Origin of the sequence: Halomonas sp. ND22Bw, assembly GCF_003011945.1 — a bacterium.
GTDB classification, from domain to species: Bacteria; Pseudomonadota; Gammaproteobacteria; order Pseudomonadales; family Halomonadaceae; genus Halomonas; species Halomonas halophila.
On record NZ_PXWD01000006.1, the window covers coordinates 171,565 to 228,247 of the forward strand.

General features: G+C 69.4%; 48 protein-coding genes (2 of these 48 running past the window's edge). 26 read left to right on the top strand and 22 right to left on the bottom strand.

What is annotated here, in order from left to right; all coding sequences use genetic code 11:
- Window positions 1-74, bottom strand: partial view of a gamma-glutamylcyclotransferase gene (locus CVH10_RS09975; RefSeq protein ID WP_369335773.1) — the 5' end (the start) only. 544 nt of this gene lie to the left of the window's left edge; the window shows 74 of its 618 coding nt (coding positions 1-74); it begins with the start codon at window positions 72-74; its stop codon lies beyond the left edge, outside the window.
- A gap of 185 nt (window positions 75-259) precedes the next feature.
- Here CVH10_RS09975 and CVH10_RS09980 point away from each other — a divergent pair, with 185 nt between their 5' ends.
- The 4 genes from CVH10_RS09980 (at window position 260) to CVH10_RS09995 (ending at window position 3,214) form a co-directional block, all read left to right on the top strand.
- The gene (locus CVH10_RS09980) at window positions 260-700 is read left to right on the top strand and encodes a YtoQ family protein (protein ID WP_035592895.1); all 441 of its coding nucleotides are present in this window, start codon (window positions 260-262) and stop codon (window positions 698-700) included.
- 27 nt (window positions 701-727) lie between these two features.
- Window positions 728-1,219 (top strand): phosphatidylglycerophosphatase A, encoded by a 492-nt coding sequence (locus tag CVH10_RS09985; RefSeq protein ID WP_035592896.1) that lies wholly within the window; start codon window positions 728-730, stop codon window positions 1,217-1,219.
- Window positions 1,220-1,328: 109 nt separating this feature from the next.
- Window positions 1,329-1,745, top strand: a complete 417-nt coding sequence (locus CVH10_RS09990) for a DUF2946 domain-containing protein (protein WP_035592897.1) — start codon at window positions 1,329-1,331, stop codon at window positions 1,743-1,745.
- 95 nt (window positions 1,746-1,840) lie between these two features.
- Window positions 1,841-3,214, top strand: a complete 1,374-nt coding sequence (locus tag CVH10_RS09995) for a PepSY-associated TM helix domain-containing protein (protein WP_369335774.1) — start codon at window positions 1,841-1,843, stop codon at window positions 3,212-3,214.
- Between the two features lie 11 nt (window positions 3,215-3,225).
- On the opposite strand, the gene CVH10_RS10000 is transcribed toward CVH10_RS09995, so the two are convergent.
- Window positions 3,226-5,190 (bottom strand): hypothetical protein, encoded by a 1,965-nt coding sequence (locus CVH10_RS10000; protein WP_106488577.1) that lies wholly within the window; start codon window positions 5,188-5,190, stop codon window positions 3,226-3,228.
- Between the two features lie 215 nt (window positions 5,191-5,405).
- Between CVH10_RS10000 and CVH10_RS10005 the strand changes: the two genes are divergently transcribed.
- Window positions 5,406-6,629 carry a permease gene (locus CVH10_RS10005; protein WP_035592900.1) on the top strand — a complete coding sequence of 408 codons (1,224 nt, stop codon included), beginning with the start codon at window positions 5,406-5,408 and terminating at the stop codon, window positions 6,627-6,629.
- A gap of 7 nt (window positions 6,630-6,636) precedes the next feature.
- On the opposite strand, the gene CVH10_RS10010 is transcribed toward CVH10_RS10005, so the two are convergent.
- The gene (locus CVH10_RS10010; RefSeq protein WP_035592901.1) at window positions 6,637-7,164 is read right to left on the bottom strand and encodes an HPP family protein; all 528 of its coding nucleotides are present in this window, start codon (window positions 7,162-7,164) and stop codon (window positions 6,637-6,639) included.
- Between the two features lie 130 nt (window positions 7,165-7,294).
- Between CVH10_RS10010 and CVH10_RS10015 the strand changes: the two genes are divergently transcribed.
- Complete coding sequence (locus tag CVH10_RS10015) at window positions 7,295-8,251, top strand: cation diffusion facilitator family transporter (RefSeq protein ID WP_035592902.1); 957 nt, start codon at window positions 7,295-7,297, stop codon at window positions 8,249-8,251.
- Window positions 8,252-8,312: 61 nt separating this feature from the next.
- Here the strand turns inward: CVH10_RS10015 and mntP are convergent, their stop codons facing one another.
- Together mntP and CVH10_RS10025 are read right to left on the bottom strand one after the other, a co-directional pair.
- Window positions 8,313-8,891 carry a manganese efflux pump MntP gene (gene mntP, locus CVH10_RS10020; RefSeq protein WP_106488578.1) on the bottom strand — a complete coding sequence of 193 codons (579 nt, stop codon included), beginning with the start codon at window positions 8,889-8,891 and terminating at the stop codon, window positions 8,313-8,315.
- 332 nt (window positions 8,892-9,223) lie between these two features.
- Entirely contained in the window at window positions 9,224-10,864 is a 1,641-nt protein-coding gene (locus CVH10_RS10025) for an FMN-binding glutamate synthase family protein (RefSeq protein WP_106488579.1), read from the bottom strand.
- Window positions 10,865-11,033: 169 nt separating this feature from the next.
- On the opposite strand from CVH10_RS10025, the gene CVH10_RS10030 reads away from it, so the two are divergent.
- From CVH10_RS10030 to CVH10_RS10055, 6 genes are all read left to right on the top strand, one after another.
- Complete coding sequence (locus CVH10_RS10030) at window positions 11,034-11,633, top strand: CBS domain-containing protein (RefSeq protein ID WP_035592905.1); 600 nt, start codon at window positions 11,034-11,036, stop codon at window positions 11,631-11,633.
- A 93-nt stretch (window positions 11,634-11,726) separates the two neighbouring features.
- Entirely contained in the window at window positions 11,727-13,382 is a 1,656-nt protein-coding gene (locus CVH10_RS10035; protein ID WP_369335775.1) for a GMC family oxidoreductase, read from the top strand.
- A 121-nt stretch (window positions 13,383-13,503) separates the two neighbouring features.
- A complete protein-coding gene (locus CVH10_RS10040) occupies window positions 13,504-13,710 on the top strand; it encodes a cold-shock protein (protein WP_035592907.1) in 207 nt (68 codons plus the stop codon).
- 145 nt (window positions 13,711-13,855) lie between these two features.
- Window positions 13,856-15,625, top strand: a complete 1,770-nt coding sequence (locus tag CVH10_RS10045; RefSeq protein ID WP_035592908.1) for an SLC13 family permease — start codon at window positions 13,856-13,858, stop codon at window positions 15,623-15,625.
- A 72-nt stretch (window positions 15,626-15,697) separates the two neighbouring features.
- Window positions 15,698-16,366, top strand: a complete 669-nt coding sequence (locus tag CVH10_RS10050; RefSeq protein ID WP_106488581.1) for an alpha/beta hydrolase — start codon at window positions 15,698-15,700, stop codon at window positions 16,364-16,366.
- Between the two features lie 145 nt (window positions 16,367-16,511).
- Entirely contained in the window at window positions 16,512-16,730 is a 219-nt protein-coding gene (locus CVH10_RS10055) for a hypothetical protein (protein WP_035592910.1), read from the top strand.
- 96 nt (window positions 16,731-16,826) lie between these two features.
- On the opposite strand, the gene CVH10_RS10060 is transcribed toward CVH10_RS10055, so the two are convergent.
- From CVH10_RS10060 to CVH10_RS10085, 6 genes are all read right to left on the bottom strand, one after another.
- Window positions 16,827-18,242 carry a PhoH family protein gene (locus CVH10_RS10060; RefSeq protein ID WP_035592911.1) on the bottom strand — a complete coding sequence of 472 codons (1,416 nt, stop codon included), beginning with the start codon at window positions 18,240-18,242 and terminating at the stop codon, window positions 16,827-16,829.
- A 294-nt stretch (window positions 18,243-18,536) separates the two neighbouring features.
- Complete coding sequence (gene nirD / locus CVH10_RS10065; protein ID WP_035592912.1) at window positions 18,537-18,911, bottom strand: nitrite reductase small subunit NirD; 375 nt, start codon at window positions 18,909-18,911, stop codon at window positions 18,537-18,539.
- Window positions 18,912-19,127: 216 nt separating this feature from the next.
- Complete coding sequence (gene nirB / locus CVH10_RS10070; protein ID WP_106488582.1) at window positions 19,128-21,644, bottom strand: nitrite reductase large subunit NirB; 2,517 nt, start codon at window positions 21,642-21,644, stop codon at window positions 19,128-19,130.
- A complete protein-coding gene (locus CVH10_RS10075) occupies window positions 21,641-23,056 on the bottom strand; it encodes an NAD(P)/FAD-dependent oxidoreductase (protein ID WP_052052333.1) in 1,416 nt (471 codons plus the stop codon). The genes nirB and CVH10_RS10075 overlap by 4 nt, the downstream gene beginning before the upstream one ends.
- A 241-nt stretch (window positions 23,057-23,297) precedes the next feature.
- Window positions 23,298-24,329, bottom strand: a complete 1,032-nt coding sequence (locus tag CVH10_RS10080; protein WP_106488583.1) for a CmpA/NrtA family ABC transporter substrate-binding protein — start codon at window positions 24,327-24,329, stop codon at window positions 23,298-23,300.
- The gene (locus CVH10_RS10085) at window positions 24,326-24,961 is read right to left on the bottom strand and encodes an ANTAR domain-containing protein (protein WP_327050287.1); all 636 of its coding nucleotides are present in this window, start codon (window positions 24,959-24,961) and stop codon (window positions 24,326-24,328) included. Before CVH10_RS10085 ends, CVH10_RS10080 begins: the two co-directional genes overlap by 4 nt.
- Before the next feature lie 312 nt (window positions 24,962-25,273).
- Between CVH10_RS10085 and CVH10_RS10090 the strand changes: the two genes are divergently transcribed.
- The 3 genes from CVH10_RS10090 (at window position 25,274) to CVH10_RS10100 (ending at window position 31,227) form a co-directional block, all read left to right on the top strand.
- Window positions 25,274-28,078 carry a nitrate reductase gene (locus CVH10_RS10090; protein ID WP_106488584.1) on the top strand — a complete coding sequence of 935 codons (2,805 nt, stop codon included), beginning with the start codon at window positions 25,274-25,276 and terminating at the stop codon, window positions 28,076-28,078.
- Window positions 28,035-29,015 carry a uroporphyrinogen-III C-methyltransferase gene (gene cobA, locus CVH10_RS10095; protein WP_369335776.1) on the top strand — a complete coding sequence of 327 codons (981 nt, stop codon included), beginning with the start codon at window positions 28,035-28,037 and terminating at the stop codon, window positions 29,013-29,015. Before CVH10_RS10090 ends, cobA begins: the two co-directional genes overlap by 44 nt.
- A 79-nt stretch (window positions 29,016-29,094) precedes the next feature.
- The gene (locus CVH10_RS10100; protein WP_035592916.1) at window positions 29,095-31,227 is read left to right on the top strand and encodes a PhoX family phosphatase; all 2,133 of its coding nucleotides are present in this window, start codon (window positions 29,095-29,097) and stop codon (window positions 31,225-31,227) included.
- 109 nt (window positions 31,228-31,336) lie between these two features.
- Here the strand turns inward: CVH10_RS10100 and CVH10_RS10105 are convergent, their stop codons facing one another.
- The 5 genes from CVH10_RS10105 to CVH10_RS10125 form a co-directional block, all read right to left on the bottom strand.
- Window positions 31,337-31,771 (bottom strand): GFA family protein, encoded by a 435-nt coding sequence (locus CVH10_RS10105; RefSeq protein ID WP_106488585.1) that lies wholly within the window; start codon window positions 31,769-31,771, stop codon window positions 31,337-31,339.
- 21 nt (window positions 31,772-31,792) lie between these two features.
- On the bottom strand, window positions 31,793-32,281 hold the full coding sequence (locus tag CVH10_RS10110; RefSeq protein ID WP_035592918.1) for a peroxiredoxin: 489 nt from the start codon (window positions 32,279-32,281) through the stop codon (window positions 31,793-31,795).
- Between the two features lie 33 nt (window positions 32,282-32,314).
- Window positions 32,315-33,004, bottom strand: coding sequence for an SDR family oxidoreductase (locus tag CVH10_RS10115; RefSeq protein WP_106488586.1), 690 nt, complete (start codon window positions 33,002-33,004; stop codon window positions 32,315-32,317).
- A 130-nt stretch (window positions 33,005-33,134) separates the two neighbouring features.
- Window positions 33,135-34,484, bottom strand: coding sequence for a NarK family nitrate/nitrite MFS transporter (locus tag CVH10_RS10120; protein ID WP_106488587.1), 1,350 nt, complete (start codon window positions 34,482-34,484; stop codon window positions 33,135-33,137).
- Between the two features lie 308 nt (window positions 34,485-34,792).
- Complete coding sequence (locus CVH10_RS10125) at window positions 34,793-35,494, bottom strand: murein L,D-transpeptidase catalytic domain family protein (RefSeq protein ID WP_106488606.1); 702 nt, start codon at window positions 35,492-35,494, stop codon at window positions 34,793-34,795.
- A gap of 228 nt (window positions 35,495-35,722) precedes the next feature.
- Here CVH10_RS10125 and CVH10_RS10130 point away from each other — a divergent pair, with 228 nt between their 5' ends.
- Complete coding sequence (locus tag CVH10_RS10130; RefSeq protein WP_369335777.1) at window positions 35,723-37,348, top strand: murein L,D-transpeptidase; 1,626 nt, start codon at window positions 35,723-35,725, stop codon at window positions 37,346-37,348.
- Between the two features lie 18 nt (window positions 37,349-37,366).
- On the opposite strand, the gene CVH10_RS10135 is transcribed toward CVH10_RS10130, so the two are convergent.
- The 3 genes from CVH10_RS10135 to CVH10_RS10145 form a co-directional block, all read right to left on the bottom strand.
- On the bottom strand, window positions 37,367-39,166 hold the full coding sequence (locus CVH10_RS10135) for an ABC transporter ATP-binding protein (RefSeq protein ID WP_106488607.1): 1,800 nt from the start codon (window positions 39,164-39,166) through the stop codon (window positions 37,367-37,369).
- 178 nt (window positions 39,167-39,344) lie between these two features.
- A complete protein-coding gene (locus tag CVH10_RS10140) occupies window positions 39,345-41,021 on the bottom strand; it encodes a peptidoglycan DD-metalloendopeptidase family protein (protein WP_235207406.1) in 1,677 nt (558 codons plus the stop codon).
- A gap of 202 nt (window positions 41,022-41,223) precedes the next feature.
- On the bottom strand, window positions 41,224-42,069 hold the full coding sequence (locus tag CVH10_RS10145) for a pirin family protein (RefSeq protein ID WP_052052336.1): 846 nt from the start codon (window positions 42,067-42,069) through the stop codon (window positions 41,224-41,226).
- Window positions 42,070-42,169: 100 nt separating this feature from the next.
- On the opposite strand from CVH10_RS10145, the gene CVH10_RS10150 reads away from it, so the two are divergent.
- Both CVH10_RS10150 and CVH10_RS10155 read left to right on the top strand, forming a co-directional pair.
- Entirely contained in the window at window positions 42,170-43,069 is a 900-nt protein-coding gene (locus tag CVH10_RS10150) for a LysR family transcriptional regulator (protein WP_035592926.1), read from the top strand.
- 127 nt (window positions 43,070-43,196) lie between these two features.
- Window positions 43,197-44,210 (top strand): glutathione S-transferase family protein, encoded by a 1,014-nt coding sequence (locus CVH10_RS10155; RefSeq protein WP_106488589.1) that lies wholly within the window; start codon window positions 43,197-43,199, stop codon window positions 44,208-44,210.
- A 56-nt stretch (window positions 44,211-44,266) separates the two neighbouring features.
- On the opposite strand, the gene CVH10_RS10160 is transcribed toward CVH10_RS10155, so the two are convergent.
- On the bottom strand, window positions 44,267-44,716 hold the full coding sequence (locus CVH10_RS10160; RefSeq protein WP_035592929.1) for a YaiI/YqxD family protein: 450 nt from the start codon (window positions 44,714-44,716) through the stop codon (window positions 44,267-44,269).
- Between the two features lie 398 nt (window positions 44,717-45,114).
- Between CVH10_RS10160 and CVH10_RS10165 the strand changes: the two genes are divergently transcribed.
- The 3 genes from CVH10_RS10165 to CVH10_RS10175 all read left to right on the top strand — a co-directional run bounded on the left by CVH10_RS10165 (window position 45,115) and on the right by CVH10_RS10175 (window position 49,056).
- A complete protein-coding gene (locus CVH10_RS10165) occupies window positions 45,115-46,824 on the top strand; it encodes a DEAD/DEAH box helicase (protein WP_106488590.1) in 1,710 nt (569 codons plus the stop codon).
- Between the two features lie 158 nt (window positions 46,825-46,982).
- Window positions 46,983-47,972 carry a DMT family transporter gene (locus CVH10_RS10170; RefSeq protein WP_052052337.1) on the top strand — a complete coding sequence of 330 codons (990 nt, stop codon included), beginning with the start codon at window positions 46,983-46,985 and terminating at the stop codon, window positions 47,970-47,972.
- A gap of 112 nt (window positions 47,973-48,084) precedes the next feature.
- Window positions 48,085-49,056: a Gfo/Idh/MocA family protein gene (locus tag CVH10_RS10175; RefSeq protein WP_106488591.1), complete on the top strand. Its 972-nt coding sequence runs from the start codon at window positions 48,085-48,087 to the stop codon at window positions 49,054-49,056.
- Here the strand turns inward: CVH10_RS10175 and CVH10_RS10180 are convergent.
- Window positions 49,017-50,030 (bottom strand): LysR substrate-binding domain-containing protein, encoded by a 1,014-nt coding sequence (locus CVH10_RS10180; RefSeq protein WP_106488592.1) that lies wholly within the window; start codon window positions 50,028-50,030, stop codon window positions 49,017-49,019. The two genes, CVH10_RS10175 and CVH10_RS10180, sit on opposite strands and share 40 nt — an antisense overlap.
- A gap of 272 nt (window positions 50,031-50,302) precedes the next feature.
- Between CVH10_RS10180 and CVH10_RS10185 the strand changes: the two genes are divergently transcribed.
- From CVH10_RS10185 to CVH10_RS10205, 5 genes are all read left to right on the top strand, one after another.
- Window positions 50,303-51,418 carry an aldose epimerase family protein gene (locus tag CVH10_RS10185; protein WP_369335778.1) on the top strand — a complete coding sequence of 372 codons (1,116 nt, stop codon included), beginning with the start codon at window positions 50,303-50,305 and terminating at the stop codon, window positions 51,416-51,418.
- 324 nt (window positions 51,419-51,742) lie between these two features.
- Complete coding sequence (locus CVH10_RS10190) at window positions 51,743-52,735, top strand: arabinose ABC transporter substrate-binding protein (protein WP_106488593.1); 993 nt, start codon at window positions 51,743-51,745, stop codon at window positions 52,733-52,735.
- 58 nt (window positions 52,736-52,793) lie between these two features.
- Window positions 52,794-54,287: an L-arabinose ABC transporter ATP-binding protein AraG gene (gene araG, locus CVH10_RS10195; RefSeq protein WP_106488594.1), complete on the top strand. Its 1,494-nt coding sequence runs from the start codon at window positions 52,794-52,796 to the stop codon at window positions 54,285-54,287.
- A 44-nt stretch (window positions 54,288-54,331) separates the two neighbouring features.
- Window positions 54,332-55,345, top strand: a complete 1,014-nt coding sequence (araH, locus tag CVH10_RS10200; protein WP_035592935.1) for an L-arabinose ABC transporter permease AraH — start codon at window positions 54,332-54,334, stop codon at window positions 55,343-55,345.
- Between the two features lie 63 nt (window positions 55,346-55,408).
- On the top strand, window positions 55,409-56,329 hold the full coding sequence (locus CVH10_RS10205; RefSeq protein ID WP_106488595.1) for an SMP-30/gluconolactonase/LRE family protein: 921 nt from the start codon (window positions 55,409-55,411) through the stop codon (window positions 56,327-56,329).
- A 112-nt stretch (window positions 56,330-56,441) separates the two neighbouring features.
- Here the strand turns inward: CVH10_RS10205 and CVH10_RS10210 are convergent, their stop codons facing one another.
- On the bottom strand, window positions 56,442-56,683 hold the final stretch of the coding sequence (locus CVH10_RS10210; RefSeq protein WP_106488596.1) for a fumarylacetoacetate hydrolase family protein. Its footprint extends 922 nt past the window's final position; only the last 242 of its 1,164 coding nucleotides appear in the window; its start codon lies off the right edge, out of view; the stop codon is at window positions 56,442-56,444.

Here is a 56,683-nt window from a genome sequence, read left to right on the forward strand (position 1 = left end):
CCGAACAGCCACAGGTCGTCGTGGTCGTCGAAGTGGGTCATGCGCCGGTTGAGCGCGGTGGTGTCGAGCGCCATGGGGGACTGTCTCGTCCTTCGTTGCCGTCGTGGGCGGCCCATGATGCGTGGCGAGGCGCGGCTTGTCGAAGTCCTCGACATGTATTCATTTCATCGTAACCTTGTGCACAAAGTGCGATGACGTAGGATTGACGATCCGACCGACAAGACCGGCCGTGAGCCGGCCCATGAGGAGAACCGACATCATGAGCTTCACTGTTTACCTGTCCGGCGAGATCCACACCGACTGGCGCGAGGAGATCCGCCGCGGCGCCGAAACCGCAGGCCTGGACGTGGCCTTCACCGCGCCGGTCACCGACCACGACGCCAGCGATGCCGCCGGCGATCACCTCGGCCCGCAGAGCGAGGGCTTCTGGCGCGATCACAAGTCGTCCAAGGTCAACGCCATCCGCACCAAGACGCTGATCGAGCAGAGCGATCTGGTGGTGGTGCGCTTCGGCGACAAGTACAAGCAGTGGAACGCGGCCTTCGACGCCGGCTACTGCGCTGCCCTGGGCAAGCCCTACGTGACCCTGCACGGCGACGATATCGTTCACCCGCTCAAGGAAGTGGACGCCGCCGCCATGGCCTGGGCGACCACCCCGGCCGAGGTGGTCGAGATCCTGCGCTACGTTCTGCGCGGCTGATTCCGCGGCCGTCACCGAGGAGAAGCGATGGAAGCGCTATGGATGTGGCCGGCCACCGGCTTCGGCCTCGGCCTGTCGCCCTGGGCGTCGGGTACCGTCGGCTCGCTGCTGGCGCTGCCGCTGGCCTGGTGGCTGATGGGCCGCTCGCGTCGCTGCCGGCTGGGGCTGGCCGCCGCGCTGCTGGTGGCGGCGATGCCGATGTGCCAGCTGGCCTCCGACACCCTGGGCGGCAAGGACGACGGGCGCATCGTGCTCGACGAGATCGTCGCCTTCCCGGTGGCGATGCTCGGGCAGGCCGCGCCTCGCCATCCGCTGACCCTGGCAGGCACCTTCGTGGCCTTCCGGCTGTTCGATGCCACCAAGCCGCCGCCGGTGAGCCAGGTGGAGGCGATGCCCGGGGGAATCGGCATCGTGCTCGATGACCTGGTGGCGGCGTTCTACGCCTGGGCGCTGATGGGGCTCGTCTCCCCCGTCGCTGCGCGGTGGTGGCGGCGCGGGCGCGGCGAGGCCGGGCGATGAGCGGTATCGCAGGTGTCACGACAGAACGGCCGCGGCACCCTGTCGCGGTGGCTGTCGTCCCCGGCCATCCGGGCTATCATGAGGGCCTTTGTTCCGGCCGGGCCCGCCCATGATCCGAACGCTCGTCACTCGCCGCTATCGCCGATCGGTCGCGCGCCTCGCGCTGCTGGCGATGTGGCTGGTGGTGGCCGGGCCGCTGATCGGCCAGCTGAGTGCGGCGGGGCCGGGCCATCATGTCGAGCATCACCATGCGCAGGCCCATGCCGCCGGGCACCGGGTGTCGACGGCCGAGGCGCCGGCCAGCACCGAAGGGGGCTCCTCCGCGGCGGTCCTGCACTGGCAGGTGGCCTGCGGCTACTGCACGCTGTTCCAGCAGATGCCGGTGCTCTCCGCGCTGCTGCCGGGCGTCGTTCCCTTGGCCTCCCATGCCATCACCGCCCCGGTGGTGGCGACCCGCGCGGCCCATGGCGGGCCCGCGGTCTTTCCCCAGGCGCCGACCCGCGCGCCACCCCGATATCGCTCGTGATCCCCCCGATGTGAATCGCATCGCCTTCGCTCGCCGGCGTCGACCAGACGCGCGGCGAGGGCGTGCGTCGTCATGACTCTTCGAGCGAGACTCCCATGAGCCACCCTTCCGCAAGCCGTCCTGCCATGCGCCAGAGGGCGCAGGACCTCTATCGCGCCGTCTGGCGCTGGCACTTCTATGCCGGCCTGATCGTCCTCCCGTTTCTGATCTCCCTGGCGATCACCGGTGCCCTTTATCTCTTCCACGACGACATCGATCGCTGGTGGCACGCCGACTTGATGACGGTCGAGGCCCGCCAGACGGCCACGGTCGCCCCCAGCGCCCAGCGCGACGCGGCGCTGGCCGCGGTCGACGGCGAGGCGTTCCGCTACGTGCCGCCGGCCGACGCGACCCGGGCCGCCGAGGTCGACGTGACCCGGCCGGACGGCAGCCGGGTGGCGGTGTTCGTTGATCCCTTTGAGGGCGAGGTGACCGGCCAGATGCCCTACCGCGGCACCGTGATGTGGTGGGTGCGACAGCTGCACAGCCTCAGCCTGTTCGGCAATGAGGCCAGCATGCTGATCGAGATCGTCGGCGGCTGGACCATCCTGCTGGTGCTGACCGGCATCTACCTGTGGTGGCCGCGGGGCCGGCGCGGCGGCGTGGTGTCGGTGCGCGCCCGGCCCGGCAAGCGGGTGTTCTGGCGCGACCTGCACGCGGTGACCGGGCTCTTCGTCGGTGGCTTCCTCCTGTTCCTGGCTGTGACCGGCATGCCCTGGTCGACGGTGTGGGGCAGCAAGGTCAACGAACTGGCCAACGGCCACAACTTCGGCTACCCGGACGGCGTGCGGGTCAACGTGCCGATGTCCGAGGAACGCCTGGCCGAGCGCGAGACCACCACCTGGTCGCTGGAGCAGGCACAACTCCCGACCTCCGAGGCCATGACGGATGCCGGCGCGGCGGCGCCGATCGGCCTCGACCGGGCGGTGGCGATCCTCGAGGCGAAGGGGCTGGCGCCGGGCTATGCGGTCAACCTGCCGAGCGGGCCTGCGGGCGTCTACACCGGTTCCGCCTATCCGGACGACCTGAGCCGACAGCGGGTGGTGCACCTCGACCAGTATCGCGGCGAGGCGCTGCTCGACATGGGCTACGCCGACTACGGCCCGCTGGGGCGCGGCCTGGAATGGGGCGTCAACGTGCACATGGGCCAGCAGTACGGGGTGGCCAACAAGCTGATCCTGGCCCTGGCCTGCGCCGGCATCGTGCTGCTGTGCGTCTCCGCGGCGGCGATGTGGTGGAAGCGCCGCCCGGCCGGGAAGCTCGGGGTGCCGCCGGCGCCGGCCGATCCGCGCCGGCTGCGCGGCGTGCTGGCGCTGCTGGCCATCGGTGGGGCGATCTTCCCGCTGGTCGGCGCCTCAATGATCGTGATGGCCGTGGTGGATGCGCTGGTCAGGCGCCGCGGGGCAGCACGGCGCGCGGTCTCGGTCTAGTCCTTTTCCGGCTAGCCCTTCTCGGCAGGAGGCGGCGGGAAGCGCACGTCGAACCCCCGGGCGTCGAGCTGGCGGATGTCGCTGGGGCGGCCCTGGTCGTCGAGCTCCACCAGGCCGATGCCGGCGCCGTTCCACAGCCGTTCGCCGGCCTTGGCGCGGTCGGGGTCGCGGGGGCGGATGTGCATCGGCCGGCGCTGGGTGAACCAGTTGAGCGGCGAGCGCGGCGCGTAGAGCCAGCGGTTGGCGCGGTCGAAGGCGTCGAGCAGGGTGTCGGGGAAGGCGTTCTTGAGCCCGCTGGAGGTGATCTGCCACAGCCGCGGGCCGCCGCGTCGGTGGCGGATGCGGATGTCGTAGGCGAAGGAGTAGTGCACGTCGCCGGAGAGGATGACGTAGTGCCCCGGGGTGCGCGAGTGGCGGAAGATGTTGAGCATCACGCTGGCCGCGCCGCGGTGGGCCATCCAGTTCTCGGCGTCCACCAGCAGCGGCTTGCCGGCCAGGGTGAACAGCTTCTGGATGCCTTCGATCAGCTTGACGCCGAACATCGGCGCCGGCGAGACGATGATCGCCGAGGGCGCGTCGAGCAGCTGCTGCTGGAAGTCCGACAGCGCCTCCCAGTCCATCAGCCCCGAGGGCCGGCGCGGGCTGCGCTCGCTGCGCCAGCGGCGGGTGCGGGTGTCGAGCACCACCAGCCGGGGCGTGCCCGGCACCTGGAACTCCCAGCCCTCGAAGCGCTGCAGGTGGTGCAGGCAGGCGTCGTGGGGCTCGGCGGGCAGCCAGTCGTCGCTCTCCTTGGCGGCATCGAGCAGCGCGGCGGCCTCGTCCATCGGTGCGGCCAGCCGCTCCGGATCGTTGCCCCAGCCCTGGCACAGCAGGTAGCCCAGCAGGGCGTTGCCGAGAATGCGTCGCGAGAAGGGATGGCCGTAGGCGCAGGCTTCCCAGTCGGCGGTGAGGTTCCAGTCGTCGGTGATGTCATGGTCGTCGAAGATCATCAGCGACGGCACATGGGCCAGCAGCCGGGCGGCCGCCGGTAGGCCCTCGACGAAGCGCTCGAGGATGGCGGCCTCGTCGTCGAAGGCCGCGCCATCGTCGGCGGAGATCGCCGGCTTGCGGATCGTCACCAGCCGCCAGGGCACCGGCGACCATACCAGCAGGTACATGGCCATGACCTCGGCGAAGGTCATCAGGTGGTTGCGGGCGTGGGCCGAGGTGAACACCGGCTTGCGGGCGCCGGCGAAGACGCGCTCGCGCAGGTTGGCGCTGCTCTCCACGTCGGGCAGCAGCTCCTCGCGGCGATAGTAGGTCGCCTCGGCGGCGTAGAGGCCCTGGCTGTCGGCCACGGTGGCGCCCTCGAGCGGCTCGTCGAACAGGCCCAGGCGCCGGATCAGGTCGTGGATCGCCACCAGGGTGGGGCCGGCCACGTCGTCGGCGTAGATCTGATCGCCGGTCATCAGCAGCCAGGCCGGCCAGGCCTCGGCGTCGTCGCGGCGCTCGGCGAGCCAGCCGTCGGCACGCACCAGGGCGTCGGGGCCGTCGTGGTGGGGGCGGCGGCAGGAGCCGTGCAGCAGCCGGCGGTGGTCCTCGGCCAGCACGAAGCGCGGGCGACGGGCCTGCTCGTGCAGCAGGTGCGGGGCCCAGTCGGCGATGCCGGTCTCCTCGCCGCCGTCTTCGCCCGCCAGGCGCAGGTCGTAGTCGATGGCCACGCCGACGGGCAGCGGCGTCTCCAGCGCCACGTCGACCAGGTGCAGCACCGCGTGGCGGCCCAGCGGCAGCCGGCGCACCCGGCGCTCGTTCAGCGCCAGCCGGCGCGGGCCATGGCCCTCCGGGTGCAGCAGCAGCTTGCCCGTCAGCGGCTTCGAGCCGACCAGCCAGATCCGCACGCGGTCCGGGGCGAGGCGGCGCAGGATCGGGCCGGCGAGCACGTCCGGGAGCTCGGCGGAGGCGGCAGTATCGGGGCGGGCGATATCGGCTGACGTCATTGTCGAGGCGCTCCCTGAAGGTGCTGATGAGGTCGGGAGGCGTGAGTGAGCGACACGCCAGGCCCTGCTCGGGTCAGCCCATGGTAGCCGACAACGCGCCGTGGACGGGAGTCGTCTCCCGGCGACGCGGACCCGATTGACCGATGGGTTGGACGCAGGTTTAGACTGAGCCGCATCTCGGAGCAGGCGTCACGGTTCAGCCAGGGAGGTAGCGGATGACCGGGTTTCTGACACAGTGGCACGAGGCGGCGATCACCAGCCTCGGTTTCTTCTGGATGGCGCTCTGGGCCTTCGTCCTGGGCTATCTGATCAGCAGCCTGATCCAGGTGCTGGTGAGTCGCGAGCGCATGCAGCGTGCCATGGGGCGGGACGGCCCCCGCAGCATGCTGCTCGGTACCTTCTTCGGGTTCATCTCCAGTTCCTGCAGCTTCGCGGCCCTGGCCACCACTCGGGCCCTGTTCCAGAAGGGAGCCGGGCTGGCGCCTTCCATGGCCTTCCTGCTGTCGTCCACCAACCTGGTGGTGGAGCTCGGCTTCGTGATCGCGATTTTCCTGGGCTGGCCGTTCGTGGTCGGGGAATACGTCGGCGGCGTGATGTTGATCCTGTTCGCCTGGGCGTTCATCCGCCTGACCTCGCCGGATCGGTTGATCGCACGGGTGCGGGAGCGACTCGGCGGCGAAGACGATGGGGACGATGACGATACGCCCCCTGACTGGCGTCGTCGGCTCACCAGCCGGGAGGGCTGGGAGCGTATCGCACGAACCTATGTCATGGAGTGGCAGATGGTGTGGAAGGACGTGCTGATCGGCTTCAGTGTCGCCGGCATCATCGCTGCCTTCGTGCCGCGTTCCTTCTTCCAGGCGCTCTTTCCGGGGGCCGGAACGGAAGCGGGGGCGCTGGAACTCGTGGCCCAGGCGGTGATCGGCCCGGTGGCCGCCTTTTTCACCTTCATCGGTTCCATGGGCAACATTCCCCTGGCGGCGGTCCTGTTCGACAACGGCGTGAGCTTCGCAGGGGTGATGGCGTTCATTTTCTCCGACCTGGTGGTGCTGCCGGTACTGCGCATCAATGCACGCTACTACGGCTGGAAGATGGCGTTTTATCTACTGGCGGCTCTGCTGTCGGGCCTCGTACTGACGGCACTGCTGCTGCACCTGGGCATGGATGTGCTGGGCGCTCTTCCGGACGCCTCCGTCACGGGGCGCATTACCGAGCGTGAGTTCTTCGCCCTGAACTATGGCTTCTTCCTCAACCTTGCCTTCCTGGCGATGTCCGTGGTCCTGATATGGCTGTGGTGGCGAGCTCCGGCGGAAGAGTGTCACCACCATCACCACGCTGAGGGGAGTCCCTCGCTGGGGGCTCGTGCGCTGCAGGGCCTGGTGGCGCTGTCGCTCGCCTGGCTGGCGGGCGGGCTGCTGCTGGCGCCGCTGATCGGCTGACGCGGCCCTACCAGTGCAGGGGGTAACGGCGGTGGCGGGCCAGATTGTTGACCAGGATGGCGACCAGCAGCATCACCGTGCAACCGAGCCCGATCGGCACCAGCGGGAAGAGCCAGCCCAGCGCATGGACCTCGGGGCCGCCGATCACCGCGATCAGCGCCGAGGCCGCGCCCGGGGGATGCACGGTTTCGGTCAGCTGCATGGCCAGCACCGACAGCGAGACCGCCAGGGCGACGGCCATTGCCGTGGCGCCCAGCCACTGGAAACAGGCCACGCCGATCACCGCCGACAGCATGCTGCCCAGCACCACGTTGCGGGGTTGCGCGAAGGGGCTCGCCGGGGCGGCGTAGATCAGTACCGAGGTGGCGCCGAAGGAGCCGACGACCAGCAGGTGGACGTCCAGCCACTGCTCGCTGAGCCAGGCCACCGCGCTCATGCCGGCGAAGGCGCCGAGCCATGACCAGCAGGCGTCGCGCCAGTCGACGTCGCCGCGTCGATAGCGGCTGCCGCGCATCTTGTTGAAGTAGGTCTTCATCGTCGTTGTCGTGCACAAAAAGGGCGCATTAAGGTGCCAAAATGCACCAGAAAGGTAAAGGTGCGCCCGCGCGACGGGCCTCGGGTTATGCTGGAAGGGCGCATTCAAGGACGACCAGGAGAGAGGCCCGATGGCTCACCATCACGACCATGCTCACTCGCATGCCCACCCTCATGGGCACGGCCATCATCACGCCGGGGCCGACAGCCAGCGTCGGCTGGCCTGGGCGGTGGCGCTCACCGGCGGCTTCATGGTCGCCGAGGTGGCCGGCGGTATCCTGTCCGGCTCATTGGCTCTGCTGGCCGATGCCGGTCATATGCTCACCGACACCGCGGCGCTGGCCCTGGCCTGGTTCGCCGCCCGGCTCAGCCGGCGCCCGGCGGATCACCGCCGCACCTACGGCTACGACCGGGTGCAGATCCTGGCCGCCTTCGTCAACGGCCTGACGCTGATCGCCATCGTGGTCTGGATCGCCATCGAGGCGGTGCGACGCTTCCTCTCGCCGGTCGAGGTAGCCGGCACCCCGATGCTGGTCATCGCCGCGCTGGGGTTCGTGGTCAACCTGGCGGTGTTCGCCATCCTCCACCTGGGCGACCGCGACAACCTCAACGTCCGCGGGGCGGCGTTGCACGTGCTGGGCGACCTGCTGGGCTCGGTGGCGGCCGTTGTCGCCGCGCTGGTGATCCTGGCCACCGGCTGGACACCGATCGACCCGCTGCTGTCGTTGCTGGTGGCGGCGCTGATCCTGCGCAGCGCCTGGCGGCTGACTCGCGAGTCCGGGCATATCCTGCTGGAGGGCGCGCCGGCCTCGCTGGACGTGGCGCGCATCGAACAGGAGCTCCCCGAGCGGCTGGACGGCGTGCATGACGTGCACCACGTCCACGCCTGGTCGATGACGCCGGGGCGCCATCTGCTGTCGCTGCACGCCGCCGTGGAGGAGGAGGCCGACCGCGAGGCGACCCTGGTGGCGATCAAGGCGGTGCTGCTCGAGCGCTTCGACGTGGCCCACGCGACCATCCAGCTCGAGTCTCGCGGCCGCTGTGCCGACGCCCCGGGCCCCGCGGCGGCTGACGATCATCGCCACTGAGGCGGCTCGTCACGGTCCTCTTGTCGCAGATCTCTTACCACAGATCCCCTGCCGCAGATCCTTACCACAGGCCCAGGTGTTCGGTGAGGATGGCGGTGCCGATGCCGATCAGGATCACCCCGCCGAGCACTTCGGCGCGCTGGCCGATCATCACGCCGAGGCGGCGACCCAGCATCACGCCGAGGGTGGCCATCAGGGTGGTGGCGGCGCCGATCGCCAGGGCGGTCAGCAGGATATTGACGTCCATGAAGGCCAGGCCGATCCCCACGGTGAGGGCGTCGAGGCTGGTGATCACGGCGGTGGCGGCGATCAGCCACCAGGCCTGACACCCCGGCTTGGCGGCGGGGGCGTCCTCGTCGGGTTCGGGGGTCTCGAGGCCGGCGCGGATCATGCGCACGCCGAGGACGGACAGCAGCACGAAGACGATCCAGTGGTCCCAGTGGGAGATGTACTCATGGGCGCTCTGGCCCAGGGCCCAGCCGATCAGCGGGGTCAGGCCCTCGATCACGCCGAAGATCAGGCCGGTGCGCAGGGCTTCGCGGAAACGCGGATGGTCGACGGCGGCACCCTTGCCGATGGCGGCGGCGAAGGCGTCGGTGGACATCGAGAAGGCCAGCAGGGTGGTGGACAGCGGGGTCATGGCAACGATCATACCGGCCGGGCGATTCACCACGACGATACGACACGCCCGGCCTTGGGCGCCGTACCGTCGATGGTCTCGCCGACCTGGCGCGTGGCGCTCACACGACAGGCGTGTGGAACGACGCGCCGGCTCACCTGCCACGGCGTTGGCCGACTATGTTGACAGGCGATCTCGCGCGGTGGGCGCGAGCCAGCTACTCCCCAGCGAGGGTCGTCCGGTCGCGATGATGGGGCGACGATAGTGTCCGCCCATGACCGGGATCGACGTAGCCTATCATCGTCGTGGGGCGGTTGCATCCCGGGCGTCGTCGAGGAATGCCCGGGCGTCGCTCACACCAGCTTGCTCTCGCGCAGCCGCAGCAGGCTGGCCGGCGCCGACCAGCTGTCGGCGCTGGCGAAGTCCCAGTAGTCGGCGAAGATCGCATGGCGAGCCGCATCGCCCTCGATCAGGGCGTCGGGGGCCACGAAGTCGAACAGGGTCGCCAGGGTGCGAACCTCGTGGCGCGAGACGCGGCGGATGATGTGCTCCGGGCCCAGCTCCCCGGGGTGGCGGAGTCCGGCGGCGGCCAGCATCTCGGCCAGGGCCTCGCGGGTACCGGCCTGGAAGCGCGCGACCCGGTCGGCCTTGAGCGGCACGTCGAGCCGGCTGCCGCGCAGCGGGTTCTGGGTCGCCACGCCGCTGGGGCAGCGATCGTTGTGGCAGCTTCGGGCCTGGATGCAGCCCAGCGAGAACATGAAGCCCCGCGCCGAGTTGCACCAGTCGGCGCCCAGCGCGATGGTGCGGGCGATGTCGAAGGCGCTGATCACCTTGCCCGCGGCGGCGATGCGCACCCGCTCGCGCAGGCCCGCGCCGACCAGGGCGTTGTGCACCAGCAGCAGGGCGTCGGTGAGAGGCATGCCCAGCCGATTGGCGAACTCCAGCGGCGCGGCGCCGGTGCCGCCCTGTCCGCCGTCCACCACCACGAAGTCGGGGTGTTCGCCTTCCTCGCGCATCGCCTTGACCAGCGCGAACCACTCCCAGGGATGGCCGATGGCCAGCTTGATGCCCACCGGCTTGCCGCCGGAGAGCTCGCGCAGCCGGCAGATGAAGCCGATCAGCTCCCGGGGCGTGGAGAAGGCGCTGTGGGCGGGTGGCGAGACCACGCTCTCGCCCTCGGGCACGTCGCGGGTCGCGGCGATCTCGGCGGTGACCTTGGCCGCCGGCAGGATGCCGCCGTGCCCCGGTTTGGCGCCCTGGGAGAGCTTGATCTCGATCATCTTCACGGCGTCATCGCCGGCGCGCTCGGCGAAGCGGTCGGGGTCGAAGCGCCCCTCGGCGTCGCGGCAGCCGAAGTAGCCGGAGCCTATCTCCCACACCAGGTCGCCGCCGCGGCGATGGTAGGGCGAGATGCCGCCCTCGCCGGTGTCGTGGTAGAAGCCGCCGCGACGGGCGCCGTCGTTGAGCGCGCTGATGGCGTTGGGCGACAGGGCACCGAAGCTCATCGCCGAGACGTTGAGCACGCTGACGTCATAGGGCCGTGCCCGGCCGGCGCCGACGGTCACGCGGAAATCGTCGTCGTCGATGGTCGTCGGGGCCAGCGACGGGTTCATCCATTCGTAGCCGGGGGCCTGCATGTCCTCGAGGGAGCCGAAGGGCTGCTTGTCGATGGTGCCCTTGGCGCGCCGATAGACCAGGCTGCGCTGCTCGCGGGAGAAGGGGACCTCCTCGGTGTCGCGCTGGATGAAGTACTGGCGGATCTCGGGGCCGAAGGACTCCAGCAGGTAGCGTAGGTGGGCGGTGACCGGATAGTTGCGGCTGACGGTGTGGCGGCGCTGAAGGATGTCGTGGGTGCCCATCGCCGCCAGCACGGCAAGGATCAGGGCACCCAGTGCCCAGCCCCAGCCCGGGGCCAGCGCCAGGCCGAGCAGGCAGGCGGCGAGGCCGGCAAGCGTCAGCCCGTAGACGAGAAAACGGCGGGGCGGTCGAGACATCTTCGCACTCCATTGCGATGGGGAAAGGCCCATTGCAAGCCGCGGCCGGGCGAGTGTCAACGCCGGGCCGCCGCGGGACATCCCTTAAGGTTCTCTTAATCCGGGCGGGCGCAGGGTGGAGGCATCCGGCGTCGATCGCCGGCTCGACCAGAAAAGGAGACCACTCCCCATGCCTACCCTGACCGCCACTCCCGATCGCCTCGACGTGCTGCCGGCCCACACCCCGATCGTCAAGCCGATGCCGCCGAGGCTCTCCCCCGACAGCCCGGCGCTGACGGTGCTGACCGACTTCCAGCATGTCGTGCCGCTGAGCGTGCCCGCCGATACTTCCATCGTCGATGCACGCAAGGTCATGGAGCATGGTGGCGTACGCCTGCTGCTGGTGGTCGACAACGACGGCGACTGCGTCGGCGTGCTCAACGCCCGTGACGTGATTGGCGGCCGCCTCATTACCCAGGCCATGCAGCGTCGCGGCATCGACCGCGAGGACGTGACCGTGCGCATGGTGCACACCCCCTGCGCCGAGCTGCACGCGCTGTCGATGGAGCGCCTGGCGGCCCTGTCCATCGGTCAGCTGGTGCGCGAGCTGGAAGCCTATGGCGATCAGCACCTGCTGGTGACCGAAGCCGACCGCCTGGGCCAGCAGCGCATCCGCGGCGTGATCTCGGCCGCCGACATCGGTCGCGCGCTGGGCACCGACGTGGGCACGCTGCCGGAGGCGCGCAGCTTCTCCGATATCTGCCGCGTGGTGCTGGGTCACGAGCTCTGAGGCCTCGATCCGATCCCTCGACCAAGGCCGCAGTGACAGCTGCCGGAGGTCGCGCGACGCTGGACGCCGGACTCGACAAGGAGAGCGTTGCCCGTGAGCGTCGTCGCGACCTTCGATTACATCATCGTGGGGGCCGGTACCGCCGGCTGCCTGCTCGCCAACCGCCTGAGCGCCGATCCCGGGGTCAGGGTGCTGCTGATCGAGGCCGGCGGTCGCGATCGCCACCCCTGGATCCACATTCCGGTGGGGTATCTCTACTGCATCGACAACCCGCGCACCGACTGGTGCTTTCGCACCGAGCCGGCGGCGGGGCTCAACGGCCGCTCGCTGATCTATCCCCGCGGCCGGACCCTGGGCGGCTGCTCGAGCATCAACGGCATGATCTACATGCGCGGCCAGGCCCGGGACTACGACCACTGGGCCGAGCATACCGGCGACGACGCCTGGCGCTGGGAGCGCTGCCTGCCGGACTTCATGCGTCACGAGGATCACTACCGGCTGGACCCCGGCGGCGATGGCGACGCCGCGCACCGCGACTTCCACGGCCACGGCGGCGAATGGCGGGTGGAACGCCAGCGCCTCAAGTGGCCGGTGCTGGACGACTTCGCCGAAGCCGCCGTGCAGGCCGGCATTCCCCGCACCGACGACTTCAATCGCGGCTGCAACGCCGGTGTCGACTACTTCGAGGTCAACCAGCGCAGGGGCTGGCGCTGGAACACCGCCAAGGCCTTCCTGCGCGAGGCCGAGGCGCGCGACGGCCTGACCCTGTGGCACTCCAGCCAGGTACAGCGGCTGACCTTCGGCGCGGGGCAGGGCGGGCGGCCGCGCTGCGAGGGCGTGCGGGTTGCCCGCCAGGGCGAGCTCGTCGAGGCCCGGGCACGCCGCAGCGTGGTGCTGTGCGCCGGGGCCGTCGGCTCGCCGCAGCTGCTGCAGCTCTCCGGCATCGGGCCGGCGGGGCTGCTCGCCGAGCACGGCATCCCGAGGGTTCACGCGCTGCCGGGCGTGGGCGAGAACCTGCAGGACCACCTGCAGATCCGAGCCGTCTATCGGGTCACCGGGGCCAGCACGCTCAATACCCTGGCCGGCAGCTGGGGCGGCAAGGCCCGCATCGGTCTGGAGTACCTGCTGAAGCGTTCGGGGCCGATGAGCATGGCGCCCTCCCAGCTCGGCGCCTTCGCCCGCAGCTCGCCGGAGCGTCCTCATCCGAACCTTCAGTACCATGTCCAGCCGTTGAGCCTCGAAGCCTTCGGCCAGCCGCTGCACGACTTCCCGGCGATCACCGCCAGCGTGTGCAACCTCAATCCCACCAGTCGCGGCTCGGTACGCATCGCCGCCGATAATCCGGCCACGGCGCCGCGCATCGCGCCGAACTACCTGGATACCGAGGAGGATCGCCGTGTGGCCGCCGACTCGCTGCGCCTGACCCGGCGGATCGTTGCCCAGCCGGCCTTCGCCCGCTATGCACCGGAGGAGGTCAAGCCCGGCGCGCACTACCGGAGCGACGAGGACCTGGCGCGGCTGGCCGGCGAGATCGGCACGACCATCTTCCATCCGGTGGGCACCACCGCCATGGGGCGTGACGACGACCCCATGGCGGTGGTCGATTCGCGCCTGCGGGTGCGCGGCGTGGACGGCCTCAGGGTGGTGGATGCCGGCGTCATGCCGACCATCACCAGCGGCAACACCAATTCACCGACGCTGATGATCGCCGAGAAGGCCGCCGCCTGGCTGCGCGACAAAACGTTGTAACGGGGCCGTCATGACTGAGGTATAGTGTCAGGTCTGCGCTCATCGGGGCGCAGGCCGCGTGCCGTGGAGCGGCGAAACGCCTTCACCGCGCGGATTCAACAGGCAATGCGAGGCATGCAAAATGGCGACCGGTACCGTCAAGTGGTTTAACGACACCAAGGGCTTCGGCTTCATTTCTCCGGACGACGGCGGGGACGACCTGTTCGCCCACTTCTCCGAGATTCAGGCCGATGGCTTCAAGTCTCTCCAGGAAGGCCAGAAGGTCTCCTTCGACGTCACCCAGGGCAAGAAAGGCCTGCAGGCGTCCAACATCAAGGCCATCGGCTGAGACGTTGCGTAACGGTTGGCCCCGTCGCCGAGGCGGGGTGAGCCATCATTCACTTTTCATCTAAGTGAATTTCTAAAAATAACTTTTTAGAATATGTGGCGACCGGCACAATAGGGCAGTTCGTACTCTCCCTGGAATGCCCGCCATGTCCCCGGACGCCTGGATCTCGCTCATCGTCGTCGCCGCCGTCTTTCCGATGATGGCGTTGACCCGCATCGGCCCCGACATGGTGCTGATGGGGGCGCTGGTCCTGCTGATCGGCCTCGGCGCGGTCTCCCCCGACCAGGCGCTGGCCGGCTTCTCCAGCAGCGGACTGTTCACCGTCGCCTTCATGTACGTGCTGGTCGCGAGCATTCGCGAGACCGGCGGCATCGATCTGATCATCCGCTACGTGCTGGGACGCCCCAAGGGCGAGCAACGTGCCCTGGCGCGGCTGGTGCTGCCCGTGGCCGGGCTGAGCGGCTTTCTCAACAACACTCCCGTGGTGGCCACCTTCATTCCCGCGGTGCTGAGCTGGAGCCGACGCCTCGGCCTGCCGGCCCATCGCCTGCTGATGCCGCTCAGCTTCGCCTCCATCCTCGGCGGCACCATCACCCTGATGGGCACCAGCACCAACCTGGTGGTGCACGGCCTGATGATCGAGCGCTATCCCTCGCTGTCCATGGAACTGTTCGACATTGCCTGGGTCGGCGTGCCCGTGGCGGCGGTCGGCCTGGCCTATCTGCTGCTGGTGGGGCGGCGTCTGCTGCCGCCGCGCATCGGCGCCGGCGACGTGTTCGAGAACCCCCGCGAGTTCACCATCGAGATGGAGGTGGCCCCGAGCGGCCCGCTGGTCGACAAGAGCGTCGAGGAGGCCGGGCTTCGCCACCTGCAGGAGCTGTTCCTGGTCGAGATCGAGCGCGACGGCAACGTGGTCAGCGTGGTCGGTCCCGGCGAGCGCCTCAAGGGCGGCGACCGGCTGGTGTTCGCCGGTACCTCGGCGGGCGCCGTGGAGCTGCAGCAGATCCGCGGGCTGGTGCCCTCGCATCCCGCCGAGTCGAGCCTGCAGAAGGACTTCAAGGAGCGCCGCCTGGTGGAGGCGGTGGTCTCGGATCAGTGCCAGTTCATCGGCCAGCGCATCCGCGACGGCCACTTCCGCACCCTCTACGGCGCCGCGGTGCTGGCGGTCTGCCGCGGCGGCGAACGGGTGGCGGGGAACCTGGGGCAGATCCGCCTGCAGCCGGCCGACGTGCTGCTGCTGGAGGCACGCCCACCGTTCATCGAGCGCCACCGCCAGTCCCGGGACTTCCTGCTGATCAGCCAGGTCAACGGTTCGGCGCGGCCGGTCCACGAGCGCGCCTGGCTGGCCTGGAGCATCCTTGCCCTGGTGGTGCTGCTCGCCGCCACCGGTATCACCAGCCTGCTCAGCGCGGCCATGCTGGGGGCGGCGGCCGCGGTGCTCTCCGGCTGCTGCTCGATCGGTGCCGCCAAGCGCGGCATGGACACCCAGGTGCTGCTGACCATCGCCGCCTCTTTCGGCCTTGGCCACGCGCTGGAAGCCAACGGCGCGGCCTCGGCGCTGGCCCAGACGGCGCTGGGCTGGGCCGACGGCAATCCCTGGTGGCTGCTGATCGGCACCTACCTGCTGGTGGCGCTGCTGACCGAGCTGGTGACCAACAACGCCGCGGCGGTGATCAGCTTCCCGGTGGTGGTTGCCGCGGCCGAGCACCTGGGCGTGAGCCCGATGCCCTTCGTGGTGGCGGTGATGTTCGCCGCCTCGGCCAGCTTCCTGACCCCGGTCGGCTATCAGACCAACCTGATGGTCTACGGCCCCGGTGGCTACCGGGTCAGTGACTACCTGCGGGTGGGCGCGCCCCTCAACCTGCTGACCGCCGCGGTGGCGCTGGGGCTGATTCCCCTCGTCTGGCCGTTCTAGTTCGCCGCCTGACGCCCCTCGCCGACGCGGACGCTTTGCGCTAGGGTGGCGCTTTTGTGCTGGAGACGAGCCATGAGCGCACCCGACGAGCTGATCATCGAGCCACGCAGCGGACGACCCGCCGACGCCTGCGTGTTCATCCTCCACGGCCTCGGCGCCGACGGCCACGACTTCGAGCCGCTGGTGCCGGCTCTGGGGCTGCCGGACGATCTCGACGTCCGCTTCATCCTGCCCCACGCGCCGCGCCTGCCGGTGACCATCAACGGCGGCATGACCATGCCGGCCTGGTACGACATTCTCGATGCCAGCCTCGATCGCCGCGTGGATGAGGCGCAGCTCAAGGCCTCCGCCGAGCGCATTCAGGGCCTGATGCACGAGCAGATCGCCCAGGGCGTACCCGCCGAGCGCATCATCGTCGCCGGCTTCTCCCAGGGGGGCGCCGTGGCCTATCAGGCAGCGCTGACCTTTCCCGAGCGGCTGGGCGGCCTGCTGGCCATGTCCACCTACCTGGCCACCGTCGACAGCCTCGAGCCCGCCGCGGCCAACCGAGACCTGCCCATCGAGATCCACCACGGCAACGCCGACCCGGTGGTGCCGGAGGCGCTGGGGCAGGCCGCCCGCGACCGTCTCGAGGCGTTGAGCTACCCGGTCCGCTACCGTCAGTATCCGATGCCCCACGCTGTCTGCCCGCAGCAGGTAGCCGATATCGGTCCCTGGATCGCCGCCCGGCTGGGCCGCTGAAAGTGGGGCGGCGCGTTCGGCGTCGCCACCGCGGCGCCTTGCCGAGCGGCGTGTTCAATCGCGTGATCGGACTCTGAACCTGTGGCACACGCGCGGCGAGTGCGTCAGGATGTCGTTCACGGAATCCCGAGGAAAGGAGAAGCCGATGACCCTGTCCGAAGACCTTCGCCTACCGGTGGCCTGCCCGGCCTGTGGTAGCCATGTGATGAGGGTGTCCAGCATCAAGAACCCTGACGATCGCGTTCACTGCGCATCCTGCCAGCGTTTCGTCTGCCTCTATCACGAGGCCTGCACGGTGCTCCGGAAGGGGGCCGGCAGCGAGAGCGAGGCGCTGATCGAGAAGGCCTTCAACCGCGGGCACTGATGCGGCTCTCGTCGCGGCGCCAGACGCCGTCTGCATGACAACGGGCCGGCACCGAGAGGTGCCGGCCCGTGTCGTTCTAGAGAGGACGTTCTGGGGTCAGAGCAGCTCCTCGCCGGCCAGGGCCAGGCGCGAGCGCTCGACGCTCTTCAGGGTGACGTGGCCGGCGTGAGGCCAGTCGCGGAAGCGTTGCACCACCGCCGCCATGCCGCAGGTGTTGGCGGTGAGGTAGGGCGTGTCGATCTGGCCCACGTTGCCCAGGCAGACGATCTTGGTGTTGCGTCCGGCCCGGGTCAGCAGCGACTTGAGCTGCTTGGGCGTGAAGTTCTGTGCCTCGTCGATGATCAGGAAGGTGTCGTTCAGGGTGCGGCCGCGCATGAAGCCCGGGGCGCGGATCTGCACCCGCGATCCCAGCAGCTGGCGAGTGGCCTCCTGGTTCCAGGTGGTGCTGCCGTCGTGCTCGTCGCGCAGCAGGTTGTCCATGTTGTCGTGGAAGGCCCCCATCCAGGGCGACATCTTTTCCTCCTCGGTGCCGGGCAGGTAGCCGATGTCCTCGCTCATCGAGATCGGCGCCCGGGTGAACACGATGCGCTCGAAGCGTTTGGTATCGAGGGTCTGCTGGAAAGCGGCGGCGAGGGTCATGAAGGTCTTGCCGGTGCCGGCGCTGCCGGCGATGGTGACCAGATCGATATCGTCGTCCATCAGCAGGTTCAGGGTGAAGTTCTGCCGGCTGTCGTGGGCGTGAACGCCCCACACGCTGGCGCCGTGGCGATAGTTGGTGAGCAGCTCCAGATGAGCGTTTTTCGGCCCCAGCTCGCGCACCACGGCCTCGAAGCTGGCCTCGTCGTCGCTGTCGGAGACCAGCATGCCCAGGTGCCAGTCGGCGGGAATCTCGCCTTTCAGGCGATACACCACCTTGCCGCTGTCGTCGCGGTCGACCTTCACGTCGGCCTTGAAGTTCTCCCACAGGCCTCGGCCGTCGTGGCCCGCTTCGGGGTAGACCCGGGCGCCGCCGAGCATGGCGTCGCTGTCGTCGAAGGCGCGGTCGGTGAGGTAGTCCTCCACCGGCACGCCCACCGCGGCGGCCTTGACCCGCAGGTTGATGTCCTTGGTGACCAGGATCACCGAGGCGTCGGCACGCTCGTCGCGCAGCCGGCAGGTCTCGGTGAGCAGGCGGTTGTCGGGGCTGTTCTCCAGGTGATCCGGGGTTTCGAGGTCGTCGTAGCAGAGCAGGCGCAGCCGGCCTTCGGGGCCGTTGAGACGCGGGATGGGAATGCCTTCGCGGATCTGGCTGAGATCGACGTTGGCGGTGAGGTCCGAGAGGGTCCGGCTGACCTGCCGGGCGGTGCGGGCGATCTCGCGGATGCCGTTCTTGTGCTTGTCGAGCTCCTCGAGCACGGTCATGGGGATGACCACTTCGTGCTCATCGAACTGGTAGAGGGCGGCGGGGTCGTGGATCAGGACATTGGTGTCCAGCACGTAAAGCCGGGTGGCTTTCTTTTCGATGCGTACCATCGGCGCGGCTCTCCTGATTGTCACCGGGACGACGTCACAACAGATGACGCCTCGATGTCGACACTGTCAGCGCGGGATGTCGGTTCCGTGACAGACGCGACGTGCAGGCCTGGGCTCCGGGCTCACCTCCTCGTTTGATGGCAGCGGTCTCTTCATCAGACCGTCATATGCGGGTTTCGATTCCAGCATGGGTCAAATCTGCTGCTTTGCACAATCGACGTTTTCTCAACGTACCAACGAGAACGACCGGCGCCCCCGGCGCCGGTCGTGGACATTCGTGCGGTCAGCGTCAGGTCAGGCCAGGATCTGCACCTCGTCGCCTTCGAGGCGCAACGGCCAGGTGCGCAGGCGGACCGTTTCGTCCTCCAGGCACTGGCCGTCGTGGAGGCGGAAGTGCTGCTTGTAGAGCGGCGAGGCCACCACCGGCTCGCCCCGGGCGTCGCCGACGATGCCGCGGGCGATGACGTTGGCGCCGGAGAAGGGATCGCGATGATCCACGGCGTAGAGCTCGGTGGCGTGGCCAGGAAGGTAGAAGAGGGCCACCTGGGCCGTCCCCTCGGCGGTCTCGATCCAGGCGGCGACGCCGGAGTGGGCCACCAGGTCGGCCCGGGTGCACAGGGTCTGCCAGGTCTGGGTCATGGTCGGGGCTGCTGCGGTTGCGGTGGTCATGGGTAAGTTCCTCTCATTTCTCGTTCGCCAGGGAGCTTGTGGGGACCACTTCTGAATGATCGGGAGTGAACAAGCTTCCTCGTATATGTATCGGGAAATCGGCGAGCGAGATGAAGCGCTAGGCGCGCGGCGCACCGAAGGCGAGACATAACGGGTTGTTAGGCGAGCCTTCGGGGTGCCGCGCAACGACGCGATTCGCTCGCGCAGCCATTTCCTTTAGGTGGGCCGCAGCTGGCCGCGCTCCTCGGTGACGATAATGTCCGGGTCGGGCCGGGCATCGTTGACGAAGCTGCGGAAGCGCTTGAGCTTCTCCGGGTCGTTGATGGCGCCCGCCCATTCGCACTCATAGTTGTCGATCACGGTCTGCATCTGCGCCTCGAGCTCCTCATTGATCCCCAGGCTGTCTTCGAGCACCACGGCCTTGAGGTAGTCCAGGCCACCCTCCAGGTTCTCGCGCCACACCGAGGTGCGCTGCAGGCGGTCGGCGGTGCGCACGTAGAACATCAGCAGGCGGTCGATGATCGTGATCAGCTGCGCGTCGTCGAGATCGGTGGCGAAGAGCTCGGCGTGGCGCGGGCGCATGCCGCCGTTGCCGCACACGTACAGGTTCCAGCCGTGCTCGGTGGCGATCACGCCGATGTCCTTGCTCTGGGCCTCGGCGCACTCGCGGGTGCAGCCGGAGACCGCGAACTTGAGCTTGTGCGGCGAGCGCAGGCCCTTGTAGCGATGCTCGAGGCGGATCGCCATGCCCACGCTGTCCTGCACCCCGTAGCGGCACCAGGTGCTGCCGACGCAGGACTTCACGGTACGCAGCGACTTGCCGTAGGCGTGGCCGGTCTCGAAGCCGGCCGCGATCAGCTCGCCCCAGATATCGGGCAGGTCCTCCAGCCGGGCGCCGAACAGGTCGATGCGCTGGCCGCCGGTGACCTTGGTGTAGAGCGCGTACTTCTGCGCCACCTGGCCCAGCACCACCAGCTTGTCCGGGGTGATCTCGCCGCCCGGCACCCGCGGCACCACCGAGTAGGTGCCGTTCTTCTGCATGTTGGCCATGAAGGTGTCGTTGGTGTCCTGCAGCGGGATGTGCGCGGCGTCGGTGATCGGCTCGTTGAAGCAGGAGGCCAGGATCGAGGCCACCGCCGGCTTGCAGATATCGCAGCCCAGGCGATGGTCGTGGGAAGCGCCGTGCTTGTCGATCAGCTCGCCGAAGGTCCGGATGCCCTCGACCCGCACGATGTCGTAGAGCGCCTGGCGGGTGTGGGCGAAGTGTTCGCAGATCGACTGATCGACCTCCACGCCGCGGGCCTCGAGCTCGTGGTCGACCACGTTCTTGAGCAGCGCCGCGCAGCCGCCGCAGCCGGTGCTGGCCTTCGTCTCGGCCTTGACCGCGCCGAGGTCCATGGCGCCGGCGTCGAGGCTTTCGCAGATCGCGGCCTTGGTGACGTTGTGACACGAGCAGATGGTGGCGTCGTCGGGCAGGGCGTCGGCACCCAGGGTCGGCGCCCCCTCGGAGGACGGCACGATCAGCGCCGCCGGATCCTCGGGCAGATCGAGGCCGTTGGCGTAGACCTGCATCAGGGTGTCGTAGGCGTCGTTGTTGCCCACCAGCATGGCGCCGAGCAGCTTCCTGCCGTCACCGGAGACCACCAGCTTGCGGTATTCCTGCTTGATCTCGTCGAGGTAGCGGAAGGTCCGGGCGCCGGGACTGCGATTGCCGTGGGCGTCGCCGATGGCGCCCACGTCGACGCCGAGCAGCTTGAGCTTGGTGCTCATGTCGGCGCCCTCGAAGGTCAGCTCGCCGCCCAGCAGGGTGTCGGCGGCGACCTTGGCCATCTGATAGCCGGGGGCCACCAGGCCGAAGATGCTGTTCTGCCACAGCGCCACCTCGCCGACGGCGAGGATCGCCGGGTCGCTGGTCAGGCAGCGGTCGTCGATCACCACGCCGCCGCGCTCGCCGATGTCCAGCGCACAGTCGCGGGCCAGCTGGTCGCGGGGGCGGATGCCGGCGGAAAACACGATCAGATCGGTCTCCAGCACCTTGTCGTCCTGGAACACCATGCGGTGGCGGCTGGCCTGGCCGTCCTCGATGTGCTGGGTGGCGCGGTCGGTGAGTACCTGCACGCCCAGCGCCTCGATTTTCTCGCGCAGCAGCTCGCCGCCCTCGGCGTCGACCTGCATCGGCATCAGCCTGGGGGCGAACTCGACCACGGCGGTGTCGAGATCCAGGCCGCGCAGGGCGTTGGCGGCCTCCAGGCCCAGCAGGCCGCCGCCGACCACCACGCCGGTGGTGGCGTCCGCGGCGGCCGCGCGGATGGCGTCGAGATCGTCCAGGGTGCGGTAGACCAGGCAGTGGTCGCGCTCATGGCCGGGAATCGGCGGCACGAAGGGGAAGGACCCGGTGGCCAGCACCAGCCGCGCATAGGGATAGCGGCCCCGGCCGGTGATCACCTCGCTCGCGTCGCGGTCGATGGCGGTGACTTCCTCGGCGAGGCGCAGCTCGATGCCGTGCTCGGCATAGAAGTCGGCGTCGCACAGGGCCAGCGACTGGGCGTCCCGGCCGGCGAAGTACTCGGAAAGATGCACGCGGTCATAGGCGCGGTGGCGCTCCTCGCCGAACACCGTGATGCGGTAGTGCTCGGTGGCGCCGCGTTCGATCAGCTGCTCGACCAGATGATGGCCGACCATGCCGTTGCCGATGATGATCAGCGGGGGATTCGCTTGGCTGGGCGTGTTCATGCGGCTTCCTCCTGCGGGGAGCGGTCCTGGGCGTGGGGCGTGGCGGGATTCGGTGTCGCGGCATTCGTGGCGTCGAGCAGGGCCCTGGCATCGGCCGGGCCGAACAGCAGCGCCTGACGGCAGGCGTCGAGATGGCGGCCGGCCAGCGCCTCGGCGAAGTACCAGGGGCCGGCGGCGGTATCGCCGAAGAGCACGGCGCCCTCGAGGCGGCCGTCGCGCAGCAGCAGCCGGCGATAGTCGCCGTGTTCGGGGTCGTGGTAGGTCAGCACCTCGTGGTCGTCGTCGGGTTCGATGGGGCCGAAGGCGTACAGCGAGATGCCGCTGATCTTGAGCTTGGTAGCACATGGCCGCTCGACGTAGCGCGGCGTCTCGTCGTCGGGCGTCGTCTCGTCGGGGCAGGTGGCGAGGTGAGCGGCCAGCACCTCGACCTGGCGCCAGATCGGCTCGACCAGGCCATAGGTGCGGCCCTCGAACTCGCAGCATTCGCCCAGGGCGTGGATGGCCGGGTCGCTGCTGGTCAGGCTGTCGTCGACGACGATGCCGCGGTGGACCTCGAGACCGGCCTGGCGACCCAATTCGACGCTGGGCGCGATGCCGATGGCCAGCACCACGCAGTCGGCGGCCAGCCGCCGGCCGTCGGCCAGGCGCACGGCGCAGACGCGACCCCGGCCGTCGTCCTCCAGGCATTCCAGGTCGGCGTCGGTGACGATCTCGAGCCCGCGCCCCTCGAGCTCGGCCTCGAGCAGGCCGGCGGCGGTGTCGTCGAGCTGGCGGTTCATCAGCCGCGAGGCGCGCTGGAGCACGCTCACCGACATGCCATCCCGTTCCGGTGCGCGCTGGTGCAGCGCTCTTTTACGTAATCCCTCGGCGGCCTCCAGGCCCAGCAGGCCGCCGCCGATCACCACCGCGCGGCCGCCGCGCTCGGCGGCGCGGGTCAGGGCGGCGGCGTCGTCCAGATCGCGGAAGGCGTGGACGCCGTCGAGCCCGAGGCCGTCGACCGGCGGCCGCGCGGGGGTGGAGCCGGTGGCCAGCACCAGGCGGTCGTAGGCGATCGCGCGGCCGCCGGCGGTGGTCAGGCGGCGCGCGGCGCGGTCGATGCGCTCGACCCGCTCGCCGAGCACCAGCTCGACGCCGTGTTCGGCGTACCAGTCGGCGTCGCGCAGGGTCAGCGCCTCGCGTTCCATCTCGCCGGCCAGCAGCGGCGACAGCAGGATGCGGTTGTAGGCGGGGCAGGCCTCCGCGCCGATCAGGGTGATGCGGCGCGGCGCGCCCTCGCGCTGTGCCAGCGCCTCGACCAGCCGCTGGCCGGCCATGCCGTTGCCGACGATCACCAGGTGATCGATGGGCGTCGTGAGCGCTGGCGTAGAGCCATCGGGCAACGCCTCTGCGGCTGTCGGGTCATCGGGACTCATCTCGGATTCCCTCCATAAACGCAGAAGACGCCTCGACGCTCCCCGGCATTGGGGAGCGTGGAGACGTCTTCGTCCGGACTTCGAGGTGCGATCGCCGTTGACCGCCGAAGGGCCGTGCCCTCCGTTCTGGCCTGTTCCTATCAAGGTTCGGGCCAGAATCTAGTGAAGATCAGAAAAGTCAGTGGGTTAAGCGGCCATCGTCGGGGGATGACCGCTGGCGAGGCGGTCCCTGGCCGCGCCGTTATGCACGCTCCTGGTGCGTCGCGGCATCGAAATGCACGGGGCTGTAGCAGGTCTCGACCACGTGGCGCTGGAGGGGGACGTCGAGCTGGCGGGCCAGGTGGTCCACGACCCTTTCCATCTCGCCGACTTCCGGGCGCAGCCCGGTGAGACGCTGTTCCACCGGCGGCTCGCCCAGCGGCAGCGTCGGCAGGTGGTCCATGGCGCGATCCAGATAGGGCGGCAGGGCCAGCCAGTCCCGGGCCTGGCGGCGGTGCTCGGGCGCCTCGGCCAGCCAGTCGGCGGTGGCGACCAGGGCGCGGATCAGGGCCGCGAGGGTGGCAGGGTGGCGCTCGGCCCAGTCGCGGGTCACGCCGAGCATTTTCTCGGGATGGTCGGGCCACAGCTGGGCGCCGGTGGCGACGACATGTCCGCCGCCGCGCTGGGCGGCCTGACTGCCCCAGGGCTCGCCGACGCAGAAGCCGTCGATACGGCCCTGCTCGAGGGCTTCGACCATGCGCGACGGCGGCAGGGCGACCAGCTCGACATCGCGATCGGGGTCGAGGCCGCCCAGAGTCAGCCAGTCGCGCAGCTGATAGTGGTGGCTGGAGAAGGGATGGACCATGGCCAGCCGCGGACGCGGCGCGCCGCGCCGGCGCAGTCGCTCGGCGAAGTCACGGGCGTTGACGGCCGGGTCGCGGCCGCCGGGCGAGTCGTCGAGGGGGGCGGCCATGCCCTCCGCCCAGTAGGACGACAGCACCAGGGTATTGCCGTTGCGGCCGAGCACCAGCGGCGCCAGGGCGTCGCAGGGCGGCCCGGAGGCGCCCAGGCTCATGGCCAGCGGCAGCGGAGCCAGCAGCTGGGCGCCGTCGAGCATCCCGGCGGCCAGCTTGTCGCGCAGGGTCGACCAGGCGCTCTCCCGTGACAGCGTGACGTCGAGCTCCTCGGCGGCGAAGAAGCCGCCTTCCCGGGCGACGATCGGCAGGGTGGCGTCCAGCAGCGGGACGATGCCCAGGGTCAAGCGGGGGCGCTCGGGGGCATGGGGCATGCTCATAGGCCTTTCTCCAGTCCTTCGAGGATATCGATCACGTTGCCGGCCACCTCGCCGATGCGCTGGCCCCGGTCCATGGCCAGCTTGCGCAGCGTCTGGTAGGCCTGGGGTTCGTCGCAGTCCTGATGCTTCATCAACAGCCCCTTGGCCTTCTCGATGCGCTTGCGGTCGGCGAGCTGGGTGCGGGTGCGGTCGAGCTCCTGGCGCATCGACTGGAAGGCGTCGAAGCGGGCCACGGCGACCTCGAGGATCGCTCGGACCCGGGTCGGCACCAGGCCGTCCACCACGTAGGCGCTGACGCCGGCCTTGAGGGCGGCCTGCATCGACTCGGGGTCGTGCTGGTCGGCGAAGAACACTACCGGCCGCGGGTTCTGGCGATGCAGCTGCGACATGCTGTCGAGGGTGTCGCGGTCGGGGGATTCCATGTCGATGATGACCACGTCGGGCGCGTGGCGCTGGACCATGTCGTTGAGGCTGGCCGGGCTTTGAAGGTGGCAGATCACTTCGTGCCCCTCCTGGCCGAGGGCCTCCTCGACCATGGCGGCGCGCACGCTCTCGTCGTCGACCAGCAGGATTCGCAAGGGCTGGGGCATGGCATAGGGCTCGTGATGGGGGAAACGGTCAACCCAGGCCATGCAAGAGACGTTCCAGCATCGGCGTCGCCGACGCCCGGGCGGCGAGGCGTCGTCGTTGCGCCGAATCCTGCACCATGAGGGCGCGGAGTGCGGTGGGAAACGCGGCGGCCTGGTGCAGGCGACATCGATCCTCCGGACGCGCCGGTCTGAGACGCGGCGCTTTTCGTCCGTCTGGCACACCGATTGCTTCTATCGGGAAAAGACACTCCCGGATCGCCACGGCGGCGATCCACGGCAACGACGCCCACCCCAGTGCCCACCCGGCACGGCGGTGGGCGTCGTCGTGTCGGGACCATGATCGAGGAGAGCACCATGCAACAGGCGCGCACCACCTGCCCCTACTGCGGCGTCGGCTGCGGCGTGACCGTCGACATCGAGGGCGGGCGAATCACCGGCGTGGAGGGCGACGGCGACCATCCGGCCAACTACGGGCGGCTGTGCGTCAAGGGCTCGGCGCTGGCCGAGACCCTGGGCGATCATGGCCGCCTGACCCGGCCCCGGGTCGACGGCGTCGAGGTCGACTGGGACACCGCGCTCGATGCGGTGGCCAGCCGCCTCCAGGCCACCCGCGCATCAGCCGGCGATCACGCCGTGGCGGGCTATCTGTCCGGTCAGCTGCTGACCGAGGACTATTACGTCGCCAACAAGCTGTTCAAGGGCTTTCTCGGCACGCCGCACCTGGATACCAACTCGCGGCTGTGCATGGCCTCGGCGGTGGCCGCCTACAAGCGCTCGCTGGGGGCCGACGCCGTGCCGTGCAGCTACGAGGACCTGGAGGAGGCCGAGCTGGTGGTGCTGGTGGGTTCCAACCTGGCCTGGAACCATCCGGTGCTCTATCAGCGCCTGCGCACCGCCAAGAGCCGCAATCCGCTGATGCGGGTGGTGGTGATCGACCCGCGGGTCACCGACAGCTGCGAGATCGCCGACCTGTACCTGGGACTCAGGCCCGGCACTGACGCCCGGCTGTTCACCGGCCTGCTGGCGTGGATGGCCGACAAGGGACGGCTCGACGACGTCTATCTGGCGCAGCACACCGACGGGCTCGACGCGGCCCTGGCCGCGGCCCGCGAGGACGACGTGTCCATCGCGGCCATCGCCGCCGACTGCGACGTCGACGCCGAGCGCCTGGAGACCTTCTTCTACTGGTTCGCCAGCCAGCTGCACGTGGTGACCCTTTATTCCCAGGGCATCAACCAGTCGTCCAGCGGCACCGACAAGTGCCAGGCGATCATCAACTGCCACCTGGCCGGCGGCAAGATCGGCCTGCCCGGCGCCGGGCCGTTCTCGATCACCGGCCAGCCCAACGCCATGGGCGGCCGCGAGGTGGGCGGGCTGGCCAACCAGCTCGCCGCCCACATGGACTACGACTCGCCCGGCGCCCTCGATCGCGTGACGCGCTTCTGGGCCACCGAGCACCTGACGCCGAGCCTGCCCGAGGCGCCCGGGCACAAGGCGGTGGCGCTGTTCGAGGCCATCGAGCGTGGCGAGATCCAGGCGCTGTGGGTGATGGCCACCAATCCCGTGGTCAGCCTGCCCGACGCCAACCGGGTGCGGGCGGCGCTCGAGACGTGCCCGCTGGTGATCGTCTCCGAGTGCATGGCCGACACCGATCTGCTGCCCTACGCCGACATCGTGCTGCCGGCGTCGTCGTGGTCGGAGAAGGACGGCACCGTGACCAACTCCGAGCGGCGCATCTCGCGCCAGCGCGGGATGCTGTCGCCTCCTGGCGAGGCGCGCCACGATTGGTGGATCGTCTGCGAGGCGGCGCGCCGCCTGGGCTTCGGCGAGGCCTTCGCCTACGGCCATCCCGGCGAGATCTTCGTCGAGCACGCCAGGCTCTCCGGCTTCGAGAACGCCGCCGACGATCCCGGCAGCGAGGCGCGGCTGTTCGACATCTCGGCGCTGGCGGAGCTCGACCGCGATGGCTACGACGCCCTGGCGCCGATCCAGTGGCCGGTGACCGCCGCGGCCCCCCGTGGCACCGCGCGGCTGTTCGAGGACGGCCGTTTCGCCACCCCGGACGGCCGGGCCCGGCTGCTGCCGGTACGCCCGCGCGGCCCAGAGCAGGCGCTCAGCGCCGAGCGCCCGCTGCGCCTCAACACCGGCCGGGTGCGCGACCAGTGGCACACCATGACCCGCACCGCCCGGGCGCCGCGGCTGATGAATCATCGCGCCGAGCCCTTCATCGAGATGACGCCGGAAGACGCCGCCGCCTTCGGCGTCGGCGACCAGCAGCTGGCGCGGCTGACCGGCGCCGGCGGCCAGTACCGCGCCCGGGTGCGGCTGACCAAGGCCCAGCGCCGCGGCGAGGTCTTCGTGCCGATGCACTGGACCGACCGCTTCAGCGGCGCGGCGCGCACCGGCGGCCTGCTCGCCGCCCATCTCGACCCGATCTCCGGCCAGCCCGAAGCCAAGCACGGCGCGGTGAGCCTGGCGCCGCTGGCGCTGGGCTGGGAGGCGACGTTGCTAATCGCCCCCGGAGAATCCGGTGAGGCCGGCGACTTCGCGGGCCGCGACGACGGCGCCTACTGGGCGCGCATCCCGCTGGCCCACTGCCAGCGCTGGCAGCTGGCCGGGGGCGAGCCCGGCGACCAGAGAGACTGGCTGGCCTGGGCACGCCACTGGCTGCCCACGGCGCCGACCCTGTGGAGCGACGACCCGGCCGGCGGCCGGCTGCGCGCCGCGGGCCTCGAGGGCGGCCGGCTGCGCTGGTGGCTGATGGTGGCGCCGCCCGCCGAACTGCCGGGGCTGGCCTGGCTCGACGCGCGCTTCGCCGAAGGTGCGCTCGAGGGTGACGTGCGCCGTCGGCTGCTGGCCGGCTGCGACGCTGGCGAGGGCGATGTCGGCCCGCTGGTGTGCAGCTGCCATCAGGTGGGCCAGACGACCATCGTCGACGCCATCCGCGCCGGCGACGCCAGCGTCGAGGCGCTGGGGGCGCGGCTCGCCTGCGGCACCCAGTGCGGCAGCTGCCTGCCCGAGCTCAAGTCGCTGCTCGAGGAGCATGCCCCGGACACCGCCGGTGCCGGGACCGATTCCCAGACGCCCGATGCCAATACACAAGAGGAGAGTGGCCATGCGCGCTCCGAGCAAGCCAAGAACCCCGTTCGCGTCGCCTGACGCCCTGCGCCGCGGTTTCTCTGCCCTGGCTCGGCTGGGCCAGGGCCTGTCGCCCCGCTTGAGGGCCGGTCGCGTCGGTGAAGCGGACGATGACGCCGCGCGGGTCTCGCTGCGCGGCGAGTGTCGCCCCGGGCGGGTCTATCTGGTCGGCGCCGGCAGCGGCGACGTCGAGCTGCTGACGCTGAAGGCCGCGCGGCTGCTGGCCCAGGCCGATGCCGTGGTCTACGACCGGCTGGTCGGCGAGGAGGTGCTGGCGCTGATTCCCGCCGGCCGCGAGCGCTACTATGTCGGCAAGGCCAGCGGCCACCACAGCGTGCCCCAGGACGAGATCGGCGCGCTGCTGGTGGCGCTGGCGGGGCAGGGCAAGTCGGTGGTGCGCCTCAAGGGCGGCGACCCCGGCGTGTTCGGCCGCATGGGCGAGGAGCTCGCCGCCCTGGCCGAGGCCAAGGTCTCGGCGGAGATCGTCCCCGGCATCACCGCCGCCTCGGCGGCCTGCGCCTCGATGGGCATCCCGCTGACCGATCGCGCCCATGCCCAGCAGCTGCGCTTCGTCACCGCCCAGCTGTGTCGCGAGGGCGGCGCGCCGGACTGGGCCGCACTGGCCCGCCGCGACGAGACCCTGGTGTTCTACATGGGGCTGGCCAAGGTCGAGGCGATCTGCGCCGGGCTGCGTGGCGCGGGGCTGCCCGACGACTGGCCGATCATGCTGGTGGCCAACGCCAGCCAGCCCGAGCAGGCTGCCCTGGTCGGCACCCTGGGCGACATGCCGGCGCGCCTCGCCGAGACGCCGCTGCCGTCCCCCTGCCTGATCGTGGTGGGCAGCGTGGTGCGCATGGCCGATTGGACGCCGGCCCCGTGGCCGCCGGCGTGGGCCTCGCCGCTGGCCCATCGTGGGTCATCTTCCTGTCACGCCCGTGGCGCATCATCCCGAGTCTGACACGATGCCGACGATGCGGGGCAGGAAGGCGTCTTATCGTCGGCCGGATAAGAAGACGTCTGACCGTGAGGAGACCAGGATGAGCAAGGAAATCGAAGATCATCGCCTGTTGAACCCGAGCAGCAACGAGCCGTTCTCCTCGGTGCTGGAAACGCATGTCTCGCGCCGTCGCGTGATGCAGGGCGGTCTCGGCATGGCGGCCATGGCGATGCTGGGCGGCTTCGGCATGGGCGGTCTGGCAGGGCGTGCCGAGGCCGCGGGCGCCGAGAAGACGCCGCTGTCGCTGGCCTTCGAGGCCATTCGTGGTTCGCGTACCGACGCCGTGGTCGTGCCGGCCGGCTATACCGCCCAGGTCCTGATTCCCTGGGGGACGCCGCTCAACGGCCAGGCCCCGGCCTGGCGCGAGGACCTGGCCTTTACCGCCGACATCCAGGCCAACAGCGTCGGCATGCACCACGACGGCATGCACAACTTCGCCCTGGACGAGGGCTCCGCCTCACGCCGCTTTCTGCTGGCGATGAACAACGAGTACATCGACCAGGCCGCCCTCTGGGCGCCCAAGGGCGGGCCCACCAACGCCGAGCAAGGCAAGCGTCCGGCCGAGGAGGTGCGCACCGAGATCAACGCCCATGGCGTGACCGTGGTCGAGCTGCAGAAGATGGACGGTGGTCGCTGGGGCCACGTGGCGGATTCCTCCTATAACCGCCGCTATACCAGCGCCACCGAGATGGCGCTGAGTGGTCCGGTGGCGGGCAGCGACTACGTCAAGACCAAGTACTCCCCGGACGGCACCCTGACGCGCGGTACCAACAACAACTGCGCCAACGGCTATACCCCCTGGGGGACCTACCTGACCTGCGAGGAGAACTGGCCGGGCTACTTCATCAAGGATGCTGACCGCCAGCTCGACGACGACCGCCTTGGCATCGCCGAGGGACGCGGGCGCTACGGGTGGGAAACCGCCGCCGGCGATGCCAGCGAGCGCAACGACGAGTTCGCTCGCTTCAATGCCACCCCGACGGGCGACTCGGCCCTCGACGACTATCGCAACGAGCCGCGCACCTTCGGCTACATCGTCGAGATCGATCCCTACACCGGTGAACGCGCCGTCAAGCGCACCGCCCTGGGGCGCTTCCGTCACGAAGGCTGCTGGCCGGGCAAGCTGGTCGCCGGCGAGCCCGTGGTGTTCTACTCCGGTCACGACTCGCGCAACGAGTACATCTACAAGTTCGTCTCCGAGGCGCCCTGGGATCCGGCCGACGCCAACCGTCCCGGCGCGGCCTATGACCGCCTGGCCCTCGGTGCCAAGTACATGGACGCCGGCACCCTCTACGTGGCGCGTTTCGATGCCGACGGCAGCGGCGAATGGCTGCCGCTGACCCCGAACGCCGAGACCCGCGACGGCCGCCCCCTCGCCGAGGCCCTGGGCCTGGCCGCGGACGATGAGGCCGGCGTGATCGTCCACACCTGTGATGCCGCCGACCTGATGGGGGCCACGCCCATGGACCGCCCGGAGTGGGGCGCGGTGGACCCGGCCTCCGGCGAGGTCTACATGACCCTGACCAACAACTCCCAGCGCACCGAGGAAGGCACCGCCGCGACCTACACCAACGACGGCGGCGATATTCAGGAAGCGGGCGTGGGCTATGCCACGGCGCCGACCAACGCGGCCAATCCGCGGCCCGAGAACGAGAGCGGCCAGGTGATCCGCTGGCGCGAGAATGCCGGCTCGACGCGCTTCGACTGGGAGGTGTTCGTGTTCGGGGCGGCGGCCGGCGATGCCGACAACCTCTCCGGGCTGACCGAGCTCAACCAGTTCGCCAGCCCCGACGGTCTGCACTATGACGACCGCGGCGACGGCCAGGGCATCCTGTGGATCGAGACCGACAACGGCTACGCGGGCGTGGCGGACGACACCAACGATCAGGTGCTGGCGGTGGTGCCTCAGAACGTCAGCCAGGCCGAGGGCGATGCCTCGGTGATCGGCGGCGGCGACCAGGCCCGGCTCAAGCGCTTCGCGGTCGGTCCCAACGGCTGCGAGGTGACCGGCATCTGCTTCACGCCGGACAAGACGGCGATGTTCATCAACATCCAGCACCCCGGGAACTGGCCGGCCGGCGATGACGCCACCGCCGAGACCCAGGGCAGCGTGCGGCCGCGCGCCTCCACGGTGGTGATCCAACGCGAGGACGGCGGCCGGATCGGCGTCTGATCGCGCCGCCTCTGGCATGCCTCGAAACGAAGCGCCCCCGGCAGATTGCCGGGGGCGCTTCGTTGCGTCGGGCAGACGCCAGGGGCTGAACCCCGGACGCAACGGGCTCTCAGTCGTCGCCTCGCTCGAAGGCCTCGAACACCTCGCGACCGGTGAGGTTGCGGGTGTCGTTGGCGAAGGCGTACCAGGGGGGCTTCTCGTCGATGAAGATCTGGCTGTCGAAGGTCCAGGCCTGGCCCACATCGACCAGCCCCGCCGGCACCGCATAGTGCTCGCCGGTCTTGAGGCGATAGAACAGATGCGTGCCGCAGTGGCGGCAGAAGGCGCGTTCGGCCCAGTCCGAGGAGGCGAAGACGGTGACGTTGTCCTCGCCCTCGCCCTCGAGATGGACGCTTGAGACCGATTCCAGCGCCAGCAGCGGCCCGCCACCCCAGGTGCGACACATCTGGCAGTGGCAGGCGCCGATGTTCTGGCGCGAGGCCTGCACCTCGAGGGCCACGGCGCCGCACAGGCAGCTGCCGGTCAGGGTCATGGCGTCATGCATGGCATGCCTCCTCGGGCCGGCTCAGCCCTTGAGATGGGCCAGGATGGCGTCGGCGCTGCTGGCCTCGATGACGCCCTTCTGGGTGTCGACGCCCAGATATTCCACCACGCCGTCGTTGGCGACCAGCGCGAAGCGCTTGCTGCGGGTGCCCATGCCGCCGCCGCTGGCGTCCATGTCGAGGCCCAGGGCGCGGGTGAATTCGGCGTTGCCGTCGGCCAGCATGGTCATCGCCTGGGCATTCTGGTCCTTCTGCCAGGCATCCATCACGAAGGCGTCGTTGACCGCCATGCAGGCGATGGCGTCGGCGCCGGCGGCAAGGATGTCATCGGCATGCACCACGAAGCCCGGCATGTGGGTATTGGAGCAGCCCGGGGTGAAGGCGCCGGGCACGGCGAACAGCACGACCCTGCGGCCGGCGAAGAAGTCGCCGGTGGCGAGATCCTCGGGGCCCTTGGGGCCGTTGGTCTTGATCGTGACGTCGGGGAGGCGGTCACCGGTGGCGATCGTCATGGGGTAGCTCCTTGTGATGAGGGGAAATCGGGATCACGCGTCGGACAGCGGCGGTGTGGGGCGAACCAGGATCTCGTTGACGTCCACGTGTGCCGGCTGGCCGAGTGCATAGAGCGCGGCCGCCGCGATATCGCGGGCCGCCAGGGCAGGCTCGGGGGGCTCGTCGAAGAAGGGCGTGTCGACCATGCCCGGCTCGATCAGGGTCACGCGAATGCCGCTGCCACGCAACTCTTCGCGCAGGTTATAGCCGAGACCTGTCACCGCCCACTTGGTGGCGCCGTACATCGAGCCGGGGATGGTGGCGCGACCCGCGGCCGAGCCAGTGAGCAGCATGTGGCCGCGCGTCCTTCGCAACGCCGGCAGGGTGGCCTGCACGGTGAGCCCCAGGCCATAGACGTTGGTCAGCAGCATCTCTCGCCAGGCCTCGTGATCGGCGCCGCTGAAGCCGCCGGGCGAGCCGCCGCGGCCGGCATTGGCGAAGACCGCGTCGAGGCGTCCGAAGCGCTCGAGGATCTGTTCCACCATGGTTTGCTGGGCGGCCATGTCGGTCACGTCCAGGGCCACGCTCAGCACGTTCTCGGGCCCGAGCTCCTGCTTCAACGGTTCCAGGCGCTCGCGGGACCGGGCGGTCAATACCAGCTTGTAGCCCTCGCGAGACGCCGCGCGGGCCGTGGCCGCACCGATGCCGCTGGAGGCGCCGGTGATCAACAGTACCTGTTCCATTCCGCTCTCCTTGCCGGGGCACAGTGTCTTCCAGAATGGCCATATCCCTCGGGGTCTGCAAACCCGTGGCCTGCCAACGATGACGCCCCCGTCGCGGAACGACGGGGGCGCCGGCGGGACGAGACAGGGCTCAGCGCAGCGACAGCGCGCCTTCTTCCGCACCGCTGGCGGCCTCGCGGTAGGCGGCCTGCTCCTCGGCCTCGACCTCGGGCGAGAAGCGCACCACCAGGGCGCACAGGGAGGCGAGGATCACGGCGATGCCGAGATAGAACAGCCCCTGCTGGTAGGAGAGCGACTCGGCGCGGAACAGGAAGCCGGCGGCGACCGCTCCGGCGTTGCCGCCGGCGCCGACGATGCCGGACACCGCGCCCAGCGCCTTCTTGTTGATGAAGGGCACCACGCCGAAGGTCGCGCCCTCGGCCATCTGCACGAACAGGCTGAACACCAGCATGATGCCGATGGCCAGCGCCAGCACGTGCATCTGCGAGAAGAACATCAGTGCCACGCCTTCGCACAGCATGGCGATGAACAGCCAGCGGACCCGGCCCTTGAGCCCGCCCTGGCGGGCGAACAGGTCGGAGAAGATGCCGCCCAGGGTGCGCGCGAAGAGATTCATCAGCCCGAACAGGCCGGCGATCATGCCGGCGGTGGCCAGGCTCAGGTCGAAGTTGTCGAAGTAATAGATGGCGGCGATGTTGTTGATGGTCAGCTCGACGCCGAAGCAGGCGGCGTAGACCACGAACAGGGCCCAGACGCGCACGTCCTTGGCGGCGGCCTTGAAGCTGGCGCCCATGCCGTGCTCGCCGCTGGCTGGCGGCAGCTCGCCGCGGGCGCGCAGCTCATCGAAGTTGCCGTCCGGGGCATCCTGGGTGAAGCGGTAGTAGGCGATGCCGGTGAGCAGCATCACGATCCCCGGCACGACCATCGCCAGGCGCCAGCCGAGGGTCTCGCTGACGCCGAGCATCAGGATGCCGGAGAAGATCAGCGGCATCACGATCTGGGTGGTGCCGCCGCCGAGGTTGCCCCAGCCGGCGGAGGTGGCGTTGGCGGTGCCCACCACGTTGGGGGCGAACATCACCGAGGTGTGGTACTGGGTGATCACGAAGGAGGCGCCGATGGCGCCGATGGCCAGGCGCGCCAGAAGGAAGGTCTCGAAGCTGTCGGCCAGGCCGATGCTCATCACCGGCAGCGCCCCCAGGCACAGCAGCCAGGTATAGGCGCGGCGCGGGCCGATACGGTCGCACAGTACGCCGATGACCAGGCGCACCACGATGGTGATGGCCACCGAGGCGATGATGGTGTTGCCGATCTGGGTCTTGGTCAGCCCGAGGTCGTCTCGCACCACCGCCATCAGCGGGGCGATGCCGAACCAGCCGAAGAAGCAGAGGTGGAAGGCGAACCACGAGAAGTGGAAGGCACGCATCTGCGGCATCTTCCCGTTGAGCAGACGCATCCTGTTGGCCTTGTTGCGGATTTCCATGGGGGTACCTCGTCGAATGACGTTCGAACACGCGATCTCTTGGGCCTTCGCCGTTGAAGGTCGGGTCCGACGCACTCGTACCCCGAGGGGGCCTGGTCCACGTCTGGCGCTTACTGCCGATACTTATGCATAAGCATTGCCAGGGTGTCGGGAATTCCGCTTATTCAGCACGTTAGATATTTTTCCGGGAGAGCGGGGGCGCCGAGGACGGCGCGGTATGGCGCATGACCGGGCCGGTCTGGCCCGGTCATGCGCCGATGTGGTGCTTGTGGCAGCGAGACGTGGCTGGGAGACGTGACGGGGAGAGATCAGCGCGTCACGGACGCCAGCTGACGGTCGTCTCGGGGGCAGCGCAGGAAGGCCGAGTCGGCCAGCCACTCGGGATCGGGGTAGTAGGTGAAGAGGTACTGGCTTTCCTTGAGGCTGTCGATCAGCGGTACGGCGATCTCCTCGCGCACCGCCGGACAGCCGTGGCTGCGCCCCAGGCGGCCGGTGCGCTCGATGAATGCCTCGCTGACGTAGTCGGCGCCGTGCATGACGATGGCGCGCTGGAAGGCCTGGTCGTTGATGCCGGGCTCCAGGCCCTCGAGGCGCAGCGAGTAGCCGTTGCTGCCCTCGTAGCTGTTGAGGGTGCGGAACAGGCCGATGCTCGATTGATGGCTCTCCGGCACGTTGGAGAACTCGCTGGCCATGGCGTCACCGGAGCCCTGGCCGTGGGAGACCAGCTCGCGGAACATCAGCCGGTCGCGGACCAGGTCGAAGACCCACAGCCGCTGCTCGGTGGAGGGCAGCGAGAAGTCGATCACCGCCAGCCGCTCGGCGCCGGGATCGGCGCAGGAGAGGGCCTGGGCCGCCAGGCGCAGGACCTGCGGGTCGGCGGTGGGGGCGAGGTGCGTCAGGCGGTTCGCCAGCGGGGAAGGCGGTGCCAGCGGCGTGACCGCCCGGGAGAGGAAGTCCCGCGCCGAGGCGGGCGTGGCCAGCAGCAGGGCGGCGGCCAGCAGCGGGGCCAGGCGTCGGCCCCTTGAACGCGGCAAGGGCATACGGCGTCTCATGTCGTAAGGTGAAAGCTCATCTGTCGGTGTTCGGGGCCTCGCCGATCGGTCTTGTCGGGCGTAGAGGCGTCAGTTTGTCGTATTATGGACAAGGCGGTCAGGAAGACCAGTCTCGTCAGCCGAATGCCAGGAGGCCACATCATGCGAGTCGCGAACGTCCTACCACGATATCTACGCCGAGGCGGCATGATCATGCTGGTGGCGTTGTTGCCGATCACGGCGAACGCGGAGACGGCGTCGGAGGCTGACGCCGATGCCGTCGACGAGTCGGCCGCCCCGGCGTCTCTGCTGGACGAGCGTCTCGAAGCGGCTTCGCCGCGGCTGGCGCGTTTCTATGCGCTGCACGGCGGGCTGCCAGCCTGGCAAGATCGTGCGGCGGTGACCACCCTGGTCGAGTTGCTCGAGGCCCTCGAGGGCGACGGTCTCGACCCCGCCGACTACCGCCCCGAGCGCCTGGCGCGCGAGGCCGAGGCCGCGCTCGACCCGGCGGCCTCGGAAGCTGCCCGGATGCGCTTCGATCTGGACGCCAGCCGCACCCTGCTCGACGCCCTGACCCAGCTGCAGCGTGGGCGCCTCGACCCGCGCGATGTCTACCCCGAGTGGGAGATTCCGGTGGCCCCGCCGCGCCTGGACCTGGTCGGCATCGAACGGGCCATCGCCGATGGCGACGTGGAGACGGTGCTGGCCCTGGCGCGCCCCGAAGGGGAGGAGTACGCCGGCCTCAAGCGGGCGCTGACGCGCTACCGCCATATCGCCGGGCTGGGCGGCTGGCCGATGCTGCCGGCGCGCCAGGCGCCGCTGCGTCCGGGCGACGTCGACGAGGACGTGGCCCTGCTGCGCCGACGCCTGGCGATGGTCGGTGAACTCGAGGTGATGGCCGCCGACGTCACGCACTATCTGCCCAACCATCCCGACATCGCCCTGGAGTCGCCGGGCCAGCATCGCTACGACGATACCCTGGCGGCGGCGGTGAGGCGTTTCCAGCGCCGACACATGCTGGCGGAGGATGGCGTGATCGGGCCGAATACCCGGGCGGCGCTCAACGTGCCGGCCCGGGTGCGGATCGAGACCCTGCGTGCCAATCTGGAGCGGGCCCGCTGGCTCTCCGGCGAGCGCTCCGGGTGGCGGCTGGAGGTCGATCTGGCCGGACAGCGCCTCGACTACCATCGCCCGAATGGCGAGCGCTGGGGCGCGCGGGTCATCGTCGGCCAGCCCGGCCGCGCCTCGCCGGTGCTGCGCTCCGAGATCACCTACCTGACCCTGAACCCCACCTGGACGGTGCCACCGACCATCATGCGCGAGGACGTGCTGCCCGCGGTGCGTCGGGACCTCGACTATCTGGCCGAGCACGACATGGAGGCGATCGATCCGCAGGGCCGACGCCTGGACCCCGAGGCCATCGACTGGCAGCGGCCGGGCGCGGTGATGCTGCGCCAGCGCGCCGGCCCGCGCAACCCGCTCGGACGGCTGGTGCTGCGTTTCCCCAACGACCATCTGGTCTATCTGCACGATACGCCGGCCCGGGGGCTCTTCCATCGCCCGCAGCGGGCGCTGAGCTCCGGCTGCATCCGTGTCGAGAACGTCGCCGAGCTGACCCGCCTGCTGATCGAGGACAGCGGCTCGCGCATCGCCCTGGACCGGCGCATCGCCAGCGGCGTCACCGACAACGTCTCCCTGGCCCGGCCGGTGCCACTGACGCTGCATTACTGGACCGCCGAGGGTGAGGCGGATGGCCTGGCGAGCTTCCGCCCCGACGTCTACGGCCGTGACGCGGCGCTGATCGCTGCGCTGGCCGACGCGCCGGCCAGCTGACCGGGTCGGTCGTCGGCGCTATTCGTAGCCCCGGGCCTGCAGCCGGAACAGCCGTGCATAGCGGCCGTCGAGCGCCATCAGGCTCGCGTGGTCGCCGCGCTCGAGGATGCGTCCGCCGTCGATGACCAGTATCTGGTCGGCGGCGCGGACGGTGGAGAAACGGTGCGAGATCAGTACCGTCATCTTGTCCCGGGCATGGTCGCGGAAGTCGGCGTAAACCGCTGCCTCGGCGGCGGCGTCCATGGCCGCGGTGGGCTCGTCGAGCACCAGGATGTCGGCCTCCTCGCGCATGTAGGCGCGGGCCAGGGCGATCTTCTGCCACTGGCCGCCCGAGAGCTCCTGCCCGCCCTTGAACCAGCGCCCCAGCTGGGTGTGATAGCCGCCCGGCATGTCGGCGATGAAGTCCTCGGCGAGCCCGCGGCGGGCGGCCTCCTGCCAGCGGGTCTCGTCCTCGAAAGCGGCCACGTCGCCGGCGCCGAGGTTCTCGCCGACCTTGAGCTGGTAGCGCACGAAGTCCTGGAAGATCACCCCGATGCGCCGGCGCAGGGTCGCCCGGTCCCAGTCGCGCAGGTCGCTGCCGTCGAGCAGGATGCGCCCCTCGGTGGGATCGTAGAGGCGGGTCAGCAGCTTGATCAGGGTCGTCTTGCCCGAACCGTTGACGCCGACCAGCGCCAGACTGCCCCCGGGGACCAAGTGAAGGTCGATGCCTGAGAGCGCCGCCGTCTCGGCCCCGGGATAGGTGAAGCCCACGCCCTTGAAGCGGATGCCGTCGCCGGGTCGGGCGCCCTCGGTGAGATGCCCGGTCTCTTCGGGCACCGGCTGCTCCAGGTACTCGTAGAGGTTGGAGAGGTAGAGGTTGTCCTCGTACATGCCGCCGATGGCGGTCAGGCTTGCCGACAGCGCCGCCTGGCCCTGCTTGAAGACCATCAGGTACATGGTCATTTCGCCCAGCGTCAGCCGGCCGGCCACGGTGTCCGCCACCACCCAGGCGTAGGCGGCGTAGAAGGCCAGGGTGCCCAGCAGGCCGAGCAGGAAGCCCCAGGTCTCGCGGCGGATCGTCAGCCGCCGGTCCTCGGCATAGAGCGTCTCGAAGATGCGCCGGTAGCGGTCCAGCAGCAGCGGCTCGAGGCCGAACAGCTTGACCTCCTTGATGCTGTCCTCCCGGGCCAGCACGGTTTCCAGGTACATCTGCATGCGGGTCTGCGGCGAACGCCAGCGGAACAGCCGGAAGGCGTCGCCGGAGAAGCGTGCCTCGGAGAGAAACACCGGCAGGGCGCCGATCACCAGCACCAGCAGCGCCCAGGGCGAGAAGCCGACCAGCAGCACGCCGAAGCTGGCCAGCGAGATGGCGTTCTGAAGCAGCGAGAAGGTCTTGTTGACCAGCCCGAGAGGGCGGGTCGAGGCTTCGCGCCGGGCCCGGGTCAGCTTGTCGTAGAACTCGGAGTCCTCGAACTGGGCAAGCGACAGGTGGCCGGCCTTCTCCAGGATCATGACGTTGACCTTCTGGCCGAGCAGGGCGCGCAGCAGAGACTGCTGGGCGGCCAGGCCGCGCTGGGCCAGGGCGATCAGCGCCACCACGCCGGCTTCCAGCAGCACGAAGCGCAGCACCGGCCACAGCTCTGGCAGCAGCGGCGTGCCGGCCTGGTGGCGTTCCATGCCGGCGACCACGCCGTCGACGATCAGCTGGCCGACCCAAGCGGCCACGGCGGGCATCACGCCGGCGACCAGGGTGCACAGGGCCAGCCCCAGCGTCAGGCGTCGCGAGGTCTGCCACACCAGGCCCAGCGCCCGGTGGCTGTAGCGGAACACTCCGAGCATGGCCAGGGGAGAAGAGACGGAGGAGGGCGGTGCGGCGCGCGAGGACAAGGGCGGGCTCCGTTGTCGGCAGGAAAGCTCCAGTCTAGCGGAGGCCGCGGCCGACGATAGAGAGGGACGATACGACGACGCCCCGCACGGGGCGGGGCGTCGTCATGGGGCCGGCGGCAAGGCCTGGCGGTCAGCTGCCATCGTCGGAGGCGCCGCTCGGCTCGGTGCCGGTACTGGCCACCGTGGTGCCGGTCTCGCCGCTCTCCAGGGCCGCCAGCATGGGCTCGGCCTCGCGCTGGAAGGCGACCAGGGCATCGCCGCTCAGGCCCTGATGCTCCGGCAGTTCCACTTTCATGGCGTCCACCTGGGTGTTGTTGACCATCACCTCGTAATGCAGGTGGGCACCGGTGCTGCGTCCGGTGTTGCCGGAGAGCGCGATGCGTTCGCCGCGTGTCACCCGCTCGCCGCGGCTGACCAGCGGCTTGGAGAGGTGCAGGTAGCGGGTCTTGTAGCCGTTGTCGTGGCGGATCACGATGTAGCGGCCGGCCAGGGGGTGGTTGCCCACCAGCTCGACGCGACCGTCGGCCGGCGCGTCCACCGGCGTGCCGCTCGGCATGGCGAAGTCGGTGCCCTTGTGCGGGCTGATGCGCCCGGTCACCGGATGATGGCGACGCAGGTTGAAGTTGGAGCTGATGCGATAGTGGCCGCTGAACGGGTAGCGGTCGAAGGCCGGGTCCAGGCTCTCGCCATCCGGCGTGTAGAAGCGATTGTCCTCGGCGTTGCGCACCAGGGTCAGGTCCATGCGCGAGCCTTCGTAGCTGACCGCCAGCACGCGCGGATCGAGATCCTCGCCGTCGATCAGGTCGGATTCCACCAGCACGCTGAAACGATCACCGCGACGGGTGTCGCGGCGGAAGTCGAGTTTCTTCTCCAGCACGTGGGAGAGCTCGGCCACCTCGGCACTGTTCAGGCCGGTGGCCTGGGCCGAGCGCGCGAAGCTGCCGCTGATGGTGCCGGCATAGAGGCGCTGGGTGGCCTCGCCGGTGCGTTCGATGGTGGCCACGTCCAGCGCGCCCTCGTCGTCACGCTTGACCAGATAGCCGTCGCGGGCGTTCTTCATCATGCGCATCGACAGCAGCTTGCCCTGCTCGTCGAGCTGGTACTCGAAGCGGTCGCCGGCGCGCCAGTGGGTGAGCATCCGCGGCTCCGGGAGCGTCTCGAGCAGGGCGGTGACCTCGCTGTAGCCCAGCCCAAGGTTTTCCTGCGCCATGATCGCGAAGGTATCGCCGGGCTCGACCGTATAGGCCAGCCACTCGGGCACATAGGGCTCGTCGGCGTCGATCTCGTCCTCGAGCACGATGGGGCCATCGTCGAACAGTTCGAGTTCGTCCGAGGAGACGTCCTCGTAGGAAGTGGCGTCGGCGACCACCTGTTCGTCATCGGCCAGCATGCCGTTGCCGATCGTGCCGATCACGATGGCCAGGTGGCGCGCGGTGTCGTCGATCTGCGGGGCGGTGACCTCGGCGTCGTCGACCTCGCCGCCGGCCTGCGCGGCGCGGGCGAAGTCCACGTCGACGATCTCGGAGGCGGTCAGTTCGGAGAGGGGAATGGCTTCCCGAGTGGCATCTCTGGCGCGCGAGGCGAGTTCGATGGCCTCGGCGACCGGGGCGCGATCCAGGGCGATGGAGGGAACGCCGGGGCTGGCGTCTTCGCCGAGGGGAACCAGAACGGTGTCCTGATTCTGATGGCCCTGGCGGGCATCCTCGACGGAAGTCAGAATCTTGTGGGCGCCCAGCACGGTGACCATGGTGGCAACGGGCAACAGCAGCAACTTGTGCGTGCGGGGCAGCGAACGAAGGATTCGCATGATGGTTTTAGCCGTGTGAAATAGGTGTAAACGCATAAAAAGGCACTAGAACCTTAACCCATGACGATTAGGGTGCCTAGGCTGTACACCTATACAGCAGGGCGCGGGCCCGGCCCGGGAGCGGGCGAACCGAGTCCGTGAACAGTGTTTGTTAATTCGACCTTGCCATGCTTCACCCGCCTTCGGCAACCCTGCTTCCGGCTTAGTCGGTGAGACTGCCATCCCGGTAGTCGCGCAGTGCCTGGTCGAGCTCGTGGCGGTGATTCATCACGAAGGGGCCGTAATGGGCGATCGGCTCGCCGTGGGGTTCGCCCGCCAGCAGCAGGGCCTGGGCACCGGCGTCGCTTGCCAGGGACAGCCGTCCGCCATCACCGAGGCGTACGAGTTCGCCCCGGGTGACGCCATCGCCCGCTATCTCGAGTTGGCCGGCGAAGACGAACACCAGCAGGGTGCTGGCGTCGGCCTCGAGAGCGATGTCACCGCCGGCCGCGAGGGTGACGTGGGCCACGCCGGCCCGGCCGGCCAGGGCATCGAGAGGGCCGCTGACGCGCTCGCCGTCGGTCGCTACCCAGTCCCCGCCGAGCGCCGTCAGCCGGGCGCCCGGCCGGGTCAGGTGCGGCATCTCGTCGCCGGGCACGTCGCGATAGGTCGGTTCGCTCATCTTGTCGCTGGCGGCCAGGTTGAGCCACAGCTGGAAGGCATGCAGGCCATGCGCGTCGGCGAAGGGCGTCTCGCCGTGGATGATGCCGCGGCCGGTATGCATCCACTGGGCGCCGCCGGCGCCGATGCTGGAGTGATGGCCGAGGTGATCCTCGTGGCGCAGGCCGCCGTGGAGGACGTAGGTCAGGGTCTGAATACCGCGGTGGGGATGCGGCGGAAAGCCACCGATGGCGTTGTCGTGGGGCGCCGCCTCGAGTTCGTCGAGCATCAGGAACGGATCCAGGCCGCCGCCGAAGTCGTGCAGGCGGTGGATGGCGACGCCGTCGCCGTCCTGGCTGGGATGGCGCTTCAGGCGACGCTGGGGGCGGCGGTCGATGGGCTGGGTCATCGTCTCGATCTCCCTCGGGAATGGAATGACTGGCATTTTAGGCCGATTTTTTCGAAGATTAAGCGCAACGTTTCGCGCATTACATTCGAGGAAATCGAACATGTCCCGTGTCACCCTCGCTCAGTGGCAGATGCTGGCCGCGGTGGTCGATCATGGCGGCTTCTCGCGGGCCGCCGAAGCCATCCACAAGAGCCCCTCGACGCTCAATCATGCGGTCCACAAGCTGGAAGAGCAGCTCGGGGTGGCGGTCCTGGAGCCGGTAGGGCGCCAGGTGCGGTTGACCGAGGCCGGCGAGATGCTGCTGAGACGCGCCCGCCAGCTGCTCGACAACGCCGAGTCGCTGGAGGACGTCGCCTCTCGTCTGGCCGAGGGCCTGGAGGCCGAGATCGTGCTGGCCATCGACCAGCTCTTCCCGCCGGATGCCCTGGCGCTGGCGCTGGATGCCTTCTCCGCGGCCTTTCCCTATGTGCGCGTGCAGCTCCACGAGACGGTGCTCAACGGCGGCGTCGAGATGCTCCAGGATGGCGAGGCCGATCTGCTGGTCTCCGGGCTCGGCGCCCAGGGGTTCCTGGGCGAGCCGCTGGTGACGGTGCGGTTCATCGCCGTGGCCCATCCCGACCACGAGCTGCATCGGCTGGGGCGCGAGCTCGATCTGCGCGATCTCGAGCAGTACCGTCAGCTGGTGGTACGCGACTCCGCCCAGGGTCGCTCCCAGGATTCCGGCTGGCTCAAGGCCGAGCAGCGCTGGACGGTCAGCCACCTCGACACCTCCATCGGCATGCTGGAGCGTAACCTCGGCTTCGCCTGGGTGCCCGAGACGCGGCTCGGCGACAGCCTGGAGGCCGGGCGGCTCAAGCCGCTGCCGCTGACGGCCGGCGGGGTGCGCGAGATTCCCATCCAGCTCATCCATCGCGACCAGGACCGCGCCGGGCCGGCCACTCGGGCCATGGCCCAGCAGCTGCGTGACAGCGTGCGCGAGGTCGGCGGCGGGGAGGCATGATGCGGCGTAGCGTCGCCGTGCCGCCTGATCTTTCGAAGAAAGCGAACGATGACGGCCAAAAACTGCGCTTGAGCTTCGGTTTCCTCGGTTTACGCTAGGCGCAAACGTTCTGGAAGAGGAATTCGAGATGGGGTTGCTGATCGACGGCCAGTGGCACGACCAGTGGTATGACACCAAGGCGCATGGCGGCGAGTTCGTGCGCGAATCCGCCAAGCTGCGCGACTGGATCACGCCCGATGGCAGCCCCGGCCCCGACGGGCGTCCGGCGCGCGCCGCCCAGGCCGACCGCTATCATCTCTATGTGTCGCTGGCCTGTCCCTGGGCGCATCGCGTGCTGATCATGCGTCGCCTCAAGGGGCTCGAGTCGCTGGTCGGTGTCTCGCACACCAGCCCGCTGATGCTCGACCAGGGCTGGACCTATCATCGTGACGAAGGCTCGAGTGGCGATCCGCTCAACGGCGTCGACTTCCACCATCAGCTCTATACCCTGACCGACCCGCACTATACCGGGCGGGTTACGGTGCCCGCGCTGTGGGACCGGCAGGAGGGGCGCATCGTCAGCAACGAGTCGGCGGACCTGGTACGCATCTTCAATGACGCCTTCGACGGGCTGACCGGCAATCGACTGGACCTCTATCCGACGGATCTGCGCGAGACCATCGATGCCGTCAACGCCGACGTCTACGACCACGTCAACAACGGCGTCTACAAGGCCGGCTTCGCCACCGAGCAGGACGTGTACGAGCGCCACGTCGAGGCGCTGTTCGCCGCGCTCGACCGCCTGGAGAGCCGGTTGTCCGAGTGGCGTTACCTGGCGGGAGAGTGGCTGACCGAGGCCGACATTCGCCTGTTCACCACCCTGGTGCGCTTCGACGCCGTCTATCACGGTCACTTCAAGTGCAACCTGCGCCGGATCGAGGACTACCCGAACCTCTCGAACTACGTGCGCGAGCTCTACCAATGGCCGGGGGTGGCCGAGACGGTGAACATGGATCATATCCAGCGCCACTATTACATGAGCCACAAGACCATCAACCCCAACGGCATCGTGCCGGCCGGACCGCTGCTCGGCCTCGAGCGTCCCCACGACCGTGAGCGTCTGCCGGGGCGCGGGATTCGCGATAAGGTCGGTAAGGCGTGAGGAGAAGAGGAGTGAGGGGGGAGTGCCTCATTCCTTCCTCCTCACACCTCACTTCATTACTGCTGTTTCGCCAACCATCTGTCCAGCGCGTTGGCGAACTCCCGACGGTCGACGTCCGAGTAGCCCTTGGGTCCGCCGGTGTGCTCGCCGCTGGCACGTAACGTCTCCATGAAGTCCCGCATCTGAACCCGGGCGCGGATGTTGCTCTCGTTCAGCGCCTCGCCGCGGCTGGTCATCACGCTGGCGCCGCGCTCGATGGCGGCCAGGGCCAGCGGCAGGTCGGAGGTGATCACCAGGTCACCCCTGGCCAGGCGGTCGACGATCTCGTCGTCGGCGGCGTCGAAGCCGTGGCTGACCGCCATGCCCTTGACCCACTTCGAGGGCGGCAGCGGCACCTGGTGGTTGGCGACGAAGGTTGTCGGGGTGGCGGTGCGTTCGGCGGCGCGCACGATGATCTCGCGGGCGATCCGCGGGCAGGCATCGGCGTCGACCCAAAGGTTCGGCATGGGGGCTCCTGGAGGTAAGGCGGAAAAGGCTGGCCAGCCTGGGGCCGCGATGGTAGCATGCGCGCTTCCTCGCATGTGCTGACCCCACCATCATACTCAGCGCCGGTTCACGATACGTGGACTCGACGCTCGCGAAGACGCCGGGCCAACCGCCCAACGCGTTCGGACTGTGAAGATGGAGCGCCGCCGAGAGTTCGCCACCCGGGCGAATTCGGCGCAGACGGTCGCCACGACGGTTCGCCTGCCATGGCGGGCTCGAACCGATGCCAGGTGCGACCGGCGTCCCCGACTCCGATGTTGACGACGACCTGCCTCGTGCAGGATCCCCGAGCGTATTACCGCGTCGGGGGCGCCACGATGTTTCTTGCCGGCGATGCCGGCCTACCAAGGTGTGATTCATGACCTCGACTTCCGTCGCCTCGCCGAGTTTCGGCGATCTGGCCCTGCTGCCTGCCGTTCTCTCCGCCATCGAGACCCTCGGCTATCAGACCCCGTCTCCGATTCAGGCACAGACCATTCCGGCCCTGCTGGAAGGCCGCGACATGCTGGGCCAGGCCCAGACCGGTACCGGCAAGACCGCGGCCTTCGCCCTGCCGCTGCTCTCGCGCCTCGATCTCGACAAGCGCGCGCCCCAGGTGCTGGTGATGGCGCCGACCCGTGAGCTGGCCCAGCAGGTGGCCGTCTCCTTCACCAAGTACGGCCAGAACCTCAAGGGCCTGGAAGTCGCCACCCTGTGCGGCGGCATGGAATATCGCGACCAGATGCAGGCCCTGCGTCGTGGCGCTCAGGTCGTGGTCGGCACCCCCGGCCGCATCATCGATCACCTGGACCGCGGCAGCCTGAAGCTCGACGGCCTCTCCGCCCTGGTGCTGGACGAAGCCGACGAGATGCTGCGCATGGGCTTCATCGACGACGTCAAGCGCGTGGTCGCCGACACCCCGCAGGACGCCCAGCGCGTGTTCTTCTCCGCGACCCTGCCGGCCGAGATCGAGCGCATCGTCAACCGCTACCTGGTCGAGCCGGTCAAGGTCGCCATCGAGTCCCGCACCACTACCGGCGAGAACATCGAGCAGCGTCGCGTGCGCATCGATGGCGGTGCCAAGCAGGAAGCGCTGGCGCGCATCCTCGAGGTCGAGCCGGTCGATGCCGCCATCGTCTTCGTGCGTACCCGGGCCGCCTGCACCACCCTGATGGAGCAGCTCTCCGCCCGTGGCGTCAACGTGGCCAGCCTGTCCGGTGACCTGGACCAGAGCCTGCGCGAGCGCACCATCACACGCCTCAAGCGCGGCAAGGTCGACGTGCTGATCGCCACCGACGTGGCCGCCCGCGGTCTCGACGTGCCGCGCATCACCCATGTCATCAACTATGACCTGCCCCAGGATGCCGAGGCCTACACCCACCGCATCGGCCGTACCGGCCGTGCCGGCCGCAACGGCGTGGCGATCACCTTCGCCGGCAACCGCGAAGGCCGCAAGGTCGGCTGGCTGGAGCAGGCCACCGGCCAGAAGATGAGCGAGATGGACCTGCCCGACGAGGCCGCCATTCGCGCCCATCGTGACCAGGTCTTCCACCAGCGCGCCGTCGCCGCCGTCACCAAGGGCGCCGAGGAGCAGCGTGCGCTGATCGAGCAGCTGATCGGTGAAGGCTACGATCCGGTCGACCTGGCCTGCGCCTTCTCCGCCCTGGCGCGCGCCGACGAGGCGCCGATCGGCCGCCTCCAGGCGCCGCGCAAGGAGCGCAACGAGCGCCGCGACGGCAAGCCGGCCCGCCGCGAGAGCGGTCCCCGTGACCGTGCGCCGCGCGAAGGCATGACCCGCTACCGCGTGTCCGTGGGTCACAAGGACGGCGTCAAGCCCGGCCAGCTGGTCGGCGCCCTGGCCAACGAAGGCGGCATCGAGGGTAACCGCATTGGCCGGATCGACATCCGCAATGCATTTTCCGTCGTCGAGTTGCCGAACAACCTGCCGTCGAGCATCCTCGACAAGATGGGGCGCGCCCGGGTCGCGGGTCGTCCGCTGGAAATCAGCGAAGACCGCGCGCCTGCCGAGCGTGCGCCGCGCCGCCGCCGCGACGATGACGGCCCGGTGCCGCGTCGCGAACGCGCCTGAGGCGATCTCGCTAGCGTGAGGCCTCGCTCCTGACGCAGGAGCGAGCGCCGCACGCACCGTCAAGCCGAGCAGGCCGGGGGAAACCCCGGCCTGCTCGTCGTTTGTCACCACCGATTCATCACCGTATTGCCGGCATGCTTGCCGAGGGGAGAGCGACGATGTGGTCACGTTTGCCGTTTCGCCTGCGGGGCTATCTGATCACCATGACGGGGGTGCTGTTCCTGTCGCCGGATGCCCTGCTGGTCAAGGCCACCACGGTGGACATCGCCACTTTCATGTTCTGGCGCGGGCTGCTGCTCGGCCTCACCCTGCTGGGCCTCGCCTGGTGGCGCTACGGTCGTGAGCTGCCGGCGGCGGTGAAGGCCTGCGGCCCGGCGGCCTGGTGGTGCCCGCTGGCCTTCGCCGGCAGTGCCTGGGCCTTCGTGATCGCCAACCGTCTCACCTCCGCCGGCAACGTGCTGGTAATGATGAACCTGGCGCCGCTGGTGGCCGCGCTGATCGGCTGGTGGGTCTTCGGCGAGCGGCTGCGCCGCCAGACCTGGGTGGTGATCGTGGTCTGCGTGGCCGGTGCCTGCCTGATGGCCAGCGGGGAGATCGGCGTCGGCAGCCCCCTGGGCTTGGCCGTGGCGCTGATCGTGCCGCTGTGCATCGCCATCAACACCACCGTGGCCAGCGCTCAGAAGAGCCAGTCCCGACGCGGGGTCGATACCACGGTGATCCTGCCCCTGGGCTGCCTGGCCATGATGCTGCCCGGCGCGCTGCTGGGGGGCGTGCAGCTGCCGTCGGCGGTGGACATGCAGTACCTGCTGGCGATGGGCGTGCTGCTGACGGTCGCCTACTTCGGCATCCAGACCGGGCCGCGCTACCTGCCGGGCGCCGAGGTCAGCCTGGTGATGCTGCTCGAGACCCTGGTCGGCACCCTGCTGGTGTGGGTCTGGGTCGGTGAGGTGCCCACCGTGGCGGCCTTCATCGGTGGGGGCGTGATCGTGGCGGCGATGCTGATCAGCACCCTGCGGGACCTGCGTCGCCAGCGCGAGAAGGTGGCCGCCGGGGCGCCGGATTCGCGGGAGCTCCTCGAGGAGGCCGCTGCCGAGCCCTCCGTGGGCTCGCTCGGCGAGGGGCAGGGAAAGGGCGCCGGGCCGCGTTGATCGCGGCGGCCAGCCACGTGGCGGAACGGCGGCCGGGCGAGCGTTCGAACTATATGTTCGACATTTGCTCTGATATGGTCCGCTCATCATCAGCCATCCGTCAGGAACCGCCATGTCTTCGCTTTCCATCGGTCTCGTGGGTCTCGGCAAGATCGCCCGGGACCAGCACCTGCCGGCCATCCAGGCCAACCCGAACCTGCGCCTGGTGGCCGGCGCCGACCCCGCGGCCGGCATCGATGGCCTGCCGCACCATGCCTCTCTCGAGGCGATGCTCGCCGCCGAGCCCGGCCTCGACGCCGTGGCGATCTGCACCCCGACCCACCTGCGCTATGCCCAGGCGCGCCTGGCGCTGGAGGCCGGCAAGCACGTGCTGCTGGAGAAGCCGCCTGGGGCCACGCTCAGCGAGGTTGCGGCGCTGGTCGAGCTGGCCGAGCGTTGCCCGGGCACGCTGTTCGCCGCCTGGCACTCCCAGCAGGCCGGCGGCGTGGCCGCGGCGCGCGAATGGCTGGCCGAGCGCCGCATCGAGCGCGTCGAGATCGAGTGGAAGGAGGACGTGCGCGTCTGGCATCCCGGCCAGAGCTGGCTGTGGGCGCCTGGCGGCATGGGCGTCTTCGACCCCGGCATCAACGCTCTCTCGGTGGCCACCCGGGTGCTGCCGCGGCCGTTCTTCCTGCGCCAGGCGACCCTCGAGGTGCCGGCCAACTGCCAGACGCCCATCGCCGCCCGGTTGGCCTTCATGGATGCCGACGAGACGCCGATCGCCGCCGACTTCGACTTCCGCCAGACCGGCGAGGTGACCTGGGAGGTGCGCGTCGAGACCGACGCCGGCCGCCTGCGCCTGACTCACGGCGGCAATCGCCTGCTGATCGACGACGAGGTGGTGGTGGATGCGCCCACCGGCGACGGCAACGACGAGCCATCGCGGCTGGCCGCCATGGTCGGCCAGGAATACGCCGGGCTCTACGCGCGCTTCGCCGAGCTGGCCGCCGCCGGTCGCTCCGAGGTGGACGTTGCGCCGCTGCGCCAGGTGGCCGATGCCTTCCTCTACGGGCGCAGGGAGAGCGTCGAAGCGTTCGAGGACTGAGCTTCGGTCTGGAGCGAGCGTTGATGGGCCACCAGCTCGCGCAGGGTGCTCATCAGGGTCGCGGCACCGGGAGACAGGCGCCGGTCGCGCAGGCTTACCAGGCCGTAGGGCTGCACGCTCAGCGCCTCCTCGAAGGGCAGCCGACGGAAGCGCTGCGGCGCGCACAGCAGGTCGGCGGCCTCGCGGGTGGTCACGGTGAGGGTGTCCGACTTGTCGACCAGCGCCAGGGCCACCAGCACATCGGGGGTGTCGACGATCTGGCGCGGCGGTGCGACCCCGTGCTGCAGGAAGAGGCCGTCGACCCGCTGGCGCATCAGCGCCCCCGGGGGTTGCAGCGCCCAGGGGTAGGCGGCCATCGCCTCCAGCGACAGCGCGGACTGTCCGCTCAGCGGATGGCCCTCGCGGCACACGAAGCACAGCGCCTCCTCGCCGATCTCCTCGAACACGAAGCGCTCGGCCGGGAAGCCGGCGGGGACGCGAGTGATGGCGAAGTCGAGCTCGCCCTCCAGCAGCCGGGGGATCAGGTCCCGGCTGACCCCCACGTCGACGCCGATCTTGAGGCCGGGCAGGTCGCGATGCACCCGCTCGATGGCGCTGGTCAGCAGCGTCACCGCCGGCGCCATCACCGTGCCGACGGAGACCACCCCGGCATTGCCCGCCTCCAGGGCGTTGAGCTCCTCGCCGGCGTGCTGCAGCTGGGAGACGATGCCGCGGGCATGGCGGATCAGGCATTCGCCGTACCAGTTGGGCGTGAGCCCACGAGGATGACGCTCGAACAGCGCCACGCCGAGCTGCGTCTCCAGATCGCCGAGCAGCTTGGAGGCCGCCGGCTGGCTCATGCCGAGGCTCTCGGCGGCGCGATGCAGGTTGCGCTGCTCGTCGAGGGCGACGAACAGCTGCAGGTGGCGGAACTTTAGTCGAGCCCTCAGGAACCAGTCCGGTGGCAGGGCCTCGGGGGGATGCGTGGCCTTCATGGTGCGATAACGCTTTGTGTATCAACCGTCATGGCGAACATTATTGGTCCTTGTCGGTCGGCCTTGCCTAGGGTGGCATCGAGGAGCGCCTCCTGCGCCTCCCCGCTGCGGTCGAGACCCGTTCTACCGCAATGTGCCGATCCTGATAAAGGGGACTTTCCGCTATGTTCGACGCGACACGATGCCGGGCCTTCGTCGGGGCCGCCGGCTTGCTCATGATCGGTCATGGTGCCGCCATGGCCGACGAATCATCTCAACGAAGTGGGGAGAACATGCCGGATCATCAGCAGAAAAAGGGCGTCGAGGCCTCGTCGTTCGGCGCCTTGCCCGACGGCCGAGAGGTCACCCTGTATCGCCTCTCCAACGACCGCGGTCTGACGGTCGAGGTCATGAACTACGGCGGCATCATCGTGTCACTGCGGGCGCCGGACCGGGAAGGCAAGGTCGAGGACATCGTGCTCGGTTTCGATCGCCTGGATGGCTACCTGTCCGACGCCTATCGGCAGTTGAACCCCTATTTCGGCGCGCTGATCGGCCGCTATGGCAACCGCATCGACCAGGGGCGATTCACCCTGGACGGGGTGACTCACCAGCTGGCCACCAACGATGGGGACAATCACCTGCACGGCGGCCGGCAGGGCTTCGACCGCCGGCTGTGGGACGCCGAACCGTTCAGCGGCGAAGACGGCGAGGGCGTGATCCTGCGCACTGTCAGCGAGGACGGCGAGGAGGGCTACCCCGGTCGGCTCGAGGCGACGGTCAGCTATACCCTGACCGACGCCAACGCCCTGGAGGTCCGCTATCGCGCCGAGACCGACCGGCCGACGCCGGTCAATCTGACACAGCACAGCTACTTCAATCTCGCCGGCGAGGGCGATCCCAGCATCCTCGATCACGAGCTGACGATCCACGGCGATGCCTTCACCCCGGTCGACGCGACGCTGATCCCCACCGGCGAGATCCGCGACGTGGCGGACACGCCCTTCGACTTCCGCGGGCCGACGCCGATCGGCGCGCGCATCGGTGACGACCATCGCCAGCTCGAACGCGGCGGCGGCTACGATCACAACTTCGTGCTGGCCATGGACAGCGCTCCGCTGGAGGCACCGCGGCGCGCGGCCCGGGTCGTCGATCCCGGCAGCGGCCGCGTGCTAGAGATCGCCACTACCGAGCCCGGCCTGCAGTTCTATTCGGGGAATTTCCTCGACGGCAGCGTGACCGGCAAGGGCGGCGAGCCCTACGGCAAGCGTTCCGGCTTCGCGCTGGAGACCCAGCACTTTCCCGACTCGCCCAATCAGCCGGGTTTCCCCTCGACGATCCTCGAGCCCGGCGAGACCTATCGCTCCTTGACGGTCTATCGCTTCTCGACCGACGCCGACGACGGCTGAGATGAGCGCTGAGCAAGACCTGTGACGCCGCCCTCGATGGGGCGGCGTTTTTCGTTCAAGGCCCCGGCACGGCGGCGCGACAGCAACTTTAGTCGTGGTGGCCGTTGTGCGACGACGGCGGTCGGTCGGCCTGCAAGGGTGCTTCTTCTCGTCGTGATAGCAAAACGCATATCAATCGTGCGGCGTTTGCGTATTAGAAGGTTATGCCGGGCGCTGGCTAGGGTGAACAGCGTCTTTCGACCGACTCGATATCCCACGACAACGCTCTCCAGCGACAGCCACTTCCAACAACAATGACCCCGGCAGGGGCGAAAGGAGCACGGCATGACTCTCACGTCTCGATTCGCACGTCTGGCCCTCGGCGGCGCCATCGCCATGGCAGGTTTCACCGCTGCCCAGGCCCAGGACGACGTCACCATGGGCTTCATCGTCAAGAAGCCCGAACAGGCCTGGTTCATCAACGAGCAGCAGGCCGCCACCGCCGTCGGCGAGGAGCAGGGCTTCGAGGTGGTGCGCCTGGCCGGCGAGGACGGCCAGCAGGTGCTCAGCGCCATCGACAACCTCAACTCCCAGGGCGCCCAGGGCTTCGTGATCTGCCCGCCGGACGTGCGCCTGGGGCCGGCGATCATGAACCGTGCCGAGCAGTACGGCATGAAGGTGGTCACCGTGGACGACCGCTTCGTCGGCCCCGACGGCGAGCCCATGGAGGGCGTGCCGCACCTGGGCATGTCCGGCTACAAGATCGGCCAGCAGGTGGGCGATGCCATCGCCGCCGAGATGGAGGCGCGCGGCTGGGACCCGGAGGAGGTCGCCGCGCTGCGCATCACCAACTACGAGCTGCCTACCGCCAAGGAGCGCACCGACGGCGCCACCGATGCGCTGCTCGAGTCGGGCTTCAACGAGGACAACATCTTCGACGCCCCCCAGCAGAACACCGACACCAGCAGCGCCTTCTCGGCGGCCTCGCCGGTGTTCGCCAAGCGCGGCGACTTCGAGCACTGGGTGATCTACGCCCTCAACGAGGAGAGCGTGCTGGGCGGCGTGCGCGCCAGCGAGCAGTACGGCCTGGGCGCCGAGGACGTGATCGGCGTGGGCATCAACGGCTCCGGCGCGGCCTTCGCCGAGTTCTCGCGCGAGACGCCCACCGGCTTCCACGGCACCGTGGCGGTGAGCTCCACCATGCACGGCCGTCAGACCGCGGAGAACCTCTATGCCTGGATCACCGAGGACGAGAAGCCCCAGGCCAACACCGTGACCTCCGGCACCCTGATGACCCGTGACAACTGGCAGGACGTGCGCGATGAGCTCGGCCTCTGAATCCGCCCGCCCGGGCCGTGAAGGCCCGGGATCGTTCATCGTGCAGGAGTCCGCTGCCATGACAGACCCGTATCTGCGCTTCGATGGCATCAGCGTCGAGTTCCCCGGCGTGCGTGCGCTGGACGGGGTGAGCTTCGCCGCCCACGCCGGCCAGGTGCACGCCCTGATGGGCGAGAACGGCGCCGGCAAGTCGACCCTGCTCAAGGTGCTCAGTGGCGTCAATCGCGTCACCGAGGGCGCCCTGTGGCTGGGCGGCGAACGTCACGTCTTCGCCAATGCCCGTCAGGCCCTGCGCCAGGGCATCGCCATCATCTATCAGGAGCTGACGCTGTCGCCGAACCTGTCGGTGGCCGAGAACCTGCTGCTCGGCCAGCTGCCGGCCCGGCGCGGCTTCGTTGACCGCCGCCGGATGCGCGACGAGGCGCTGCGCATCCTGCGCGATCTCGGCGAGGACGAGATCCACCCGTCGACCAAGGTCCGCGACCTGTCCATCGGCCAGCAGCAGATGATCGAGATCGGTCGCGCCCTGCTGCGCGACGCCAAGGTGATCGCCTTCGACGAGCCGACCAGTTCGCTGTCGGTGCAGGAGACCCGCCAGCTCAAGCGTATCGTCCAGCGGCTGCGCGACGAGGGCCGGGTGGTGCTCTACGTGACCCACCGCATGGAGGAGGTGTTCGAGATGTGCGATGCCGTCACGGTATTCCGCGACGGTCAGCATATCCGCACCCACGACAGCCTAGAGGCACTCGACCACGACACCCTGGTCAGCGAGATGGTCGGCCGTGACATCGACGACGTCTATGGCTACCGCGCCCGGGAGGCCGGCGAGGAGCTGATGGCCATCGACGCCATCGACGGCAAGGGGCTGAGCGAGCCGGTCAGCTTCAGCGTCCGTCGCGGCGAGGTGTTCGGCCTGTTCGGCCTGGTCGGCGCCGGGCGCAGCGAGCTGATGCGGCTGGTGTGCGGCGTCGAGCGCCCGAGGGCCGGCGAGGTGCGCTTCGAGGGCGTGCCGCGGCGCTTCCGCACCCCCGGCGAGGCGATCCGCGCCGGCATCGCCATGTGTCCGGAGGACCGCAAGTCCCAGGGCATCTTTCCCATCGCCAGCGTCACCGACAACCTCAACGTCAGCTGTCGGCGCTTCTACAAGCGCTGGGGACTGTTCCGCCAGCCGTCGCGGGAGCTGGCCAATACCCGCGAGTACATCGACCGGCTGAGCATCAAGACCCCGGGGCCGCGCACCCGTATCAGCACGCTGTCCGGCGGCAACCAGCAGAAGGTGATCCTGGCCCGCTGGCTGTCCGAGGAGATCGAGCTGTTCGTGATGGACGAGCCGACCCGCGGCATCGACGTCGGCGCCCGTCGCGACATCTACACCCTGCTCTATGACCTGGCCGACCAGGGCAAGAGCGTGGTGGTGATCTCCAGCGACCTGGCCGAGGTCAGCTCGATCTGCGACCGCATCGGGGTGATGCGCGACGGCGCCCTGGTCGACGTGGTGGCACGCGACGAGGCCACGCCGGAGCGCCTGCTGGGCCTGGCGCTGCCGGCCTGATGCCTGCAATGACTTCTGAACAACAAGACACGAGAGAAACCGCTATGACAACGCAAAAGATCGCGCAGGGCGAGGGCGACGCCCCGGCGCGTCCCCAGGGCCGGCAGGGGCTGACCAAGCCGTTGCGCACCCTGCTCGACACCTCGGGGCTGATCGCCATCTTCGCCGTGCTGTTCGTGGCGCTGTCGGTGTTCATCCCCGACTTCCTCACCGGCCGCAACATGGTCGGCCTGCTGCTCTCGGTGACGCTGATCGGCACCATCGCCACCACCATGATGCTGGTGCTGGCGCTGGGCGAGGTCGACCTCTCGGTGGCCTCCATCGTGGCCTTCGCCGGGGTGGTCGCCGCCGTGGCCACCTCGGCCTCGGGCAGCGTGATCATCGGCGTGCTGGGCGGCGTGGTCGCCGGCGGCGCGGTGGGGGCCTTCAACGGCTTCGTGGTGGCGCGCTTCGGCATCAACTCGCTGATCGCCACCCTGGCGGCCATGGAGTTCGTGCGTGGCCTGGCCTACATCACCTCCGGCGGCGACGCGGTGATGATCACCGTGCCGGCCTTCTTCGAGCTGGGCAGCGCCTCCTTCCTGGGCCTGACCCTGCCGGTGTGGACCATGATCGCCTGCTTCGTGATCTTCGGCGTGCTGCTCAACATGACCGCCTTCGGCCGCAACGTGCTGGCCACCGGCGGCAACGCCGAGGCCGCGGCCCTGGCCGGGGTCAACGTGCGGCGGTTGAAGATCATCGTGTTCGGCCTGCAGGGCGTGGTCGCCGGCATCGCCGGGGTGCTGTTGACCTCGCGCATGGGCCTCGGCGATCCCAACACCTCCCAGGGCCTGGAGCTCGCCGTGATCTCGGCCTGTGTGCTGGGCGGGGTGGCGCTGTCCGGCGGCATCGCCTCGATCACCGGGGTACTGGTGGGCGTGATGATCATGGGCTGCGTGCAGAACGCCATGGGCCTGCTCAACGTGCCGACCTTCTATCAGTACCTGGTGCGCGGCGCCATCCTGCTGCTGGCGGTGATGTTCGACCGCTGGAAGCAGACCCGCCGACAGCGCGCCTGACCCGCCGCGGCCCCGTCGTCCGGCGGGGCCGCGCTTCGCTGACTCTCGAGCACGGAGAACCCCATGGTCGATGCCTCGACACTGGAATGCGTCTGGGCCGGTCGCGCCAGGCTCGGCGAGGGGCCGCTGTGGTGCCCCGAGCGCGGCGACGCCGGTCAGCTGCTGTTCGTCGACATCCTCGGCGCTCGCCTGCACGCCTTCGATTTGGCCCGCGGCGAGACCCGCGACTGGTCGCTGGACGAGGCCTGCTGCTGGCTGGCACCCCGCGACGACGGCGACGGCTTCATCGCCGGGCTGCGCTCGCGGCTGGTCCACCTGCGCCTGGAGGCGGGCGGGCCGCGCATCGTCGCCGACTGGCCGACGCCCGACGACGAACCCGCCGGCAACCGCTTCAACGACGCCAAGGTCGACCGGGAAGGGCGGCTGTGGTTCGGCTCCATGGACGACGCCGCCGAGCGTTCCAGCGGTGCGCTATATCGCCTGGAGGGCCGGACGCTGCGGCGGCTCGACGCGGGCTATCAGGTCGCCAACGGCCCGGCGATCGCCCCCGACGGCCGCACCCTCTATCACAGCGACACCCCGCGGCGGCTCGTCCATGCCTTCGACCTCGCCCCCGACGGCCGGCTTTCGAACAAGCGCGAGCATATCCGCTTCGGCGAGACCCAGGGCTTTCCCGACGGCATGGCCTGCGACGCCGACGGCGGACTCTGGGTGGCCCACTGGGAGGGCGGGCGCGTCAGCCGCTTCGCCCCCGACGGCCGCCTCGACGAGACGCTACCGCTGCCGGCCTCGCGGGTCACCTCCTGCGCCTTCGGCGGTGCCGACCTGGACACGCTCTACATCACCACCGCGGCGGAGGCGCGCGACGCCGAGGGCCTGGCCGGCGGACTGTTCCGGGTCCGCCCCGGCGTGCGGGGCCTGGTGCCCACGCCGTTTCGGGTGGAGGCCGATCGCAAATCAGAGGCGTGGCGCGAGAGCGGATAGTCAAAGGTCAGGAAACGACGAGAGGAAAGAAGAAAGGGGCGGCCCGGATGGGCCGCCCCTTTTCATGTGGTGAGAGAGGCCGGGGACCCGCGTGTCCCCGGAGAATACCTCTCTATCTCCGTCTGGCCTGATCCGCCATCCACTGGCGGATGCCGTAGGTCCAGGGCGGCAGCCGGTCCGAGCGGTCGACGCGGTTGACCAGCGCGCCCAGCGAGGGCGTGGCGATGGTCACCGTGTCGCCCAGGTGGTGGGTGAAGCCCTGGCCTGCGCCGTCGCGATCCTGGATCGGCGAGAACATGGTGCCGAGGAACAGCACGAAGCCGTCCGGATACTGGTGATGCGCGCCGAGGGTCT

Excerpts from the sequence above, each read along its gene's own strand:
- CVH10_RS09980 (WP_035592895.1), top strand. The coding sequence starts at position 260 with ATGAGCTTCACTGTTTACCTGTCCGGCGAGATCCACACCGACTGGCGC.
- CVH10_RS09985 (WP_035592896.1), top strand. The coding sequence starts at position 728 with ATGGAAGCGCTATGGATGTGGCCGGCCACCGGCTTCGGCCTCGGCCTG.
- CVH10_RS09990 (WP_035592897.1), top strand. The coding sequence starts at position 1,329 with ATGATCCGAACGCTCGTCACTCGCCGCTATCGCCGATCGGTCGCGCGC.
- CVH10_RS09995 (WP_369335774.1), top strand. The coding sequence starts at position 1,841 with ATGAGCCACCCTTCCGCAAGCCGTCCTGCCATGCGCCAGAGGGCGCAG.
- CVH10_RS10000 (WP_106488577.1), bottom strand. The coding sequence starts at position 5,190 with ATGACGTCAGCCGATATCGCCCGCCCCGATACTGCCGCCTCCGCCGAG.
- CVH10_RS10005 (WP_035592900.1), top strand. The coding sequence starts at position 5,406 with ATGACCGGGTTTCTGACACAGTGGCACGAGGCGGCGATCACCAGCCTC.
- CVH10_RS10010 (WP_035592901.1), bottom strand. The coding sequence starts at position 7,164 with ATGAAGACCTACTTCAACAAGATGCGCGGCAGCCGCTATCGACGCGGC.
- CVH10_RS10015 (WP_035592902.1), top strand. The coding sequence starts at position 7,295 with ATGGCTCACCATCACGACCATGCTCACTCGCATGCCCACCCTCATGGG.
- mntP (WP_106488578.1), bottom strand. The coding sequence starts at position 8,891 with ATGACCCCGCTGTCCACCACCCTGCTGGCCTTCTCGATGTCCACCGAC.
- CVH10_RS10025 (WP_106488579.1), bottom strand. The coding sequence starts at position 10,864 with ATGTCTCGACCGCCCCGCCGTTTTCTCGTCTACGGGCTGACGCTTGCC.
- CVH10_RS10030 (WP_035592905.1), top strand. The coding sequence starts at position 11,034 with ATGCCTACCCTGACCGCCACTCCCGATCGCCTCGACGTGCTGCCGGCC.
- CVH10_RS10040 (WP_035592907.1), top strand. The coding sequence starts at position 13,504 with ATGGCGACCGGTACCGTCAAGTGGTTTAACGACACCAAGGGCTTCGGC.
- CVH10_RS10045 (WP_035592908.1), top strand. The coding sequence starts at position 13,856 with ATGTCCCCGGACGCCTGGATCTCGCTCATCGTCGTCGCCGCCGTCTTT.
- CVH10_RS10050 (WP_106488581.1), top strand. The coding sequence starts at position 15,698 with ATGAGCGCACCCGACGAGCTGATCATCGAGCCACGCAGCGGACGACCC.
- CVH10_RS10055 (WP_035592910.1), top strand. The coding sequence starts at position 16,512 with ATGACCCTGTCCGAAGACCTTCGCCTACCGGTGGCCTGCCCGGCCTGT.
- CVH10_RS10060 (WP_035592911.1), bottom strand. The coding sequence starts at position 18,242 with ATGGTACGCATCGAAAAGAAAGCCACCCGGCTTTACGTGCTGGACACC.
- nirD (WP_035592912.1), bottom strand. The coding sequence starts at position 18,911 with ATGACCACCGCAACCGCAGCAGCCCCGACCATGACCCAGACCTGGCAG.
- nirB (WP_106488582.1), bottom strand. The coding sequence starts at position 21,644 with ATGAACACGCCCAGCCAAGCGAATCCCCCGCTGATCATCATCGGCAAC.
- CVH10_RS10075 (WP_052052333.1), bottom strand. The coding sequence starts at position 23,056 with ATGAGTCCCGATGACCCGACAGCCGCAGAGGCGTTGCCCGATGGCTCT.
- CVH10_RS10080 (WP_106488583.1), bottom strand. The coding sequence starts at position 24,329 with ATGAGCATGCCCCATGCCCCCGAGCGCCCCCGCTTGACCCTGGGCATC.
- CVH10_RS10085 (WP_327050287.1), bottom strand. The coding sequence starts at position 24,961 with ATGGCCTGGGTTGACCGTTTCCCCCATCACGAGCCCTATGCCATGCCC.
- CVH10_RS10090 (WP_106488584.1), top strand. The coding sequence starts at position 25,274 with ATGCAACAGGCGCGCACCACCTGCCCCTACTGCGGCGTCGGCTGCGGC.
- cobA (WP_369335776.1), top strand. The coding sequence starts at position 28,035 with ATGCGCGCTCCGAGCAAGCCAAGAACCCCGTTCGCGTCGCCTGACGCC.
- CVH10_RS10100 (WP_035592916.1), top strand. The coding sequence starts at position 29,095 with ATGAGCAAGGAAATCGAAGATCATCGCCTGTTGAACCCGAGCAGCAAC.
- CVH10_RS10105 (WP_106488585.1), bottom strand. The coding sequence starts at position 31,771 with ATGCATGACGCCATGACCCTGACCGGCAGCTGCCTGTGCGGCGCCGTG.
- CVH10_RS10110 (WP_035592918.1), bottom strand. The coding sequence starts at position 32,281 with ATGACGATCGCCACCGGTGACCGCCTCCCCGACGTCACGATCAAGACC.
- CVH10_RS10115 (WP_106488586.1), bottom strand. The coding sequence starts at position 33,004 with ATGGAACAGGTACTGTTGATCACCGGCGCCTCCAGCGGCATCGGTGCG.
- CVH10_RS10120 (WP_106488587.1), bottom strand. The coding sequence starts at position 34,484 with ATGGAAATCCGCAACAAGGCCAACAGGATGCGTCTGCTCAACGGGAAG.
- CVH10_RS10130 (WP_369335777.1), top strand. The coding sequence starts at position 35,723 with ATGATCATGCTGGTGGCGTTGTTGCCGATCACGGCGAACGCGGAGACG.
- CVH10_RS10135 (WP_106488607.1), bottom strand. The coding sequence starts at position 39,166 with ATGCTCGGAGTGTTCCGCTACAGCCACCGGGCGCTGGGCCTGGTGTGG.
- CVH10_RS10140 (WP_235207406.1), bottom strand. The coding sequence starts at position 41,021 with ATGCGAATCCTTCGTTCGCTGCCCCGCACGCACAAGTTGCTGCTGTTG.
- CVH10_RS10145 (WP_052052336.1), bottom strand. The coding sequence starts at position 42,069 with ATGACCCAGCCCATCGACCGCCGCCCCCAGCGTCGCCTGAAGCGCCAT.
- CVH10_RS10150 (WP_035592926.1), top strand. The coding sequence starts at position 42,170 with ATGTCCCGTGTCACCCTCGCTCAGTGGCAGATGCTGGCCGCGGTGGTC.
- CVH10_RS10155 (WP_106488589.1), top strand. The coding sequence starts at position 43,197 with ATGGGGTTGCTGATCGACGGCCAGTGGCACGACCAGTGGTATGACACC.
- CVH10_RS10160 (WP_035592929.1), bottom strand. The coding sequence starts at position 44,716 with ATGCCGAACCTTTGGGTCGACGCCGATGCCTGCCCGCGGATCGCCCGC.
- CVH10_RS10165 (WP_106488590.1), top strand. The coding sequence starts at position 45,115 with ATGACCTCGACTTCCGTCGCCTCGCCGAGTTTCGGCGATCTGGCCCTG.
- CVH10_RS10170 (WP_052052337.1), top strand. The coding sequence starts at position 46,983 with ATGTGGTCACGTTTGCCGTTTCGCCTGCGGGGCTATCTGATCACCATG.
- CVH10_RS10175 (WP_106488591.1), top strand. The coding sequence starts at position 48,085 with ATGTCTTCGCTTTCCATCGGTCTCGTGGGTCTCGGCAAGATCGCCCGG.
- CVH10_RS10180 (WP_106488592.1), bottom strand. The coding sequence starts at position 50,030 with ATGAAGGCCACGCATCCCCCCGAGGCCCTGCCACCGGACTGGTTCCTG.
- CVH10_RS10185 (WP_369335778.1), top strand. The coding sequence starts at position 50,303 with ATGCCGGATCATCAGCAGAAAAAGGGCGTCGAGGCCTCGTCGTTCGGC.
- CVH10_RS10190 (WP_106488593.1), top strand. The coding sequence starts at position 51,743 with ATGACTCTCACGTCTCGATTCGCACGTCTGGCCCTCGGCGGCGCCATC.
- araG (WP_106488594.1), top strand. The coding sequence starts at position 52,794 with ATGACAGACCCGTATCTGCGCTTCGATGGCATCAGCGTCGAGTTCCCC.
- araH (WP_035592935.1), top strand. The coding sequence starts at position 54,332 with ATGACAACGCAAAAGATCGCGCAGGGCGAGGGCGACGCCCCGGCGCGT.
- CVH10_RS10205 (WP_106488595.1), top strand. The coding sequence starts at position 55,409 with ATGGTCGATGCCTCGACACTGGAATGCGTCTGGGCCGGTCGCGCCAGG.